The 57,671-nt window shown below is 43.3% G+C and carries 49 protein-coding genes and 1 CRISPR repeat array (2 of these 50 cut by a window edge); of the genes, 35 read left to right on the top strand and 14 right to left on the bottom strand.

The features are described 5' to 3' along the window. A CRISPR array of direct repeats spans nt 1-544; the repeat unit is 28 nt; unit sequence TTTCTAAATGACGTATGCCGTCATGAAC (it extends 1,464 nt beyond the left edge of the window). 289 nt (nt 545-833) lie between these two features. The 6 genes from OC23_RS06825 to OC23_RS06850 all read left to right on the top strand — a co-directional run bounded on the left by OC23_RS06825 (nt 834) and on the right by OC23_RS06850 (nt 4,897). Continuing rightward, on the top strand, nt 834-1,562 hold the full coding sequence (locus OC23_RS06825) for a HesA/MoeB/ThiF family protein (protein WP_413772401.1): 729 nt from the start codon (nt 834-836) through the stop codon (nt 1,560-1,562). A 56-nt stretch (nt 1,563-1,618) separates the two neighbouring features. After that, nucleotides 1,619-2,917 carry an ABC1 kinase family protein gene (locus tag OC23_RS06830; RefSeq protein WP_038343769.1) on the top strand — a complete coding sequence of 433 codons (1,299 nt, stop codon included), beginning with the start codon at nt 1,619-1,621 and terminating at the stop codon, nt 2,915-2,917. A 26-nt stretch (nt 2,918-2,943) separates the two neighbouring features. Further along, nucleotides 2,944-3,324, top strand: coding sequence for a dihydroneopterin aldolase (gene folB, locus OC23_RS06835; RefSeq protein ID WP_038343770.1), 381 nt, complete (start codon nt 2,944-2,946; stop codon nt 3,322-3,324). Continuing rightward, a complete protein-coding gene (locus tag OC23_RS06840) occupies nt 3,281-3,715 on the top strand; it encodes a 2-amino-4-hydroxy-6-hydroxymethyldihydropteridine diphosphokinase (RefSeq protein ID WP_038343771.1) in 435 nt (144 codons plus the stop codon). The genes folB and OC23_RS06840 overlap by 44 nt, the downstream gene beginning before the upstream one ends. Before the next feature lie 41 nt (nt 3,716-3,756). Further along, nucleotides 3,757-4,308: a DUF2799 domain-containing protein gene (locus OC23_RS06845; RefSeq protein ID WP_038343772.1), complete on the top strand. Its 552-nt coding sequence runs from the start codon at nt 3,757-3,759 to the stop codon at nt 4,306-4,308. A 136-nt stretch (nt 4,309-4,444) separates the two neighbouring features. Then, nucleotides 4,445-4,897, top strand: coding sequence for a hypothetical protein (locus tag OC23_RS06850; RefSeq protein ID WP_038343774.1), 453 nt, complete (start codon nt 4,445-4,447; stop codon nt 4,895-4,897). A gap of 54 nt (nt 4,898-4,951) precedes the next feature. Here the strand turns inward: OC23_RS06850 and coq7 are convergent, their stop codons facing one another. Continuing rightward, nucleotides 4,952-5,587 (bottom strand): 2-polyprenyl-3-methyl-6-methoxy-1,4-benzoquinone monooxygenase, encoded by a 636-nt coding sequence (gene coq7, locus OC23_RS06855; RefSeq protein WP_038343775.1) that lies wholly within the window; start codon nt 5,585-5,587, stop codon nt 4,952-4,954. A gap of 3 nt (nt 5,588-5,590) precedes the next feature. After that, nucleotides 5,591-6,913 carry an MFS transporter gene (locus OC23_RS06860; protein ID WP_152607806.1) on the bottom strand — a complete coding sequence of 441 codons (1,323 nt, stop codon included), beginning with the start codon at nt 6,911-6,913 and terminating at the stop codon, nt 5,591-5,593. Between the two features lie 158 nt (nt 6,914-7,071). Here OC23_RS06860 and OC23_RS06865 point away from each other — a divergent pair, with 158 nt between their 5' ends. From OC23_RS06865 to OC23_RS06890, 6 genes are all read left to right on the top strand, one after another. Then, on the top strand, nt 7,072-9,783 hold the full coding sequence (locus tag OC23_RS06865) for an autotransporter assembly complex protein TamA (RefSeq protein WP_038343777.1): 2,712 nt from the start codon (nt 7,072-7,074) through the stop codon (nt 9,781-9,783). Nucleotides 9,784-9,838: 55 nt separating this feature from the next. Beyond that, complete coding sequence (locus OC23_RS06870; RefSeq protein WP_038343778.1) at nt 9,839-14,344, top strand: translocation/assembly module TamB domain-containing protein; 4,506 nt, start codon at nt 9,839-9,841, stop codon at nt 14,342-14,344. Between the two features lie 280 nt (nt 14,345-14,624). Further along, a complete protein-coding gene (locus OC23_RS19275) occupies nt 14,625-14,984 on the top strand; it encodes a hypothetical protein (RefSeq protein ID WP_038344383.1) in 360 nt (119 codons plus the stop codon). 259 nt (nt 14,985-15,243) lie between these two features. Further along, nucleotides 15,244-17,883 carry a bifunctional aconitate hydratase 2/2-methylisocitrate dehydratase gene (locus OC23_RS06880; RefSeq protein WP_038343779.1) on the top strand — a complete coding sequence of 880 codons (2,640 nt, stop codon included), beginning with the start codon at nt 15,244-15,246 and terminating at the stop codon, nt 17,881-17,883. 59 nt (nt 17,884-17,942) lie between these two features. Beyond that, nucleotides 17,943-20,885 (top strand): RNA-binding domain-containing protein, encoded by a 2,943-nt coding sequence (locus OC23_RS06885; protein WP_038343781.1) that lies wholly within the window; start codon nt 17,943-17,945, stop codon nt 20,883-20,885. Nucleotides 20,886-20,958: 73 nt separating this feature from the next. Then, nucleotides 20,959-21,174 (top strand): hypothetical protein, encoded by a 216-nt coding sequence (locus OC23_RS06890; RefSeq protein ID WP_038343783.1) that lies wholly within the window; start codon nt 20,959-20,961, stop codon nt 21,172-21,174. Between the two features lie 87 nt (nt 21,175-21,261). On the opposite strand, the gene OC23_RS06895 is transcribed toward OC23_RS06890, so the two are convergent. Further along, nucleotides 21,262-22,719 (bottom strand): DASS family sodium-coupled anion symporter, encoded by a 1,458-nt coding sequence (locus OC23_RS06895; protein WP_038343784.1) that lies wholly within the window; start codon nt 22,717-22,719, stop codon nt 21,262-21,264. 265 nt (nt 22,720-22,984) lie between these two features. Here OC23_RS06895 and OC23_RS06900 point away from each other — a divergent pair, with 265 nt between their 5' ends. The 5 genes from OC23_RS06900 to OC23_RS06920 all read left to right on the top strand — a co-directional run bounded on the left by OC23_RS06900 (nt 22,985) and on the right by OC23_RS06920 (nt 27,871). Beyond that, on the top strand, nt 22,985-23,968 hold the full coding sequence (locus OC23_RS06900; RefSeq protein ID WP_038343785.1) for an ion transporter: 984 nt from the start codon (nt 22,985-22,987) through the stop codon (nt 23,966-23,968). 282 nt (nt 23,969-24,250) lie between these two features. Then, nucleotides 24,251-25,207 (top strand): ABC transporter permease, encoded by a 957-nt coding sequence (locus OC23_RS06905; RefSeq protein WP_038343786.1) that lies wholly within the window; start codon nt 24,251-24,253, stop codon nt 25,205-25,207. Then, complete coding sequence (locus OC23_RS06910) at nt 25,197-26,153, top strand: iron chelate uptake ABC transporter family permease subunit (protein ID WP_038343787.1); 957 nt, start codon at nt 25,197-25,199, stop codon at nt 26,151-26,153. Before OC23_RS06905 ends, OC23_RS06910 begins: the two co-directional genes overlap by 11 nt. Further along, entirely contained in the window at nt 26,144-26,908 is a 765-nt protein-coding gene (locus tag OC23_RS06915) for an ABC transporter ATP-binding protein (protein WP_038343789.1), read from the top strand. Before OC23_RS06910 ends, OC23_RS06915 begins: the two co-directional genes overlap by 10 nt. Nucleotides 26,909-26,917: 9 nt before the next feature. Next, nucleotides 26,918-27,871 carry a siderophore ABC transporter substrate-binding protein gene (locus OC23_RS06920; protein ID WP_038343790.1) on the top strand — a complete coding sequence of 318 codons (954 nt, stop codon included), beginning with the start codon at nt 26,918-26,920 and terminating at the stop codon, nt 27,869-27,871. 183 nt (nt 27,872-28,054) lie between these two features. On the opposite strand, the gene OC23_RS06925 is transcribed toward OC23_RS06920, so the two are convergent. Continuing rightward, complete coding sequence (locus OC23_RS06925; protein WP_038343791.1) at nt 28,055-29,275, bottom strand: MFS transporter; 1,221 nt, start codon at nt 29,273-29,275, stop codon at nt 28,055-28,057. Between the two features lie 186 nt (nt 29,276-29,461). Between OC23_RS06925 and OC23_RS06930 the strand changes: the two genes are divergently transcribed. Continuing rightward, complete coding sequence (locus OC23_RS06930) at nt 29,462-30,253, top strand: DUF4198 domain-containing protein (protein WP_038343792.1); 792 nt, start codon at nt 29,462-29,464, stop codon at nt 30,251-30,253. Between the two features lie 309 nt (nt 30,254-30,562). Here the strand turns inward: OC23_RS06930 and OC23_RS06940 are convergent, their stop codons facing one another. After that, nucleotides 30,563-31,267 carry an epoxyqueuosine reductase QueH gene (locus OC23_RS06940; RefSeq protein WP_038343795.1) on the bottom strand — a complete coding sequence of 235 codons (705 nt, stop codon included), beginning with the start codon at nt 31,265-31,267 and terminating at the stop codon, nt 30,563-30,565. 378 nt (nt 31,268-31,645) lie between these two features. Here OC23_RS06940 and OC23_RS06945 point away from each other — a divergent pair, with 378 nt between their 5' ends. After that, nucleotides 31,646-32,566, top strand: coding sequence for a LysR family transcriptional regulator (locus OC23_RS06945; protein ID WP_161792263.1), 921 nt, complete (start codon nt 31,646-31,648; stop codon nt 32,564-32,566). A gap of 78 nt (nt 32,567-32,644) precedes the next feature. Here OC23_RS06945 and OC23_RS06950 read toward each other — a convergent pair whose 3' ends face one another. Together OC23_RS06950 and OC23_RS06955 are read right to left on the bottom strand one after the other, a co-directional pair. Next, nucleotides 32,645-33,100, bottom strand: a complete 456-nt coding sequence (locus OC23_RS06950) for a DUF441 domain-containing protein (RefSeq protein WP_038343797.1) — start codon at nt 33,098-33,100, stop codon at nt 32,645-32,647. Between the two features lie 167 nt (nt 33,101-33,267). After that, on the bottom strand, nt 33,268-34,122 hold the full coding sequence (locus OC23_RS06955; RefSeq protein WP_038343798.1) for an iron-containing redox enzyme family protein: 855 nt from the start codon (nt 34,120-34,122) through the stop codon (nt 33,268-33,270). Nucleotides 34,123-34,571: 449 nt separating this feature from the next. Between OC23_RS06955 and OC23_RS06960 the strand changes: the two genes are divergently transcribed. Further along, nucleotides 34,572-35,132: a TetR/AcrR family transcriptional regulator gene (locus OC23_RS06960; RefSeq protein WP_038343799.1), complete on the top strand. Its 561-nt coding sequence runs from the start codon at nt 34,572-34,574 to the stop codon at nt 35,130-35,132. 116 nt (nt 35,133-35,248) lie between these two features. Here OC23_RS06960 and OC23_RS06965 read toward each other — a convergent pair whose 3' ends face one another. Then, entirely contained in the window at nt 35,249-36,028 is a 780-nt protein-coding gene (locus OC23_RS06965) for a ferredoxin--NADP reductase (protein WP_038343801.1), read from the bottom strand. Between the two features lie 118 nt (nt 36,029-36,146). On the opposite strand from OC23_RS06965, the gene tsaA reads away from it, so the two are divergent. From tsaA to OC23_RS06990, 5 genes are all read left to right on the top strand, one after another. Next, entirely contained in the window at nt 36,147-36,860 is a 714-nt protein-coding gene (gene tsaA, locus OC23_RS06970; protein WP_081407316.1) for a tRNA (N6-threonylcarbamoyladenosine(37)-N6)-methyltransferase TrmO, read from the top strand. Between the two features lie 44 nt (nt 36,861-36,904). After that, complete coding sequence (locus OC23_RS06975) at nt 36,905-38,683, top strand: GspE/PulE family protein (RefSeq protein ID WP_038343803.1); 1,779 nt, start codon at nt 36,905-36,907, stop codon at nt 38,681-38,683. Nucleotides 38,684-38,972: 289 nt separating this feature from the next. Then, nucleotides 38,973-39,338: a NirD/YgiW/YdeI family stress tolerance protein gene (locus OC23_RS06980; protein WP_038343804.1), complete on the top strand. Its 366-nt coding sequence runs from the start codon at nt 38,973-38,975 to the stop codon at nt 39,336-39,338. A gap of 95 nt (nt 39,339-39,433) precedes the next feature. Beyond that, the gene (locus tag OC23_RS06985; protein ID WP_038343805.1) at nt 39,434-40,096 is read left to right on the top strand and encodes a response regulator transcription factor; all 663 of its coding nucleotides are present in this window, start codon (nt 39,434-39,436) and stop codon (nt 40,094-40,096) included. Between the two features lies 1 nt (nt 40,097). Beyond that, complete coding sequence (locus OC23_RS06990; RefSeq protein ID WP_038343806.1) at nt 40,098-41,429, top strand: sensor histidine kinase; 1,332 nt, start codon at nt 40,098-40,100, stop codon at nt 41,427-41,429. 83 nt (nt 41,430-41,512) lie between these two features. On the opposite strand, the gene hemP is transcribed toward OC23_RS06990, so the two are convergent. Then, entirely contained in the window at nt 41,513-41,683 is a 171-nt protein-coding gene (gene hemP, locus OC23_RS06995) for a hemin uptake protein HemP (protein WP_004661888.1), read from the bottom strand. A 176-nt stretch (nt 41,684-41,859) separates the two neighbouring features. Between hemP and OC23_RS07000 the strand changes: the two genes are divergently transcribed. Continuing rightward, nucleotides 41,860-42,771, top strand: a complete 912-nt coding sequence (locus OC23_RS07000; RefSeq protein ID WP_038343807.1) for a thiamine phosphate synthase — start codon at nt 41,860-41,862, stop codon at nt 42,769-42,771. Nucleotides 42,772-42,773: 2 nt separating this feature from the next. Here OC23_RS07000 and OC23_RS07005 read toward each other — a convergent pair whose 3' ends face one another. Both OC23_RS07005 and mrcB read right to left on the bottom strand, forming a co-directional pair. Further along, nucleotides 42,774-43,322 carry a tetratricopeptide repeat protein gene (locus tag OC23_RS07005; protein WP_038343808.1) on the bottom strand — a complete coding sequence of 183 codons (549 nt, stop codon included), beginning with the start codon at nt 43,320-43,322 and terminating at the stop codon, nt 42,774-42,776. A gap of 21 nt (nt 43,323-43,343) precedes the next feature. After that, nucleotides 43,344-45,752, bottom strand: a complete 2,409-nt coding sequence (gene mrcB, locus OC23_RS07010; RefSeq protein WP_038343809.1) for a penicillin-binding protein 1B — start codon at nt 45,750-45,752, stop codon at nt 43,344-43,346. A gap of 234 nt (nt 45,753-45,986) precedes the next feature. On the opposite strand from mrcB, the gene OC23_RS07015 reads away from it, so the two are divergent. The 4 genes from OC23_RS07015 (at nt 45,987) to OC23_RS07030 (ending at nt 48,176) form a co-directional block, all read left to right on the top strand. Continuing rightward, on the top strand, nt 45,987-46,895 hold the full coding sequence (locus OC23_RS07015) for an NAD(+) kinase (protein WP_038343810.1): 909 nt from the start codon (nt 45,987-45,989) through the stop codon (nt 46,893-46,895). Next, nucleotides 46,892-47,164 carry a YeaC family protein gene (locus OC23_RS07020; protein WP_038343811.1) on the top strand — a complete coding sequence of 91 codons (273 nt, stop codon included), beginning with the start codon at nt 46,892-46,894 and terminating at the stop codon, nt 47,162-47,164. Before OC23_RS07015 ends, OC23_RS07020 begins: the two co-directional genes overlap by 4 nt. 63 nt (nt 47,165-47,227) lie before the next feature. Next, nucleotides 47,228-47,635 carry a hypothetical protein gene (locus OC23_RS07025; protein ID WP_038343812.1) on the top strand — a complete coding sequence of 136 codons (408 nt, stop codon included), beginning with the start codon at nt 47,228-47,230 and terminating at the stop codon, nt 47,633-47,635. Then, nucleotides 47,622-48,176, top strand: a complete 555-nt coding sequence (locus OC23_RS07030) for a hypothetical protein (protein ID WP_081407304.1) — start codon at nt 47,622-47,624, stop codon at nt 48,174-48,176. Before OC23_RS07025 ends, OC23_RS07030 begins: the two co-directional genes overlap by 14 nt. A 67-nt stretch (nt 48,177-48,243) precedes the next feature. On the opposite strand, the gene OC23_RS07035 is transcribed toward OC23_RS07030, so the two are convergent. After that, nucleotides 48,244-49,242 carry a glycosyl transferase family protein gene (locus OC23_RS07035; protein WP_038343814.1) on the bottom strand — a complete coding sequence of 333 codons (999 nt, stop codon included), beginning with the start codon at nt 49,240-49,242 and terminating at the stop codon, nt 48,244-48,246. Nucleotides 49,243-49,490: 248 nt separating this feature from the next. Here OC23_RS07035 and OC23_RS07040 point away from each other — a divergent pair, with 248 nt between their 5' ends. Beyond that, nucleotides 49,491-50,636 (top strand): acyl-CoA dehydrogenase family protein, encoded by a 1,146-nt coding sequence (locus tag OC23_RS07040; protein ID WP_038343815.1) that lies wholly within the window; start codon nt 49,491-49,493, stop codon nt 50,634-50,636. A 62-nt stretch (nt 50,637-50,698) separates the two neighbouring features. On the opposite strand, the gene OC23_RS07045 is transcribed toward OC23_RS07040, so the two are convergent. Then, nucleotides 50,699-51,634, bottom strand: a complete 936-nt coding sequence (locus OC23_RS07045) for an alpha/beta hydrolase (protein WP_038344385.1) — start codon at nt 51,632-51,634, stop codon at nt 50,699-50,701. Between the two features lie 195 nt (nt 51,635-51,829). Here OC23_RS07045 and pheA point away from each other — a divergent pair, with 195 nt between their 5' ends. The 4 genes from pheA (at nt 51,830) to OC23_RS07065 (ending at nt 57,560) form a co-directional block, all read left to right on the top strand. After that, the gene (gene pheA / locus OC23_RS07050) at nt 51,830-52,939 is read left to right on the top strand and encodes a prephenate dehydratase (protein WP_005204264.1); all 1,110 of its coding nucleotides are present in this window, start codon (nt 51,830-51,832) and stop codon (nt 52,937-52,939) included. Between the two features lie 132 nt (nt 52,940-53,071). Then, the gene (locus OC23_RS07055; RefSeq protein ID WP_038343816.1) at nt 53,072-55,321 is read left to right on the top strand and encodes a bifunctional prephenate dehydrogenase/3-phosphoshikimate 1-carboxyvinyltransferase; all 2,250 of its coding nucleotides are present in this window, start codon (nt 53,072-53,074) and stop codon (nt 55,319-55,321) included. A 289-nt stretch (nt 55,322-55,610) separates the two neighbouring features. After that, on the top strand, nt 55,611-55,994 hold the full coding sequence (locus OC23_RS07060) for a hypothetical protein (RefSeq protein ID WP_038343817.1): 384 nt from the start codon (nt 55,611-55,613) through the stop codon (nt 55,992-55,994). Between the two features lie 105 nt (nt 55,995-56,099). Then, complete coding sequence (locus OC23_RS07065; RefSeq protein ID WP_038343819.1) at nt 56,100-57,560, top strand: aminoacyl-histidine dipeptidase; 1,461 nt, start codon at nt 56,100-56,102, stop codon at nt 57,558-57,560. A 53-nt stretch (nt 57,561-57,613) separates the two neighbouring features. On the opposite strand, the gene OC23_RS07070 is transcribed toward OC23_RS07065, so the two are convergent. Then, nucleotides 57,614-57,671, bottom strand: partial view of a hypothetical protein gene (locus OC23_RS07070; RefSeq protein WP_038343821.1) — the 3' end only. The gene runs 1,004 nt beyond the window's last position; the window shows 58 of its 1,062 coding nt (coding positions 1,005-1,062); its start codon lies off the right edge, out of view; it ends in the stop codon at nt 57,614-57,616.

Genomic DNA, 57,671 nt, shown 5'->3' on the forward strand with positions numbered 1-57,671 from the left:
GAACTGTCTGAATGATCTTTGATTGTGAATGTCGCGTTTCTAAATGACGTATGCCGTCATGAACGACTAACAATTTGGTTTTGATAGACAGTGGCTTTTCTAAATGACGTATGCCGTCATGAACACTTTAACGATTTTATCACAGAAGGGATTATTTTTCTAAATGACGTATGCCGTCATGAACTCTTCACCAAAACAAATTTATAGGGATGCTTATTTCTAAATGACGTATGCCGTCATGAACAAGAACTTTTTTACCAGCAGGTGGTTTCTGTATTTCTAAATGACGTATGCCGTCATGAACCTCCCATTCTCGATTAACCCATTCTTTTTAAGTTTCTAAATGACGTATGCCGTCATGAACTGAATAAAAACGACGATCTTCTAAGCACTGTTTTTCTAAATGACGTATGCCGTCATGAACTACGAGAACTGTTAAACCCATTTGTTAATGCTTTTCTAAATGACGTATGCCGTCATGAACTGTTGATGATGTTTTAGAAAGTCCTGACGACTTTTCTAAATGACGTATGCCGTCATGAACTATAAAATAATGAAAATAATATAAGTTAAAACATCAAGTTATATCTAAATAGGCAGAAATACCCAAAGTTTTTAACCGATATAGTAACTTATTGATTTTATTAAGCTGTTAAAGAGTCATAAAAATATTGGGGTAAAAATAGAGCTTTGTCAAAATAAAATCCTTTGAAATAAAATTTATTACTTTCCTCCGATCTTCCCTCGACTTAGAATCAGCACTACCTTAAATATAAAGAAGTAACCACGTGTCAGACCATTTAGAAAACGAATTTGAGCTAAGCAATGAGGAAATGCATCTCTATGGCCGCCAGATTTTACTGGATGGTTGGGATATCGAAGCACAAGAACGGCTGAAACTTGCCAATGTACTGATCGTCGGTGCAGGTGGAATCGGCTGTACCAGTGCCGAACTGCTGGCACGTGCGGGCGTAGGGAAAATTACCATTATTGATGCTGACACCATTGAGATCAGTAATCTACAACGACAAATTGCATTTACAGCCAATGACTTAGGCCGATACAAAGCTGAGATTCTGGCAAAACATCTCCAAGACATTAATCCACATATACAGGTCCGCTATCAAAATATACGTTTTGATGAAACAAATGCGGATGAACTCGTACAGCATCAGGATGTAGTGTTAGATGGCTGCGATAATTTTACTACGCGCTATCTGGTCAATCGGGTGTGTAAAACATATCAGATCCCTTTAATAAGTGCCTCAGCGATTGGTTTTGAAGGGCAAATGTTCATGGTGGAATCAGATTCAGCCTGTTATGAATGCCTGTTTCCAAAGGAAGAACATGCCAATGAAGGGTTGCGTTGTGCTGAATCTGGTGTATTGGCAACCACACCTGTAATGATAGCGTCATTACAAGCGCATCACACTTTGCTGTTTTTAGGATTAGGTTTAACCCCACTGAAGCAAAAACTGTTGCTCTGGAATGGCTTAAACCTGTCGCAACGTATTCTTAAATTTGAAAAAGATGTAAATTGTCCGGTTTGTCAGGCAACTTGATCGGTAAAATGAGCAAAATTTGCTAAACTAATGCCATCTGTGAGGCAAGAAAGATTATGAAAAGAAATATTTTATTCGATGGATTACGCTCTGTTGCACGTATTGGTGAGACAGTAGTGGTTGCAGCACAAGCAGGTGTGAAATATGCAACCGAAAAACCAAGCAATGCCAAACTCATGCGCGAGACCTTTGAATCGCTTGGTTCGACTTATATCAAGCTGGGTCAGTTTATCGCGAGTACGCCGTCTTTATTTCCGCGTGAATATGTGCAGGAGTTTCAGGGCTGTCTGGATCAAACCCCGACGTTACCATTTAGCTATATTCAAAAAGTTCTGGCAGAAGAGTTTGAAGGCCGTAATCTCAACGAAATTTTCAGTTTTATTGATGAAAAGCCACTGGCTTCGGCGTCAATTGCACAGGTACATCCGGCCAGACTGGTCACCGGTGAAGATGTGGTATTAAAAGTGCAGAAGCCCGGTGTTGAAACGATTCTTTATACCGACCTGAATGTGGTGCATTGGGCGACCAAATTGCTTGAAAAAGCTGTTCCAAAAATCAAGTTTGCTTCGCTTTCTGAAATCGTGGACGAGATCAAGACACGGATGGTGCGTGAGGTTGATTTTATTGAAGAAGCGCAAAATCTGGATGATTTTATTCAGTACCTGAATATTTCAGGCAATCAGGCTGCGACTGCTCCCAAGGTGTACCATCAGTTTTCGACCCGCCGTGTGTTGACCATGCAGCGTTTATATGGTGTGCCATTAACTGATTTTGATGTGGTTAAACAATATGCCAAAGACCCGACACAGGTGCTGATTACAGCGATGAATACCTGGTTTGGTAGTCTGATGCTCTGCAAGAGTTTCCATGCAGACTTGCATGCAGGGAACCTGATGCTGCTGGAAGATGGCCGTATTGGCTTTATCGATTTTGGTATTGTGGGGCAGTTAAAACCGGAAGTCTGGACCGCATGTATGGCCTTTATGGATGCATTGCAGCATACCAATTATGTGGCAATGGCTGAAAACATGCTGAAGATGGGCATGACGCATCAGAAAATTGACACCCAGGTACTGGCCGATGATCTGGAACGTTTGTTCAGTGGCGTGTTATTGACTGATCCACAAGAAATTCTCAGTTCAAATCCGTCTGACCTGAATGACATCATGATGGACATGGTGGCAGTGGGTGAGCGTCATGGCATCAAATTCCCGCGTGACTTCGCGTTATTATTCAAGCAAATGTTATATTTTGACCGTTTCATGCGTGTTCTTGCACCTTATACCGATATTTATGCTGACCAGCGTTTGAAAATGGTTCACAATATTGAGCCTGCTTCTTTGTTAAAGCATTAATTTATTTATCGGTTCAACAGGTCATTATGGATGCCATTATTATTGAAGGGTTAAAGGTTGATACAGTGATTGGCTGTTTCAACTGGGAACGTCAGATTATTCAACCTTTAATGCTAGATCTCACCATTCATAATGATCTGACCTTAGCTGCAAACTCGGATGCGCTGGAAGATACCCTCAACTATGCACAAATCTGCGAGCTTGCAGCTCAAGTCATTCAGCAAGCAAAGCCCAAACTGATTGAGCATGCCGCCCAACTGGTGCTTGAATGTCTATTTACGACTTTTCCTTCGATCGAATCGATCAGTATCACCATTCGTAAACCCGCCATTATTGCTCAAGCTAATGCAGTAGGAATTCGCCTTGAACGCAACAGAAACAATTTTTGCGCTCGCTCTGGCGAGTAATGACCAGCAGCAACACAATTTCACTTTTGCTTATGAGCAGCTTGCCGGGCTGGGTGAGGTGGAGTTTTCTTCCATTTATAAGATTCCTTGCCGTGACGGGATCGGGGCGGATTACTGGAATTCGGCCTGCCTGTTAAAAAGCCGTTTGAACTTTGATGAAGTCAATGCAACCTTAAAACAACTAGAACAACAATCGGGACGTATTCGTCCATCGCATCAGATCACGCTGGATATTGATGTGATTGCCTGGGGCAAAACCCTGCAGACCATGCAGTTCAATCCCAAAAAGTTACCTTTAGCATTGGATGTGAAAATTCCCTTATTCGATTTATGGCAGCATCCTGATTTAGACCATGATCAAAAGATGAAATATCCTGTCATTACAATGTAATGTTTTTGAATGTAATAAGATCATAATTCGGACTATTTTTCATGAAAACGATCGTATTCTTATCGACTTTGGCCATGTTACTTTCCGGTTGCGCAGCCATGAGTGTTGAGCAGTGTAAAACGGCCAACTGGTTAAGTGTGGGGGAAAAAGACGGTTCTGCCGGTTATGAGTCACGTTTAGATAAATATTATTCTGCTTGTCAAAAGGCCAATATTATTCCCAATCAGGCTCTTTATGAAAAAGGTTATCAAACAGGTCTAGGCTATTATTGCCAGCCTGAGAATATTTTTAGTGAGGCGTTGGAAGGACGTGGCGATTTTAGAGTCTGTCCGGCGGAAAAACGCCAACTTTTACGCCCTTATTATCAGGTTGCGTATGAGTATTATCAGGCTGACTCGGAGTTTAACCGCTCACAAAACGAGATTAGCCGTTATTTAAAAGAGCTGGAACGGACTGACCTTTCTTCTAAAGTTCGGGATGATTATAAGAAACGTTTATATGACTTACGGATCAATAGCAGCAGCGTACAGTCGCGTTACCACAATGCAGTACGCAATATGGAACGTTTCAAGGCTGAGCATGGCCTAAATTAAGTTACAAGCATACTGATCGAAAAAGCCTGTGATGCCGCTCACGGGCTTTTTGCTTTTTGGGTTAAACATTTAAATTACATACTAAAAAGGGGTTCAGTGTTTAAATACTGGCTTGTTCAATCGCAAGGAAGACATCATGCAAATCAAGATGGTTCTGCTTGGGTTGATGGCCTGCACTGCCATGAATGCTGCTTATGCCATTGACGCCAAATATAGACAGCAGCTCGAGCGTTCAGGTTGTACGCAAACCAGTGAAGCGCAAGGCTGTGATACCAGTAAGACCGCAGAAGAAAATAGCAAGGCTGGCTTTGGCATACCCGATACAGCTGCCACCCCCGAACCTGCGGTCAATCAGCCGCAATGGATTGCTGAACGGTCAGATGGTACAACCTTGGCCACCATTCGGATTGATCAGCAGCAGCGTGTCTGGGTAAATGAGACGAGGGTGGCAGCCACTCAAAAAAATGGACAGTTTGAGTTTAGACAAGGCAAGATTGACTATACGATTTTTACTGATCTGGAAAAGCAGCCACAAAGTTTCTGGTCGGATCGTTATTCGACAGATAAGGGGAAAATTGTATTGCGCTGATATTTTGAGCGGATAGAAAAAGGGAATTACGGATTCATAATTCCCTTGGCTGTTTTATAAATAATAACTGGTTTTTGTCATTAATTTTGAAATTGCGGTCATGGTAATACGCACAGGCACAGGTAAGTCCACACCACCAGCATTTAATGCTGTATCACGATGATGCAACTCATCTTCATTCATCTGTTCAAGGATTTTGCGGGAACGGTCATCATGTGCTGGCAATTGCTGGATATGTTCCTGTAAATGCTGGCTAACCTGACGTTCTGTTTCTGCCACAAAACCTAAGCTGTATTTGTCACCAGCAATACCGGCAATGGCTCCCATACCATAAGACAGGCCGTACCAGATCGGGTTCAAGACACTGGTATGGCTATCCAGTTCTTTGAGGCGGTCTTCACACCAGGCCAGATGATCCTGCTCTTCAATTGCGGCCTGCTGCATTTCTTCACGGACGTGTGGCAGTTTTGCAGTCAGTGCCTGGCCGTGGTAAAGCGCCTGTGCACATACTTCGCCGCTGTGGTTCACACGCATTAAACCGGCTACATGGCGTGCATCACTGACACACAACTGTGAAGGTTCATCACTGGCCGGATTGCTACGTTGGGCAGTGGTTGCTCCAGGTACGAGACTACGTAAAGCCTGGTCAAAGGAATTAATAAGTTTATCGAGACCTGTGTAATGGCGCATATATTAATCCTCTAAAGTATTGGGTGCATTTTCCAGTAATGGTGTTAATCGTTTTAATAACCAGAATGAAAAAATTGCACTTAAAACAGCAGTAATGGTGAATAAGATTTTAATATCAATTTTTAAAATGCTTAAGATTAAAATTGAAAAAATTGCTGATGAGACCATAAATACAGCATTCAGGATGTTATTTGCAGCAACAACACGGGCCCGGTGTGAGCGCGGTGAATAGGCCTGCATCATGGCATAAAGCGGTACAATATAAAAACCGCCGCTAATCCCGAGCAAGGTCACAGCAAGCATGACATGATAATACACAGCTCCTTGCGTGAAGATGTCCTTCAGGGTGAGCAGTTCACCTGAGCGTTCCGGCACAAACGCCAGACTTGCTGCCAGGTAAAGCGCAAAAACAGTCAAGCCGATTGCACCATAAGGTACCATCTTGATATTGATTTCCGTACCGCCAATGCGTCGGCATAATAACGAACCGACGCCAATCCCCACCGAGAAGAAAGTGAGCAACAGGCTGACCACGTTTTCAGAAGCATGCAGGTTTTGCTGGGTGAGCTGGGGAATCTGGGTCAGGTAAGTGGCGCCATAAAACCAGTACCATGAGTTGCCGAGCAAAATCACAAAAACAATCGGGATGCTTTTTGCGTAACGAATAGTCTGAAAGCTGGTGCGGAAAAAATTCCAGTCAATTTTCAGGTCGGGGGCTGCAACCTGCTGGGGCAGGATAAAACGGCTACATAAATAGCCTAAGCAAGCAATGGTAACAACAGTCAAGCTAATCCAGAGCAGATTGCCTGCAGAAGATGCAATCACGGCACCCCCTAAGATCATGCCCAGCAAAATGGCAATCGACGTACCTGACTGGAATAGGGCATTTCCTGACATCAGCTCTTGGGGTTTCAGGATTTCGGGCAATATGGCATATTTGATCGGCCCAAAGCAGGTAGAATGCGTTCCCATTAAAAACAGGGCAAATAGCAACAGCCAGAGATTGCCTAGCAAGAATCCTGCGGTACCAATCAGCATGATGATGATTTCTAGTATTTTAATGAAGCGAATCAGCTGCGAGCGCTCATATTTGTCGGCAATCTGACCGGCTGTCGCCGAGAAAAAGAAATAGGGTAAAATAAACAATAAAGCCGCCAGATTGTTTAAAGTACTGACAGGAGCACTTTGTTGCTGAATCCAGCCATAGGTGATGACTAACAGAAGCGCTTGTTTATAAACATTATCATTCAGTGCTCCAAAAAATTGCGTGAAAAACATCGGGGCAAACCGACGTGATGTCATTAAGCGCTCATCTTGTTTCATCATGTGTTCACTTCATTGTGATTTATAAAAAAATGTGACGAACTGTAAAAATGTGATGAAATGCATGTATGATACATCAGTCTGATTGGATGAAAATCAAAGATTTGAAGATGTTTCAGCCATCAAAAAAGATAAATTAAAAAATAAGTTTAGAGTTCTACATGCCATCTAAAACGAAGTTTAAACAGTCAACACTGGTTCATTCTATGCATTTAATTTTTAAAATGCAGGGATTTCCTAAACTTATTTGTAGTAGTTTTTTAATTAGTTCTTGTATATCAGTGGCTTGTGCGCAAGAGCAAAATTTGAATCCGACTGAAAATCAGACAGCAGAACAAGCCGGACAACAGGCTGATGTGGCAGTGGCTGCGCTTGACCATCAGCAGGCACAGCATACGCCACCTGAAAATTCATTGCCTGAACAGGATAGTTTGTCTGCTTTAAAACAGCAGGAACAGTCAGCCAGCCAGATTGATGACCTGAAACCGATACAGTTAGATGGCGATTTGGAAAATCTGCCCGTTATCCCTGTTGACCAGACGATGGCGAATGAAATCTTCCGGGTAGCGGAGGAAGCCAAGAATGAAGCGAAGACATACCGGGAAAATACCTCCAGAACACCTGAAGTCACTGTGAATGATGTATCACAGACGGAACTGAGTGAAATTAAAAGCGCTCCGGTCAATATTGATCAGTTGATGCATGATATCCAGACTGACAGCAAGATTGTGGTCGAAGCAAACGAGGCCGGACGTACCTTACCTGAATTTCAGACCCAATCGGAGCAGGATGCCGAGAAAGAAGGGTTCTTTAAAAGAATCTGGCATAGACTGCGTCCGGAAAACCTGCTCAATCCGGACAAGATTCCCCGTATTACCGCAGATGTTACCGGCGCGCCTCCAATTCTGGCTGCCAATATTAAAGCCAAATTGTCGAGTTTTACCCAAGAGTCTTTTGAAGAGTTCAATGTCGCCTTACCGCAGTTACGCGCTTTAACCAATCAGGCTGCTCAGGCTGTCGGCTATTATAACGCTACCTATACCTTTGTTAAGGAAAGCGAGAGTAAGGTCAAGGTTATTGTAGAGCCGAATGAACCGGTCAAGATTAAAGAACAGAACATTGAGTTTACCGGAGCCGGTGCAAATATTCCGCAATTCCAGGTGATCCGTTTAATTCCGGAGCAGGATGAAGGCGACATTTTTAACCATGGAAAATACGAAGAAACCAAGAACAAGATCACCACAGTTGCTTCTGATAACGGATACTTTGATGCGTTCTGGCGTTTGCATGACGTTAAGATCAGCCAGCCGGAGAAAACGGCAGAAATCAACCTGAAGTATGAAACGGGTGACCGTTATAAACTCAGGAAAGTTGAATACCGGATGAGTGATCCGAGTAAGCCATTGCCGTTAACCCAGAAAGTGCTGGATAGTCTGGCACCGTGGAAGGAAGATGATGACTATGCTTTCTGGCGGGTAAATGTTCTGGCCAATAACTTGACCAATACCCGTTATTTTAACTATACCTTGGTTGATACCATCAAGCCGGATGCGATCCAGCCTCCGTTAGAGCTTCCGCCTGACTTGCAGGCACTGGTCGACCAGCAACGTATTCAGGAATCGCAGCTGTTAAATAGCCAGCAAAAAGCAGAGCTTGCACGGGCAAAAATTACCTCGGCAGAAGAAGTAACCCAGGATGTCGTGGATGAGTCCCAATTCTCAGGAGGCGAACAGGCACAGTCTTATTCATTGGCCCGCTCAATGCCGATGCCAGCACATGAAGAAGATGACGAGGCGCGTCAACAGCAAGAGCAACAGGCACGAATTGACCAGAAAATCCCGGTTATCGTGACCCTGAATGCTGATCGCCTGAACAGCCTGGAGACCGGTATCGGTTATGGAACCGACACTGGTGCCCGTATCCGTACCCAGTATCGTCGTGCCTTTGTCAATAAATATGGTCATGCCTTTGATGCCAACGTTGAACTGTCTCAAATACGCCAGTCGATTGATGGCCGTTACAGCATTCCGTATAAGCATCCGTTAAATGACTATTTTAACCTTGTCGGGGGATATGAGCGCGAAACCCGTGACGATATTGGCCCTGATGTCAACTTGCTGGTCGAGTCTGCGGTATTGGGTGGAGAGCGTGTCATCAAGAATCCGCTGGGTGACTGGCAACATACGTTTGGCCTGCGTTACCGTCTGGATCGCTTAACTAAAAAGGGCGATGTAGATATTAATGACTTACCTGATGCATTCAAGGTATCCGGTATTGATTCGGAACAAGAATCCTTGCTGCTCGGTTATGAGGCCTCTAAAACCAATACCAACACCCGCCTGAATCCTACCCGGGGCTTTAAGCAGACCTATAAGGTTGAACTGGGCACAGAATCGTTATTGTCTGATGCCAATATGGCGATTGTGAGTGCAGGCTGGCGTTTTATCTATTCACTGGGTGAAAATGAAAATCATCAGTTTGTCGGTCGTGGTGATGCCAGCTATATTTTTACCGATGACTTTAATAAGGTTCCTTATAACTTGCGTTTCTTTACCGGTGGGGATCAGTCACTACGTGGCTTTGACTATAAGAGCCTGTCTCCGCAAGAAAATGGGTATAAACTGGGTGGTCAGGCTTTAGGCGTAGGTTCACTTGAATATAATTACCAGTTTAAAGATGGCTGGCGTGCGGCTGTTTTTTCTGATTTTGGTAATGCCTATGATAAACAGTTTAGCAATCCGACCGAATATAGTGTGGGTGTGGGGATTCGCTGGAAATCGCCAATCGGGCCAATCCGTTTGGACCTAGCTTCTGGTATTTCCAATGAGAACCATCCGATCCGGTTGCACTTCTTTATTGGTCCACAACTTTAAAAACATATTTATCGCTTTATAGCCCGCGAAAAGGCAAAACAATTTCAGGTTGATTATGACGGAAGTAGAACAGCAACTGACACCTCCAGCCGGACCAAAAAAAGATCGGCACATTGCCCGGAACATTGTGCTGATTGTGCTGATCATCCTTTTATTATTGGTCAGTTCCCTCATTGTGATGATGTCTACCGATAAAGGGAGCCGTTTTCTTTTAGACCGGGTATTACAAAGCCAGAAAATTATTAAATATGAATATGAAGGCGGTAACCTGCTCTCGGGAATTGTCCTGAAAAATATTCTGGTTCAATTGCAGGCGGTTGATGTTTCGCTGGACCGGGCAGACGTGTCTTTGGGATGGCGCGCGATTCTGAGCAAAGAAGTGCATCTGAGCCATGCCGATGTCCGTAATCTGAAAATTATCAATAAAAAACCACCTTCAGATGAGCCTTTCGGATTTGAACCGATCAAGCTTCCTTTTGTGTTGCGCGTGAACGAAGCCAGTCTGGACCATCTGGAAATCCAGACAGCAACCTCAAAGGTTGATTTTAATGATGTTTACCTAAAAGACGCTTTATGGTCGGAGACCAAGCTGGAGTTTGAAGAATCCCGTATGGATATGGGTTATCTTGCCGTCCGCAATGCTTCTGGTCATATGGACTTTAGTGGTAAATATCCTTTAAATGCCAATGCTGACCTGATTATCCCGTCATTAAAAAGTCTGGATATTGAAACCATTAAAGTTGCGGCACGTGGTTCTCTGGATAGTCTGAAAGTCGGTGTTGCCACCACCACACCTGATTTGCTGACAGGCTGGGCAATGCTTCATCCGGTACGTGACCATGTGCCAATGAGGGGTGAGTTGTTTTTAAAGAACTATCACTTGCCGATACTCAAGGATCAAAAACTGTTTGCTAAAAATGGTGTTGTCAGTTTTAACGGCGATATTCAAAAACTGGTGTTAAACCTCACGACCGATCTCAAGGGCGAGCAGATTCCTGAAGGGCAATATACAGCCATGATGGATACCGATTTAACTCACCAGTTAAACATCCGTGATTTTAATGGCCAGTTGATGAAAGGTGCCGTGAGCCTGAACGGCATGGTGAACTGGCATGAGCATGTTTCTTGGGATGTCAAAGGGCGTCTGGATCATTTGCAACCTGACAACACGACCGTAGCACAGATTGCACAAGACTTTTTACCACCAAAACTCGATGCCAACATCAGCTCTTCCGGTTCATTGCAAAAAGGACTGGCCGTTGCTGCCCAGGTGGCCTTTGATAAATATGAAACCTGGGCGCTTCAACTTGATCAGGCCGAAGAAAAAAATAATAAACCTCAACCTATGTTGCTGGATATTTCCTGGAAAGGTATTGATCGCGCCATGCCTTACATTGGCTGGCTGAGTAGTGAGGAAGGCCATACCAAACTAGCATTAAAAGAGGGACAACAGGACATTTATGTGGCGACCACGGTACGGCCACATGAACAGGGCTTGTTACCAACAGGTAAATATGAAGCACGTCTGGATTTAAAAGATAACCTGCTGAATGTAGAAAATTTCCGTTATGAGGCGGCAAAAGGAAGTTTGACCGGTCTGGCAAAAGTTAAACTGCCGACCGAAAAACAGCAGTTATCATGGCAAGCGCAACTGAAAGCGCAAGATTTTAATCCGCAGACGGTTGCGGCAGCCGCACCTGTCAATCTGTTAAATGGCGAGATTAAGGCCAACGGCTTTGCCAAGCCAAACCAGCAGATCATCAAGTTTGAACAGATTGACCTCACCGGGCAATTGGCTCAGGCCAATCAGAAAGAAACCGTTGCCTTGAAGGGTAAAAGTACGGCAGCCCTGATTTTTCATGATGAAAAAGCTGGTGGCGGCTTCAAGAGCTTTGCAGTCGACTATGACGGCTCTTTAAATGCCCTGAATCAGGGAAATGGTCTGTTAAAAATTAATGTAGCGGGCACGCCAGACTACATCAAGATTAATGATCTTAAACATGATGGTGTGGCTGGTAAAATCTTTGCAACAGGTGCGGTGAACTTAAAAGACAAGCTGGGCTGGGATATTGACGCATCACTGGTTCGCTTTAAACCGCAATACTTTGTTTCCAGTGTCAAAGGCGAAATTTCTGGTCGTGTAAAAACCCAGGGCGTCTGGTCAGACAAGCTGAAACGGATCGATATCCGTCAGCTGAATGCGGCCGGTTTCTTAAACAATAAGCCGGTTCGTGGGCGTGGTAATCTGAGCTTATTACTCGATTCAAACCAGCAAGGTTTCCTGCCGCAACAGTTTGAAGCCAATGACCTGTTCCTTGCCTATGCGCAAAACCAGTTGCAGGCCACAGGCAATGCACAGAACTTGCGAATCAAGCTGAATGCACCTGCATTATATGAATTGTATCCGGGTTTGCGTGGCCGGGCTTATGGCAGTCTGAATGTCCAGTCGCAACTACGTTTGAGAGCAACTGCAAACATGGTGGTCGATAACTTTGCCTATAATGACCTGGTGAGTATCCGGTCTTTACGTGTACAAGGTGAACTGCCAACATCAGAAACCACACCAACCCAGTTAACCGCGACTTTAAACCAGTTGCGTAGTGGAAACCGTGAAATTCAGAATGCGACGGTCAACCTTGCAGGTACGCGTAAAGCACATGTATTGAAAGTGGAGAGTAAAAACCGTCAATCTACTTTCTATGTACAGCTGGCAGGTGGTTTTAACCCGAATAACGACTGGTTGGGACTGGTGCAGAAAGGTAACTTTAGCTCACGTAACATTAGTCTGGTACAAAACCAGAATGCCCCGATTATCTATACTGCGGCGCAACAGGAACTCTATGTGGGACAGCATTGCTGGCAGAGTGTAAATAGCCAGTTATGTCTGGACCAGCCGGCACGCATGAGCAAGGCAAAAGGTAACTTCTCGCTGGTTACCAAAAATCTGGATTTAAAAGATTTTACTGCATTTATGCCGGAAGGACTGGCGGTTACTGGGCAGCTTAACGGTTATGCCAAAGCGTCTTGGGCCAATGGCGGACATCCTAAACTTGATGCACGTTTAGTGACGCGCAAGGGGGAGATCGGGCTGGCGGCAGATGATCCGCAAGATCCGGCAACTACGGTGACTTACGATGAGTTAAGCCTGATTGCCAAAAGCATCAGTGAAGGGCTGTTATTCCGTGTAGACATGAAAACGCCCGAGATTGGAACCGGCTATGCCAATGTCATTATTGATCCGTTCCAGAACAATATGCCGATGCGTGGCGAAGTGGCTTTTGATGATGTCCAGTTAAAAATCTTGAAGCCATTTATTAAGGATGTGCGCTCAATGGCGGGTACCTTGTCACTGGCGGGTAAGGTCAATGGAACCTTGACCCAACCGCAGGTCACCGGCGAAATGCGCCTGAAAAATGGGGCGATCAGCATGATTTCCCTGCCGGTCAATCTGAGCAATATCCAGCTTTATTCTTCAATTCGGCAAGACTTTGCCACCATTGACGGTGCATTTAACAGTGGACAAGGGGTTGGACGTTTAAAAGGGAATTTTGACTGGAAAAATGAACCTCATCTGACCTTGAACCTGAAAGGTGACAACCTGCTGGTTCGGCAGGCGCCTATGATCACCGCGATTGTAGAACCCGATTTAAATCTGGACGTTTATCCGTTTGATCAGCGTCTGAGCCTGAAAGGCAAGATAGATGTGCCGCGTGCACGTATTTCAATGCCGGAAAGCTCTGCAACAGTGGTCAACCTGTCGCCGGATGTCCGTGTGGTACAACAGGGGCAAGATTTGCTGGCGACCCTCAGAGCAGCCAAACCGTGGGATATCCGTGCAGACATGACGGTGACACTTGGAAATCAGGTGATCTTCCAGGGCTTTGAAAGTACCATTCCACTGGTGGGACGTTTGCACTTATCTCAGCGTGGTCTGGAAACTTCGATGCGTGCCAATGGTGCAATCGGGGTCAGCCAGAAAGTCAAGATTGAAGCCTATGGCCAGAGTCTTGACCTGAACCGGGCGATTGCACGTTTCAATGGTCCATTGGCAAACCCGACCCTGGACATTGATGCCAACAAGCCGGTTCAGGGCAGTATGGTAGGTGTACGTGTGACGGGTACTGCTACCGTGCCGAATATCCAGATTTATAACGATGCCGGTCTGTCTGAGCAAGAGGCACTCAATGCCTTGCTGACCGGACGAATCAACGAAGGTAACAGTGGTCTGAGTAATACCGAGGGCTTTAAGTCTGATGTCAACAATACCATTGCCGCTGCAGGCATCAGTATGGGCTTGGGCGGGACACGTGCCCTCACAAACCAGATCGGACGAACTTTTGGCTTAAGTGGTTTGGCCCTGGACGCACAAGGTACTGGTGACGATACACAGGTGAGCCTGACCGGATATATCACGCCAGATCTGTTTATCCGCTATGGTATTGGTGTATTTACGCCAGTCAACAAGTTGACCTTGCGTTATCAGATGAACCGCCGTTTATATCTGGAAGCCAGCCAGTCTCTGGAACGTGCCATCGATATTTTCTACAACTGGCGCTTCTAGCTGTTTGAAGCTGAACCTGCTTTACCCGTGTAAAGCAGGTTTTTTTATTTGGAATCATGGTGGCATGCCAGCGAAATGAAATGATGGCGTTTGTCATATCATCATGTCTATAAAACATGCACCTTCCTCGTACTAAGCAGGCAAATGAAAGCCTGCCTGTGGTGGGGATTGAATGAATTGTATGTTTTTATTACGTCAGGTCGGGTTTTCTTGACTTACTTTTTGCAAAATACACAACTTTCAGTATGATGGTGGGCATCAAATTAGCCGCAGTATGATGATGAAAAAAGTTTTGTTGATTGCAATAGGTTTGGTTTTGGTTGGTTGTGGTCAGAAAAAGCAGTTAACCCCTGAAGAACAATGGCATGGTTATTGTGTAAGTGTAGGGAATGCGGCGCGTTCAATCACGCTAGATCGTCAAAACGGAATTGATCAAAAGCAGGCAACGGAACATGCAGGCAAGATTGAAGATGAAATGACACGTAAGTTTATTTTCAATATTCTGGATAAAGTATATGCAATTCCTGCAGATGAGCTAAAAAAAGATCCGGAAGCATTACGTGAAAATTTAAAGAAAAAATTTATGGAAGAATGCTTGGCAACGCCACACGACAAGCTGCCGAACTATAAACTTTTTTAATGTGTTCATAAAAAAGACAACATCGTTTGTCTTTTTTTATGGGTGTAATTTATTGTTTTATTAGACATTAACCTAAGACCAAAGCGGTATTTAAAACAGGGGATCATTTCGCTATAAAATAATGGGCATCACGTAGAAATACGGTAGTTGCATTAACATTTAACGCGAAGTCTAGTAAAATTTTGCTGTCCACATTACTTGTAAAGCTTGTACAAAGCTGGAACTTACAAGTAATTTTTTAAAAAAGAGGAATAACACTGTGCTAGAAGCTTACCGCCAACACGTTGAAGAACGTGCCGCACTCGGAGTCCCACCGAAGCCGCTTGATGATGCTCAAACTGCTGAACTCGTAGCCTTATTAAAAAATCCACCGGCAGGTGAAGAAGCATATTTAGTCGATTTGCTAGAAAACCGTGTTCCAGCAGGTGTTGACCAAGCTGCATATGTAAAAGCTGCTTTCTTGGCTGCGGTTGCAAAAGGCGAGGCAACTTCTCCACTCGTGACCAAAGAGCGTGCAGTATACTTACTCGGTACGATGCTGGGTGGTTACAACGTAGCGCCACTTGTTGAACTTCTAGACAATGCTGAACTGGCGGAGCTGGCAGCAGAAGCGTTGAAGAAAACCCTTCTTGTATTTGATGCATTCCATGACGTTGCAGACAAGGCAAAAGCAGGTAATGCAGCAGCGAAAGCCGTTTTACAATCTTGGGCTGAAGCAGAATGGTTCACAAGCCGTCCAGACGTTCCTGAAGAAATCAAGATCACTGTGTTCAAGGTTACAGGTGAGACCAATACCGATGACCTGTCTCCAGCTCAAGATGCTTGGAGCCGTCCGGACATCCCGTTACATGCAAACGCCATGTTGAAAAACGAGCGTGATGGTATCAACCCTGAAAAACCAGGTGAAGTTGGTCCATTAAGCCAAATTAAAGAACTTATCGCGAAAGGCAATCAAGTTGCTTACGTCGGTGACGTTGTGGGTACAGGTTCAAGCCGTAAGTCTGCAACCAACTCGGTTCTTTGGTTCTTCGGTGATGAACTTCCACACATTCCAAACAAAAAAGATGGTGGTGTGTGCTTAGGTTCTAAAATTGCGCCAATTTTCTTCAACACCATGGAAGATGCAGGTGCGTTACCTGTAGAAATCGACGTTGCCAACATGAACATGGGCGACGAAGTTGTACTGAAAATTGATCACGCTGCTGCAAAAGTAACTGCATTCAAAGACGGCGCTCAAATTGCAGAAGCTGACCTTAAAACACCTGTACTTTTAGACGAAGTACGCGCAGGTGGCCGTATTAACCTGATCATTGGTCGTGGTTTAACTGCCAAAGCACGTGAAGAATTAGGTCTTGCACCTTCTACATTGTTCCGTACGCCAGTACAACCTGCTGACACTGGCAAAGGTTTCACCCAGGCTCAGAAGATGGTTGGCCGTGCATGTGGTTTACCAGAAGGTCAAGGTATCCGTCCAGGAACTTACTGTGAACCTAAGATGACAACTGTTGGTTCTCAAGATACAACAGGTCCAATGACTCGTGACGAGTTAAAAGACTTGGCGTGCTTGGGCTTCTCGTCTGACTTGGTGATGCAGTCTTTCTGTCACACTGCTGCATATCCAAAACCGGTTGACGTAACAACGCACCATACATTACCTGACTTCATCATGAACCGTGGTGGTGTATCTTTACGTCCAGGTGACGGTATTATCCACTCTTGGTTAAACCGTATGCTACTTCCAGATACCGTTGGTACTGGTGGTGACTCACATACTCGTTTCCCAATCGGTATTTCGTTCCCGGCGGGTTCAGGTCTTGTTGCGTTCGCTGCTGCAACTGGTGTTATGCCACTGGATATGCCTGAATCCGTACTTGTTAAGTTCAAGGGTAAAATGCAACCTGGTATCACTTTACGTGACCTTGTACATGCGATTCCTTACTACGCAATCCAGGCGGGTGACTTGACTGTAGAGAAGAAAGGTAAGAAAAACATCTTCTCTGGTCGTATCCTTGAGATCGATTTAACAGAAATGGAAAATGACTTGACGGTTGAGCAAGCATTCGAACTTTCTGATGCGTCTGCTGAACGTTCTGCTGCTGGCTGTTCAATCACGCTTTCTGAAGAGAAAGTTGCTGAATACCTGCGTTCTAACATCACCATGTTGAAGTGGATGATCGCTGAAGGTTATGGCGATGCGCGTACACTTGCACGCCGTGCTGAAAACATGCAGAAGTGGTTAGATAACCCAAGTCTGTTAAAAGCTGATGCTGATGCAGAATACTTAAAAGTTTACGAAATCGATCTTGCTGATATCAAAGAACCAATTCTTTGCTGCCCGAACGATCCAGATGACGCGAAACTTCTTTCTGACGTTCAAGGCGACAAGATTGATGAAGTATTCATCGGTTCTTGTATGACCAACATCGGTCACTTCCGTGCAGCGGGTCAGTTACTTGACAAAGTACCTGGTGGTTCATTGTCTACTCGTTTATGGTTGGCTCCACCAACACGTATGGACGAGCATCAATTGATGGAAGAAGGCATGTACAACATCTACGGTCGTGCTGGTGCGCGTACCGAGATGCCAGGCTGTTCATTGTGTATGGGTAACCAGGCACGTGTAGCACCGAACACAACATGTGTATCGACTTCTACACGTAACTTCCCGAACCGTCTAGGTCAAGGTGCAAACGTTTACCTGGCTTCTGCTGAGCTTGCATCTGTCGCTGCGGTTCTTGGTAAATTACCAAGCCCTGAAGAATATCAACAGTACGCGTCGCAAATCGACAGCGCTTCTGCTGACATCTACAAATACTTGAACTTCGACAAGATGAGCGAATATACCAAAGAAGCTGATCAAGTTGACACCAAGAAAATTCAAGCTGCTCAATTGACCTAATCGATTGTTTTTGCTAAAAATAAGGGCTGAGTAATCAGCCCTTATTTTTGAGTACAAATATGCTTGATACAACATTTCTAACTACATTAATATCGAAGTCTGAAAGTCCGATTTTAGAGTTTAAAAGTCAGTGGTATTGGGACGAGAATATTGAAAATTTTGATAAATTGAATTGCTGGGGGGAATTTTTAAAAGATTTTGCATCTTTAGTAAATGCAAATCATGCATATCATAATCAGAATAGATATTTGATTTTTGGAATTAAAGATGATGGTAGTATTTGTGGCATAGATTTTTTAGAATTAGAAACAGAAAAATTTATAAATCAATTAAAAAATAAAATTGAGAATTTCTTTAATTTTTATCCTGACTTTAAAATTTATAAAAATGTTATTAATAACAAAAAAATTATTATATTCGAAATAGAACAACCAAAACAATTGTTGAAAGTAGCTAAAGAATTTCATGATAAGAAAAATATTTGTCGCGAAAATTCTATATTTGTAAGAGGGTTAAGTGAGAAAAAAGATCAAATAGATATAGCAGATGAAAATGAAATATTCTTAATTCAAAAAAATATGGGTATTTTATTACAAGATAGTGAAAAAATATCAGAGGCTAAAATTTCATGCAGAAATATTAAAACAGCACTAGAATATTTAGCTTTAACAAAGAGTTTAAAAATAGTTGAAGGATTTCCATTTGAATTAGAAAGTAATGGAAAATTTAAATACAAATGTAGTGTTTATAGTTATAAAGATGACTTTGATCATCAGTTCGATTTTCTATATGTACACTCAAGCTCAAATTTTAAGCAATTGGCGGTAGAGCTTAGTCAAAAAATTAACACAAAATCACATGATTTTATTGTGGTTACAGATAGACCAATTACTGATAGTTCTAGAAGATTGCAATCTATTGATAAAGCTCTATGCGATCAAAATATAAAAATAAAAAATACAGTTTTTTTAGAAGATTTTGGATTAAATTACATTTATAAAAATGCATTAGATAATGTTGTTTTTAAAAAGTTTAAAAAAAGAGATTCATATGTTCAAAGTAATGCTTTATTGAATGGTAGAGTTAAAGGTGCTCATGATATATTAAATGAGTGGATGAAAAAAGTTTACAATCCAATTCTAGTAATACAAGGTGAAGGTGGTATAGGAAAAACAACATTATTAGAAAATTATTTGAATAAACTAATTGAATTTAACAAAAACACAAAAATTCTCTATATGACCTCTTCAAATATTGTAAAAAAAATACATAATGAAGAATACTATAGGAATATTGATTTATTTGATTTATATAAAGTTGCAAGTGATTCAGGAACATCATTTTCTAGAGAATTACTACGTTTAACATTAGATGATGGACATATTTTACTAGTTTTAGATGGTATTGATGAAGTAATATCTAATTTGGCAAATAAGTTTGATTTTAGGGATTTTATTAATACTATTATTGATGAATATTGCTTTAATAATGGTAATTGTAAAATTGTTTTTACATGTAGAAATCAATTTTGGGAAGAGTTAAACCTAAATCAAGATAATAGTGTGTCAATTCTAACCTTACAACCTTTTGCTTTAAATCAAGCTGAAAAATTTTTCGCTTTAGCTTTTAATGATTCAAAAAAAGAAAAACGGGCAATTAAGATTTTAAATAAATTTAATAAAGAAAAAAATTACTATATTCCTTTTATGTTGGATACAGTAAAGTATTTAATAGAGAAGAAAGAGGAGGAAGCACGAGAGATTGCAGAAGAAGCTGATATTGATGATATTCAGGAGGAGTTGTTCCTATCAATTAATTTTCCATTATTGAAATCTGATAGTTATGATTACTTAATATATAAATTGTGTGGGCATGAGTATAAGAAATATAAATTTTTTGATATAGATAAACAGCTCGATATTTTAACAAAGTTAGCTAGTTATCATGATGGTTCATTACAAATTAATAAGTTATCACTTCTAGATAGTTCGATTGATAATTTGAAAGTGGTTTCATTAAAAGAACATCTTTTATTAGAGGTTAAAGCTGATAAATTTGGTGAATCATTAGTATTTAAATACGATTTTTTAAATAAATATTTTATGCAAGTCTTAATGTCTAAATTTATTATCGGTCTCGATGAATCTAAATTAGATAATGATATACTGAATTTATTTAGTTTTGTTGGTTATGCCAATGCATTCTCAAAAGAAATTCTAGATAGAGTGGCATCTTCTCTAAAATGTAAAGAAGAAAATTATATAGAATTTACCATTCTGCTTTTAGAGACAATTAAAGAATTAATTGAAGATGAGAGTAAAGATATACATTTGTCTAATGTTTTTATTTTATTGTTATATATATATATTAATGTCTACTCTAGAAGCCCAGATGATTTTAATAAAAATATATTCGTGAGTAATAATGAATTGAGTGGTATGTGTTTGAAAAATATATCGCCAATATTTAATTCAAGTAAAAGGATAACATTTAATTTTGAAGGTCTTACGATTGTTGATTCTAAATTTATTAATTATGATTATTTTTGGGATTGTAGTTTTAATGAGAAAACTATTTTCTTAAATTGTGATTTAAATAATATAAAAAATAGACCGACCAAGAAGAATAATATTTCCCCAACATTGTTTGATGGTAGTAAGGTTGATAACAATTTAAAAGAGGCTGTTTTAGATTTGTTTGATAGTTCAGGTAATAAATCTGATAAGATACGTAAGAAAATTGAAAGAATTCTAAAAATTTTTGAATTTAATGGTGTATTTAAGCCACAAAAAGTGAAAAGAGTTAATGCTGAAGTAAGTGGGTTTAGTGGGAATGTGGTTTTAAATAATCTTTTGAAATTAAAAGTAATTGAGAAATATAATGACAGTGTTATGTTGGAGGATGAGTATATAATTTCTAGTGATTATGATGACTTGATTGATGTTGCAGTACAGGATAATAGCTCTATTAAGATGGATCGTTTAGTTAAGAAATGTTTATAATAATTTAATTGAATATTTTTGGTTGATCATAAATTATATTATTTATGATCATTCAGATTTTAATATATTTTATATGCAATCCCGCCTCTTATGTATTGGTGGATTTCTTAACGGTTCCGCTGTGAAAGATCAAGGTGACAGTTTTATCTGTATTGAAAATGGCAAACAAGTAAGCTACTACAAAAAGGAAATTTTCCATCAAGATTCGTGGGATCAAGATTACTACGTCTGTGAAACTACAACAGACCAACAAGCGCGAAACTGGGTTTATGACATCAAGCCTGACTAATGAAACTGATATAATTTTAGTATTTCTTTCAAATACGTATATGAAAGAAGCCCCTTTGAAAGGGGCTTCTTTTTAACCTAAATAATCCTACCAATAACCCAATACTTTCCACCACAGTCCGCCAATCACCACAAAGATGATGATATTGACCACACTCATGACAAAGCCAGCTTTCCACCATTCACCCAGCGTAGTGTAACCTGAACCGAATACCACAGGCGATGTACCTGTTGCATAATGGGTTAAGGTCATCATGATACTTGATGCTGCTGCCATCATTAAGGCAAATAACATCGGTGGTGCACCTAACGCCAGTCCAGCCGTATAGAAGGCTGCAAACATCGCGGTGATATGTGCTGTGGTACTGGCAAACATATAATGTGCATATAGATAGGCCAGCATTAGCAATAAACAGGCAGGCATCCAGCTGAGGCCCAAATGGCCAATCCCTGTTTCGAGTACGCCAGAGAACCATGTGATTAAACCGAGCTTGTTTAAATAAGTCGCCATCATTACCAAAGCTGCGAACCAGGTAATGGTATCCCAAGCACTTTTTTGCGTCAGGATGTCTTCCCAAGTCAGTACGCCAGTGATGAGTAGTAAACCTAAGCCAATAAAGGCAGTGGTCGTCGGATCAACCGCCCAGGCCGAACCGAAAATCATGGCCGGGATACCTGCCCATAACAGCAGTAAAATCCCAAATACACCCAGCATAATGATTTCATTTTTTCTGACAGGCCCCATTTCTTTTAACTTGGTTTTGGCAAACTGCGCTGCGTTTGGGGTTTCCTTAACTTCAGGTGGATACATCCAGTACATGATTAACGGCATGATGATCAAGGCAATTAGGCCCGGTAATAACATCGCCAGTGCCCAGGTACTCCAGCTTAAGGAAATCTGGCTGTTGGTTGCTTTTGCCACCAGATCGACCACCAGCGGGTTAGGAGCGGTTGCGGTAATAAACATGGCCGAGGTAATCGGATTGGCTTGATAGTTGACCAAGGCCAAGTATTTCCCCATACGACCTTCGGTGCCTTTGGCTGGGTCAGAGTCATAACTGGTCGAAATTGCACGGACAATCGGGTGGATAATCCCGCCACCACGTGCTGTATTACTTGGGGTCACCGGTGCAAGAATCAGTTCAGACAACACCATGCTATAACCGATACCAATGGTTTTTTTGCCCCATACCGCGATAAATAAATAGCCTAAGCGTGCGCCCAGACCGGTTTTTTGCAATCCTTTAGAGATCATGATCGAAATACCGATCAACCAGATCAGTGGATTGGCAAAGCTGCTGAGCGCATCCTGAATGGCACCACTTGGGCTATCGTTGGTGACACCGGTCACGGCGACCAGGGTAATGGCGATAATGGCGATGGCACCAATCGGCATGGCTTTACCAATAATGGCGGCAATTACACCGACAAACATTGCCAGTAAATGCCATGCATCAGGATCGACGCCAGCAGGTACAGGAATCACGAACCAGATGATTAATGTAATAAATAGAGAGATCAGCGTCGGGAGAGCTTTAAATCCCATGTAAATTCCCCTTGTTGTCACGGGTTTAATAAAATTTATAGTTCTTTATGAATAAATCGTTAAAGAAATAACCACGAAGATTTTATTATCGGTGAAGGGGAGGCATAAACACAAAGGCAGTTTTGTTGAAAAGCGTTATATCGTGCAATGCCTTTATAAATGCTTCTGTTTTAAACGGCTAACCGGGCTTGCGGACAAAATCGCTTATCAAATTTATGGCCAGCATGCTACATTTTTAGCTTGCTGGATAGAACCCTCATACCATATGACCCGATTTTCCTGGATGCAGTTAAGACGCTTTGTTTATGACAACCTGCATAATGATGATTATAAAAGCAAGGTGAGCACCTGCGTAAACTACCTGCTCATCGCCTTAATTATTGGTAACGTTGCTGCGGTACTGCTTGAGTCCGTGAACGAGTTTTATCAACTCTATAAGCCTTATTTTGATATCTTTGAAAATCTCTCGATCATGATTTTTAGTGGTGAGTATTTATTGAGATTGTGGAGTATTGTTGAAAAAAATCCACAAGAAGCAGCATGGAAACAACGCATTCGCTGGATGAAAAGTGGTGGGGCAATCATTGACCTCATGGCAATTTTACCGGCTTACCTGAACTTCTTTGTGCATCTGGATCTGCGTTTCCTCAGGGTATTAAGGCTGTTCCGTTTATTGAAACTCACGCGTTACTTTGTGTCGTTACAGATTCTGTTGCGTGTTATTCAACGTGAAAAAGGCTCATTTCAGGCGGTCATCTTTATCCTGGTGATCATGATTGTGATGACGGCCTCTGCAATTTATGTGGTTGAAAATAAGGCCCAGCCAGAAGCCTTTAGCTCCATTCCTCAAGCGATGTGGTGGGCGGTGGTGACCCTGACCACAGTGGGTTATGGGGATGTAACGCCTGTAACCAACCTCGGCCGGATACTTGGGGCATTTATAACCATTCTCGGGGTCGGACTTGCGGCTTTACCGGCCGGTATTCTGGCTTCCGGACTGGCCAATGAACTGAATCAGCGTAATCAAAGACTAGAGCAAGAGTTTAGGGAGGTTTTGCAAGCCAAAGGACTGGACTTGCTGCATGATCAGGTGGAGATCGAACGGATCCGCAAGAAAGTCGGTTTACCCAAAGAACAGACCCATGAAATTATCATGCAGCTGGTGCGGGAAAAGCTGATTGAAGATCAGGAACAACAAAAAAAGCATTATCGCTTTTGCCCACACTGTGGTGAAAAGCTGCCTGAATAATTTAAAGATTTATTATAAAAATGTAGAGCAGGGTTAAGTTCAGGTTCTTAATCATTTCCCGATCTGAATAGTTCTAGAGCGCTATAACTTCAGTGTGTGAGCGCTTAGCACTGTTTATGCCTGAAGATAAATTCCGATCAGTATTAAGCTGTACTTCATTGAGATTAAAATTCATTTAAAAAAGTTAACAATAATATTTATCATTTGTGATAGTTTCTTATTTACTATTTTGTAATTTTTAAGCTGGTTTTAAGCTTAAATGACCGGTGAAGTTCTCCCAACATGATAAAGCGGCGTTACCTGATTGTATTATTAGTTCCTCTGGCAATGATTTCCCTGTTTGTCGGGGTAGGCGAAATGAGCCTTGCGGGTTTGTGGGCGGGTAACCCTCAAGACTGGCAACTGTTCTGGACCAGCCGTTTACCGCGTCTGATGGCCATTATTGTGGCCGGCGCCGGGCTGAGTGTCTGCGGTCTGATCATGCAGTCGTTGAGCCGTAACCGTTTTGTATCTCCCACCACCGCAGGCCTGTATGACTGTGCCCGTTTAGGTGTTCTGGTTTCGATCATTTTACTGCCCAGTGCTTCAATTTTTATCAAAACCGGTTTTGCCATTGCGGTAACGCTCATTGGCGCGCTGGCATTTATGAGTGTTCTGGCCACGCTCAAGCATCGGGATACTGTCTTTGTGCCACTGGTCGGCATGATTTTCGGCAGTATTATTTCCGCCTTTACCACCTTTGTTGCCTTGCAACTGGATTTATTACAGAACCTGGCAGGCTGGTTACAAGGTGATTTTTCCACCATTTTAAATGGTCAATACGAGCTGATCTACCTCAGTGTACCGGTACTGATCCTGATTTATATCTTTGCCAATCGTTTTGTTCTGGCTGGCTTGGGGCAAGATTTTTCCACCAATCTGGGGCTCAATTATAAACAGACACTTTTTATTGGGCTGTTACTGGTGTCTGTGATTACCGGTGTGGTGATTGTGACAGTTGGTGCAATTCCATTTCTTGGCTTGATTGTACCGAATCTGGTGAGCCTGTATCTGGGTGACCATATCCGGAAAACCCTTTCACATACGGTCTTACTGGGGGCTTTGCTGGTTCTGCTCTGTGATGTATTTGGCCGGGTGGTGATTTTTCCTTATGAGGTCTCTGTCAGCTTGATTATGGGAGTGTTGGGCAGTGTCATATTTTTGTGGCTGCTCCTCAGGAGGTATCGTCATGTCTCATAAAGCCCAATTAATTATTTTAACCTTGGCGGTGCTTGCAAGCATCGGACTGTATCTGGGCTGGAATCTGGGCGTAGCATGGCAATACGCCTTGAATCTGCGTTTAAAAACGGTTGCAGCTATTGTGGTAGCAGCGACCGCAGTTGGTGTTTCGACTCTGGTTTTCCATACTATTGTCAATAACCGGGTGGTGACCCCGCAGGCATTGGGGCTGGATAAATTATATGAACTGTCCAAGACGGCGATTATCTATTTCTTTGGTGCCAGTACCTTATTGTCACTGAATTTTGTGACGGATTATCTGGTCAGTTTGCTGTTCATGCTGTGCTTTGCCTTGCTGCTGTATCGTTTTATTTTCCAGAAAGTGGCGCAGCAAAATATTTACTTTCTGCTGCTGGTAGGGCTGATCTGTTCAACCTTGTTCGACAACATGACTACTTTCTTTCAGGTCTTGCTCGATCCGGATGAATTTCAGATTGCTGCCTATGCCGGTTTTGCCAGTTTTAATGTGGTGAAGATGGAAACGGTCGGGCTGTCCTTGCTCACCATTGTGCCAGTACTGCTATATAGCTTAAAGCACACTCACCAGCTCGACGTGATGGCATTGGGACGCGATCATGCGCTGAATCTGGGGCTGGATTATGACAAGACCAGTCGCTTGCTGTTGATTCTGGTGGTATTGGCACTGGCTTCTGCAACAGCTTTGGCTGGCCCAATGATGTTCCTCGGTCTGCTGGTACTCAACATTACGCTGGAGCTGTTCAAGACCCATCAGCATTACATCTTGCTGCCCGGCATTATTCTGGTCAGTATTCTGTGCCTGATGCTGGGGCAGTTCATGGTGCTGCATGTATTGAATTTCAAAACCACGCTCAGTGTGATTATTAACTTTGTCGGTGGAATTTATTTCTTCTGGATCTTATTGAAGGAAAATAAAAAATGGCAATAGAGCTCAGGCATTTAAGCAAAAGTTATCAGCAACAGCAGGTTGTAGATGATGTATCGCTACACATTGCCAAAGGGCAATTTACCGCATTTATCGGGCCGAATGGTGCAGGCAAAAGTACTGTGCTTTCGATCATGAGCCGTTTAATCGAGGCCGATCAGGGACAGGTTTTGCTAGATGGTCAAGACTTACAACAGATGAAAAGTGCCGATATTGCCAAAAAGCTGGCAATTTTAAAGCAGTCCAATCATACCGAGCTGCGTCTCAGCATTGAGGAACTGGTCGCTTTTGGCCGGTTCCCGTATTCACAAGGACGGCTGACTGAACAAGACCGTCAGGTAATTGACCGTTCGATTGCCTATATGGATTTAGATGCCTTACGTCAGCGTCAAATCAGCGAGTTGTCTGGTGGGCAACGACAACGCGCTTATATCGCCATGATTCTGGCGCAGGACACCGACTATATCTTGCTGGATGAACCCTTGAACAATCTGGATATGAAGCATTCTTCCCAGATTATGCGGGTTTTGAAAGATCTGGCCGAGAATCATGGCAAATCAATCATTGTGGTGATTCATGACATTAATTTTGCCTCAGTCTATGCCGATCACATCATTGCCATGAAACAGGGGCAACTGGTTTATCAGGGAACGCCTCAAGAGTTGATGGATGAACAGGTTCTCAAGGATATTTTCGATTTCCATATTCCGATCCAGCAGGTTCAGCAACATAAATTAGGTTTGTATTTTATGAGTTAGGAGGCTGTTATGCTTTTCAAAAAAACATTGCCGGTCATGATGTTAAGTGTGGCCCTGACTGCATGTGGCAATTCCAGCACACCTTCGGCAAATCAGGACAGTCATACGGCCGCTCCACATGACACTTTGAGTTTTAACAGTAAGGCCGGTCAGATTAGTATTCCTGCGAGTGTGTCGCGTATTGCAGTGCTGGATACCAGTGCTTTAAATACCATTCATGCCTTGGGAGCCGATGATAAGGTGGTGGCCTTGCCGAAAGGAACGCCGTTACCCAAAGCATTGCAAAATTTCAGTAATGGTCAATATCTGGATGTAGGGACAGTGAAGGAACCAAATCTGGAAAAAATTGCAGCCAGCCAACCTGAACTGATTTTGATGAGTGGACGCATGGAAAATCTGGTCGGACAGATCAGGCAGATTGCGCCGACCTACTTTGTCGATGTGGATTACAACGATCAGTTCAATTCCTTTAAGCAGCAAACTTTGAATATCGCTGAAATGGTAGGCAAGAAGCCAGAAGCCGAGCAGCAATTACAAACGCTGGAAAAAGATATTACAGCCTTAAAAGCCAAGACCAAAGGCAAAACCGCATTGGTGATCCTGGTCAATAACAGCAAGATCGCAGCCTATGGGCCGGGTTCACGCTTTGGCAATATTCATGACCTCTATGGTTTTACTCCAGCCGATCCTTCGATCAAGGTGGGATTGCATGGTATGGCGGTGTCGCATGAGTTTATTGCCCAGAAAAATCCGGACTACCTGTTTGTGATTGACCGTGGTGCAGCCATTACCGACAATCAGCAAGGTGCCAAGCAGGTATTAAATAACCAGATCATTCAACAGACCAAAGCAGCTAAAAACGGCAATATCGTTTATCTGGATTCGAGTAACTGGTATTTGATGAATAATGGTCTGGATGGGATGAAAGCCATGCTCAAGGAAGTAGCGGATGCCGTAAAGTAAAATCCAGTCTATCGATATGATAACAACAACCCGAAGCACTGGCTTCGGGTTTTTTATATGATAATGGGAAGCAAACACGACCTTATAAGATAATGCATATTTCTTTACTGTATATTGTTATCAAAATGGCATGATCGACAGATTATGAAATTAATGCATTAAAATCAGTGGGTGAAACTGCTGTTAAGAGGCAGCAGTTTCAGTTTTCCGTGAATATCTGGCGTAAGCCAGGGCAATCAATAAAATGGCCAAGCCACCTAAGCTTAAAACAAAGCCAACCCAGATTGGCGCCAGCCAGCCCATATCATGACTAAGCACCCATCCACCCAAAAAAGCACCCAGAGCATTGGCTAAGTTAAATGCCGAATGGTTGAGGGAAGCTGCCAGCGTTTGTGCATCTCCCGCAATGTCCATGAGATGCGTTTGCAATGCACCACCGAGACCAATCACGGTAAAACCGATCAGGAACAGGGCTGCAATTGCGGTATACAGATTGGCCATCATAAAGCTGGCTGCAACAAAGGCAAGAGCAGAGCTGATCAGGATGCCAATAATGGTTTTAAACAGGTTTTTATCGGCCAGCCAACCCGCAACCAGACCACCAATCACCATTCCAATCCCCCAGATTGCCAAGGCAATAGGCACCACACTGATATTGGCATGGGTATATTCGGTCAAAATCGGTGAAACATAGCTATATACCGAGAACATGCCACCAAAGCCGATTGCGCCAACTGCAAGGGTTAGCCACATATTGATATTCTTGAGGCCAGCCAGTTCTGCTTTAATACTGGCGGTTTTTTGTAGCGGAATATTGGGAACAAACAGGCTGACCCCAATCAGGGTAATAAAGGCAATCACGGCAGAAAATTCAAATCCTGCTTTCCAGCCAAATTGCTGTCCCAGCCAGGTCGCAATAGGAACACCAATCACATTGGCAATGGTTAAACCCATCATCACTTGTGCAATCGCCGTAGCGCGGCGCTGTTTGCCTGCCAGTTCTGCAGCAACCAGTGCTGCTACACCAAAGTAGGCGCCATGTGGAAAACCGGCAATAAAACGGGACACCAGCATGGCTTCCGGGGTGGTTGCAAAGGCGGTCGCCGCATTGGCCAGGCCATAAAAAAGCATCAAGCCCAGCAATAGGGTCTTGCGCGGAACTTTTGCCCCTAGAATGGCAATAATTGGCGCTCCAACCATTACGCCAAGTGCATAAGCACTAATGAAATAACCTGCATGGGGCACACTGACATTGAGGTCAGTGGCGATTTCCTGAATCAGGCCCATTGCTACAAACTCGGTCGTTCCAATACAGAAACTACCAACGGCAAGTGAAAAAATAACCAGAAATAAAGAATAATTGTGTGGGGGAGTTGAAGGCAGGGAAGAGCTTGGCGAAGACATAATATCTCAAGTATAAAAAGTCCACCGTATTATATTCGACTGGCTTTTAAAAAAAGTGAAATGGAACATATTTTTTTATCGTTAAGCAGGGTCATAAAAAGACAGGTCAATTGTAATGATAATTATTTTCATCTATGATGCAGCAAAATATATATTTTTTACATGAAGATTTTAAAGGCGGGAAAGATGAAAAAATTATTGGTCAGCTCATTGCTGCTTGTTTCGGGCTATAGTGTTGCACATGAACCATATGTGGCTCCTGTTGCCTATACCACTCAACAAACCCAGGTTGCAATTATTTCCGGTTATGCCGAGGAAGCCTTAAATAGTGAATATGCATTAAAAGATGCAAAGTTTGAGATCACGGCACCGAATCAGGAAAAATCGACGGTAGTAGCAGATACCAGACTTGGTTCGGCGAGTGTATTTGATCTGAAGCTACCTGAGGCAGGCACTTATCAGGTACAGACTAAAGCAAGCTATCCGCTGAAATATGTGCAGGATCAGAAGCAGTGGAAAATGTTTTTTGACATGCCTGCAGATCAGGCACCTGCAAAAGCGGAGCGTGATTTTGTGATTCCTGCCGACCTAAACAGCAAGAATATCAAACCGGTTGAAATCACGCGTGAATGGACTTTATTGACGTATGTCAGTAAAGATAAACATAGCCCTGTTCAAGTAAGTACCGCACCCGTACAGGTCGAGTTCTTCACCCATCCAAATGAGTTAAAAGCCAATCAGCGAGCAAAAATTAAAGTAACGAAAGCACAAAAAGCTTTAGCCAATGCTGAGGTGGTCATTCGTGCGAAAGGGGCTACAGACAAGCAAGGAATTCGCCTGAAAACGGCGGCTGATGGTAGTGCTGAGCTGTTATTTCCAAAAACTGGTGAATATCTGATTGAAGTCAGTGAAGCTGTTGATCTAAGGCAAAAGCCGGGTAATCAGTTTTATAGCATGATCAGTGTTGCCGTAAACTGATCTGTTCATGGAGATTAATCCAAAAAATTATGCTATTTCAGGTTTTTTTAAACAAAAATTAATTTATGGATTAATCTTCGGTTTTGCCTGGTTTAAGAAATGATGTTTTTCATTTCTGGAAAATTAGGCAAAACCTGAGCTGTGATTGAAGCAGCATTAGATCTGCAAAATGCGTTCGCTACCTATATTGAATACTTGATATTACAAAAATATTCTCTGGCAAAAGTCATCCTGCCTCAAACAGCTGCAAATGACCTTGCTGTGTACCTAAATCAATTACATAATCAAATATTTATGTGTTTACATCGATTATTCATTTGATTGACCGGACTGATCATCCATGGCGTTACTATAAAACTTTACACCCAGTTGAATCCGGTCACGGCCATTGCTCATACGCCAGCGATTGGTATCTCTCAGTGAATAAACACAGCCGCAATACTCTTGTTGATAAAACTCTTCTCGTTTGCTGATTTCCAGCATACGTACTGCGCCGCCGTGTTTGCGCCAGTTATAGTCCCAATATTGAAGACCCGGATAGTGCGCGGCAGCACGCAGACCACAGTCATTGATCTGCTGCATGTTTTTCCAGCGTGAAATGCCAAGTGAACTGCTGATCAGGCTAAAACCATGTTCATGGGCATAGAGTGCAGTACGTTCAAAACGCATGTCAAAGCACATGGTGCAGCGAATACCTTTTTCAGGTTCATTTTCCATACCTTTGGCACGGGCAAACCAGTTGTCGGTATCGTAATCACAGTCGATAAACGGAATATTGTGTTTGTTGGCAAAGCGGATATTTTCTTCCTTGCGGATCAGGTATTCCTTGACTGGATGAATATTCGGATTATAAAAAAAGATTGAAAAATCAATGCCAGATTCAATCAGGGTCTCCATGACTTCACCAGAACATGGTGCACAGCATGAATGGAGCAGCAGTTTATTATGTCCTTCTGGCAAGCTTAATTTTTGGCGTTCAAGGGTCTTGTGACTTTGTCGGGTCATCGGCGGCATAGTCTATAAAAAAATAATTTGTCATTGTAAAAGTTTTAAGTCGGCAAAAGGCTTGAATTGAATGAAATATTCTCAGCTCAAGCTGAAATTTTTTAAAGCGTGAAAATATATTTTCTGGTTTTATGCTGCATAGTTGAATAGTGCGCCTTCAAAATCAAAAATGCTTAAATTGACGAGAAACAGAGTTTGAGTGACTTTCTCCCTTCGGATGAGCTTGTAAGTCCAACCGGGAAGGTAGAGGTTTCATATAAATTTTCTTCCCCGTTCATGTCTTTAAAAGGTGAGACAACTTGTCTTGTACAGACCAGACAGCTCTAAGTTGAGACAAACTAAGTAAAATTATGCTAAGATGAAATAAATTCAATTATGGTGTGTGTTGTGTTAGAACTCCGTCATTTAAAAACATTACTTGCGCTTAGAGAGCATGGTTCATTGGTGGCTGCAGCAACAGATTTATGCCTGACACCTTCTGCAATTTCTCATCAGTTAAAAGAACTGGATCACTGGTATGGGGTAGAGGTGGTGAACCGTCGTAGCCGCCCGGTCAGTTTCTCCAATGTTGGCGAGCGTTTGCTTAAACTGGCCGATGATGTGCTGCCACAGGTACAGATTGCACAAACGGATATTACCCGTATCGTACACGGCCAGACGGGGCGGATTATCTTCTCTTCGGAGTGCCATAGCTGTTTCGACTGGCTGATGCCGTTATTAAATCAATACCGGCATCAATATCCGGATGTCGACCTGGACTTTGCTGCGGGTTTTGAATCCAATCCCCATGAGCTGTTGCAAAATGCCGAGTTTGATTTACTGATTACCGCCGATCCGATTGCCTTGAAAGGCATCGAGTACTTCCCGATCTTTAAATATGAATCACGTCTGGTTCTTTCCAGTACCCATCCTTTAGCACGTGCCGAGCAGGTGACGGTACAGGATCTGGCGGAAGAAACCCTGATTACCTATCCGGTTGACAAGCACCGGCTGGATATCATGGCGCATCTGTTTATTCCGGCCAATGTATATCCCAAACACATCCGCACCACAGACCTGACCCAGATGCTGATCCAGCTGGTGGCAAGCGGCCGTGGCATTGCGGCATTGCCGGATTGGGTTGTGAATGAATATGAGCAAAAAGGCTGGGTGGTCAGCCGGTGTCTGGATTGTGTAGCACCAGAAGGGCTGAGACGTACCCTGTATGCAGGTTATCGGATTGAAGATAAAGAAAAGAACTATTTTGAAGGCTTTATCAAGCAACTGGAAAAGTTTTCCAAGATGCGTGCCGTGTATTACGAAAATTAATCCAGTGTGATCTCATTGATAAAGGTAGCCATTCGCTACCTTTATTTTGGTGAGATGATCAGGCAGATGATAGAAGCTTTAAGATTTCCCAATCAGTAACGACAAGATCCCGGCTGCAATTAGCGGGCCGACAGGTACTCCTCTTAATAGGGCCACACCTGCCACCGTGCCGATCAGTAGTCCGGCCACGACATCTGGCTGGTTGCTCATCAGTTTCACACCACGGCCTCCAAGCCATGCCACCAATAAGCCAACGGCAATCGCTGCCAGAGACTTGAGGCTAATAAATGATTTCAGGATTGATTCGCCACTGATCTTGCCACTGGCAATCGGTGCAAGTACACCAATGGTGAGAATGATGATGCCGATATTCAGACCATGATTCTGGATATAAGGAAAAAACTGGTTTAAAGGGGTGAGCTTCACCAAAATCAGGCAGCCTGCTGCCACTGTCACTGCTGTATTCTGACTAAAAATACCGCAACCAAGTAAAACCAGAAGAACCAGTAGATTGACATCAAATTGTGAAAGCATTGTATGGGCGTAGCAAGAAGAACAAAGTTGAATTATACCGCAAATTGCCGGGTATGATTTGAAAAAGACAGCGCCTTAGATGGGGGATAATGGAAAATGAAGGCTTTAGCGGTATATGGAAAGAGAAAAGCCATCTCTAAAATTAGACATGGCATTTCCTGAGAAAATTAGGCAAGTTTTTTGAAGGTTCCGTAATAGGCGATTTGTTCATCCCAGAACTGTTCCCATAAATCACAATATTCAAGACAGATTTGACGGATCGAATCATATTCCGATTCAACACAGGCCTGCGCAAGTACAAACCATAAATCATCTTCATGGTCATCATCAGCAGCTTCTGCGGTTGCATCATGAGAGACACCATGGACATAGTAATAGCCACTATCGACATCAAAACCAACGGCATGGGTGGCCTGACGTAAAGCCGGGCTAAACAGGATCACTTCTTCTTCTGCAACGGCCAGTAATGCAGTCACCGCCTGATAGCTGTTAAACGAGTTTTCCAGATAGTTACGCACACGCTGTGCAATCAGCGATGGCTGATAGTCGTTGCGTTCTGACTGGCTCAATTCAAAGTCATTCAGGACATCTTCAAATAATGGATAATGGGCATATTCAGGATTACCAGAATAATAACCTTCTTCGTCCAGGCCTGGCCGGAAACCAAACTCATCCAGAATATTCAGGTTTAACAAGAAGCGTGGGAACATCTTGGCCCCAGACAACAGGCGTGGTTCTAACTGTCTGGTCTGGAATTGAGCCATGAGCAGGGCATCTGTGAAGATCTGCACGATCGCATGTCGATATTCCAGATGAATATGCTTTAACGTTTCTTTATCAATTACACCGTCATTTAAAAGCTGGATTGCAGGGTGCTTGGAAACAGGATGGTTTGAAATTTCTGCTCTTAACTGATTCAGAAAGTTCAGGTTCTTGTTCCAGGTCTCTGCAGAAATACTATTTTTCATTCCTTCAATAGCTTTCTGTCTCGGGTTGTTAAAGTTTTCAAATTTTTTTGGCATGGTCTTGTACTCGATGAATTAATAATATTATTGCTTTTTCCAATGATTTAATTAGATTTTCTTTGGCTGATTATGAATATATCTATTGGTGCAGCCAAACATCTTTTTATTGGATGATTTAAATATAAAATGATTTTTTTGTGAAATCAATTTATTAAGACGGCTAAAAAATCGCAAGAAAGTTTATTATTTAACTTAACTGTAAGCAAAAGGTGATGTAATTCACGGTATATTTTTTTGTTTAAAAAATAGAAAGATTTTTTTTAAGATCATCTTGTATATAGGCTGATTTTTTCATACCCTATAGGAGGAACAATAAAGAAAGTCCTACTTTTCTATAATGCTCTTAAAATAAGATAAACCTACATAGTGGCCAGAAATTTCCAGCATGTAAACTATGTCTTAATAATACATTAAGTTTTTTGATAGAATTCTACAAGGATAATAAAATGTCAAAAAAAGAAGATATTATTGCAACGGCTCTAGACCTTTTTAACCGTTATAACTACAGTTCTGTCGGTGTAGATCGTATTATCAACGAGTCAGGCGTTGCCAAAATGACGTTTTACAAATATTTTCCATCCAAGGAAAACCTGATAGAAGAATGCCTGTCCCGCAGGAATCAAAGCATTCGCGAGGCGATAGAGAAAGAAATCAGTGCAAAGCCGGAAGAGGATTATTTAGGTAAAATTAAAGCAGTCTATTTTTGGCATCTGAGCTGGTTTAATTCAGATGATTTTCATGGCTGTATGTTCCAGAAAGCGACTCTGGAAATTCTGCAACAGTATCCTTCGATTATCCGGCCAATTATGCAATACCGTGAATGGTTAATGACTTTGATTACGGGATTATTTGAAAAGGCACAAGTTTATCAACCTCATGTATTAACCTCAATGTATATTAATATACTCGATGGAATGACCTCTTATGCGAAAGTAAATAAGGATCATGGTCAAATTGAGGAGTGCTGGTATTATATTGAGCGCCTGATTCATTTAGAAGCTGCATAAATATAGGGTTATCTTTAGCCAGATTAAACAGACCTTTTAATCTTGTTTATATTACAGTCTTTAAGCATTATTATAAAAAAACCGGAGCTTTGGCTCCGGTTTTTTATGCAATAAAATTATTTTTCAACAAATGCACGTTCAATCACATAATCACCCATCACACCCATACGTGGTGATTCAACCAGACCATGCTGGTCAAGCAGGGCAGCAACATCTTTCAGGAATGCCGGGCTACCACAGAGCATGGCACGGTCAGTTTCACGGTTAAAGCGTGGCAAACCGATTTTTTCAAATAGTTCACCTGTCTCGATTGCCGTGGTTACACGACCCTGAGTGTGGAACGGTTCACGTGTCACGGTTGGGTAGTAGATCAATTTTTCCTTGATACCTAGCTCTTCAAAGAACTCGTGATTTGGAAGTTCATTCAGGATCAGGTCTTGATAAGCAAGTTCAGACACATAGCGTGTACCATGCACCATAATTACTTTCTCAAATTTTTCGTAAGTTTCAGGGTCACGAAGCAGAGAAAGGAATGGCGCAAGGCCTGTACCAGAAGAGAGCAAGTATAAGTTTTTACCTGGTAGTAAATCGTCGTGTACCAAAGTGCCTGTAGGCTTTTTAGAAATAAGGATTTCGTCGCCCACTTGTACTTTTTGTAAAATAGAAGTTAATGGACCGTCTTGTACTTTAATAGAGAAGAATTCAAGCTCTTCTTCATAATTCGCACTGGCGATCGAATAAGCACGCATCAAAGGCTTACCATTCACTTCAAGGCCGATCATTACAAACTGACCATTTTTAAAACGTAAGCTGACGTCGCGTGTTGTTTTAAAACTGAAAAGAGTGTCATTCCAGTGGTGAACATGAGTAATGCGTTCAACGTTAAAAGCAGCCATTAAAGGTCTCGATCACAGTTAAAAGAAACAGATGGCTATTCTAATCTAAAATCATTCTCGATAAACTGAATATATTTAATTGTGTTTATAAGAAAAAGTGATGAACAATTCTGTAGTGATGCCAATCATTGGCCATATGCGTTCACCTTACCGTGAAAAATTTGGTATTCCGCGCCAGCCAAATCTGGTACAGGTCGAGTCTTTTATAGAGATGACGGACACTTATAGTGATTTGCTGGCATTTGAGGGAATCGAAGATTTTAGTCATCTATGGTTGCTTTGGCAGTTTCATGACAATAAAAAGCCGGATAACTCCTTGAATCAAATGCCTAAATTTCGTGCACAAGTGCGCCCGCCGAGACTGGGTGGGAACCAGAAAATCGGGGTTTTCGCGACCCGGAGCATGTATCGACCCTCTCCAATCGGGTTATCTGTGGTGCGTTTTTTGCGCGTTGAAAAACATGGAAAAACAGTCCGTTTATATGTCACGGGCAGTGATTTGCTGGATGGCACCCCGATTTTGGATATCAAGCCTTATATCCAATATTCAGATGCAGTAACCGAAGCGGTAAGTGGCTATGCACAAGAACAGCCGCAACGTAAAACCGTGGTTTGGACGCAAAGTGCGCAACAGTATCAGCAACAGTTATTAAAGCAGGGAATTTTGCATAAAAAGATACTCGATGAACTGGAACAAGTGTTATCTTTAGATCCACGGCCTGCCTATCAAAACGATGCTGAACGCCTGTATGGAATGCGCTTTGCCATGTTGAATGTACGTTTTACGGTGGGTGAACAGGAAGTCACGGTCGTCGCTATTGAACAAGGTTAAAACTTTAAAAATATAAATTGTGTTAAAAATTGGAGTAGATGGTTATGCAAGCTCAGGTAAAATTCGCCAACTTTTCTTTTACGATTGATGTGACGTGGTGTCTGGAGCAACTGCTAATAGATGGGCGTATTACCGAACGGGATAAGTTGCTGGTTCAGACCACCCATCGGCAGAAAGATCAGCTGAAATGGCATCCCTTACAGTGGATTGCCAATTTCAGCCTGAAAGACCAGCTCAATGCAGGCACAACTTTATCGTTGAACCGTTTGTGTCAATGGCTGGCTGAAAAGGCCGGCATTCCCTTGTTTATTATTGATCCGCTCAAAGCCGACGTGGCTGCCCTGACTGGTGTCATGTCGCAAGAGTTTGCAGTACGCAATCATATTCTGGCCGTAGAAGTACACGCCGACCGGATTCTGATCGGAACCGATCAGCCCTTTACCACAGAATGGCTGAACAATCTGGAGCGGAGTCTGGCACCGAAAAAGCTTGAAAAAGTGTTACTCAATCCTGAACAGTTACAACGTTATATTGTTGAATATTATCAGGTCAGCCGTGCCGTCAGTTCTTCACAAAATGCCAGCATTCATGACCGGGAAAATAAAGGCGTTGAGGCTTTGTTGCAGTTAGGCGATTCACAAAATCCGGACGCCAATGACCAGCATATCGTCAAGCTGGTGGACTGGGTACTACAGTTTGCGTTTGAGCAAGGTGCCAGCGACATTCACCTGGAGCCGCGCAAAGACAAGGGCAAGGTACGTTTCCGTATCGATGGCGTACTCCATACCATCTATAACATGCCTGCCAATACGCTGACCGCGGTGATTTCGCGGATCAAGATTCTCGGGCGCATGAATGTCGCTGAAAAACGTAAACCTCAGGATGGTCGCTTAAAGACACGTACTCCCAAAGGACAGGAGACCGAATTACGTCTTTCAACTTTACCGACCGCCTTTGGTGAAAAGCTGGTAATGCGTATTTTCGATCCGGAAGTGTTGGTAAGAAGTTTCCAGCAGTTGGGTTTTGAAGGTCATTTATTGCAGAGCTGGCAGCAACTGACCCAGCATAGTCACGGTATTATTCTGGTCACAGGGCCAACCGGTTCAGGCAAAACCACCACGCTATATTCATCTTTGAAGCAACTGGCAACCGAACAGGTCAATGTCTGTACTATTGAAGACCCGATTGAAATGCTGGAACCGAGTTTTAACCAGATGCAAGTCAATCCAAATATCGAGTTAGGCTTTGCAGATGGGGTACGTGCCTTGATGCGTCAAGACCCTGACATTATCATGGTCGGCGAGATTCGTGACCATGACACGGCCAATATGGCGATACAGGCTGCATTGACCGGGCATCTGGTATTATCCACCCTGCACACCAACGATGCGCCATCGAGCCTGACGCGGTTACATGATCTGGGAGTACAACCTTTCCTGACCGCCGCCACAATACTCGGGGTTCTGGCACAACGTCTGGTTCGCCGGCTTTGCCCGCAGTGTAAACAGCAGACGCCAATCAATGAGCAGGAGTGGGAACATCTGACCTTTGATTATATGATGGATATGCCGGCCAGCATGTATAAGGCAGTGGGGTGTGAAGCCTGTCGGCATACCGGTTATAAAGGCCGTGTGGGGATTTATGAGTTCATGCCGGTCAGTCTGGAGTTAAAGACACTGATCAGTGCACATGGCACATTGAATGATCTGAAGGGACAAGCCAAAAAAGAAGGCATTGAGCCATTACGGATCGCAGGCGCGCGTAAGGTGATTGAAGGCGTGACCACATTAGAAGAAGTGCTCCGTGTAGTGCCATTAAGTTAATCGGTTCCGACTGAAGCTTCGTCAGAGCAAAGCTTCTTGTGCTGCTATTAACGCAGCTCACCGCAAAACCTGTTGACTGTCATCAATTCATTCAATGAGTCGCAGAAACAGGACCTTATTAATAAAGTCCTGTCTCAGGCAGTGGCGGATGATGTTTCCGTATATTGTATTTTATCAAGAATTTTATATTGAACTCAGGTTAACCTATTTTGCATTCTTCAGATTCACCTCATTTTGGTTTGTTTTAATGACAGCATCGAAATGATGAAACCAGCATGAGGGACATAATATGAACGTATTTTCTAAATGTGCAGTCGTTGCCGGCTTGGTCGGCGCAACCACGTTTGCAGTAGCCAATACGCCTGCCGTGAACCAGCAGGCACTGGCTCCTACTCAAATTACCACAGTCAAACAGGCATTGACTTTAAAAGATGATACCCCGGTGAAACTGAAAGGTTATGTGGTCAAGGCGACTGGTGATGAGAAATACCAGTTCAGTGACCAGACGGGCTCAATTACTGTCGATATTGATGATGATTTATGGCAAGGCAAGCCTGTATCGGCAAAAACGCCAGTGACCTTGCTAGGTGAAATCGACATTGATTATAAACCGGCAAAGCGTGTTGAGGTCGATGTCGATCAGGTTCAGTTCTAAAATGGATAAAGAAAAAACCACATGATGAGCATGTGGTTTTTTCTTCAGGTTTTGCTTTAAGATCAAGTAAAAGACCATCAGGTACAGGCGATTTTATGCGAATTTTACTGGCCGAAGACGATGCTTCACAGGCGGAAAGTATTAAAGCCTGGCTGGAAATGGACGGCTACAGTGTTGACTGGGTAGAGCGTGGTGACCATGCGATCCTGGCCGCCGCACAGCATCAATATGACTGTATTTTGCTCGATCGGGGCTTACCACAAGCGTCAGGAGATGAGATCCTGAAAAACATTCGCCGTCACAATGCCAAAACACCAGTTATTTTTATTACTGCCAAAGACCATGTGCATGACCGGGTAGAAGGACTGGATCTGGGCGCCAATGATTATCTGGTCAAGCCCTTTGATCTGGAAGAGTTATCTGCCCGGGTGCGTACCCAGTTACGGCAACATCAGGCGCAAGTGGGGCAATATCTTCATTTTGCCAATCTACAGCTTGATCCGCAGGCCAAAACCCTGTTTCAGGCGGGTAAGGCGGTCAATCTCACGGCCAAAGAGTTTCAGATTCTATATAAGCTGATGCAAAAGCCTGAACATATTGTGACACGGGAACAACTGGAAGAATCCCTGTATGCCTGGGGGGATGAGATCGAGAGCAATGCCATTGAGGTTTTTATCTATCAGATTCGTAAAAAGATTGGCGGACAATATATCAAGACCATTCGTGGTCTAGGTTACCGCATGCAACCGGGTGAATAGTATGCAAGTCGTGTCACTACAAACCAGACTGGTTAAAACTTCATTAATCAGTTCAATGATTGCAGGTGGCATGGCCTTACTTTTGTTCGCAGTGATTTCGGTGTATCAAACCATGCAGTTGCAAGATGAAATCATGGACGAGATTGCAGATATGTTGCTGAGGACTGATGTGACCCAGACGTCCGGACAACAAATTGATGAACTGAGTGACGAATTTGATATCCAGTACCGGTTGGGCAATACGCAGCAGGTGTTAACCCAGTCTACAGATTTTCATCTTGAACCACAGCACTACACCTTGCTGGCTGCGACCAAGGATGACTATGGCCTTATCTGGCAGCAAGGGCAATTATGGCGAAGTTATGCAGGAGAAGATGAACAGGCGCAGATGCAGGTGCTGATTTTGCAGCCTTTAGGTGAGCGCTTTAAAGACGTGCTGCAACATTTCACGGGTTATGCGTGTATCCTGATTCTGGTCTGGCTCATACAATGGCTGATCTTGCATGTCCTGATTAAACACCAGTTCAGGGTGATCCGTCAGTTATCTGCTGAAATATCGGAAAAAAATGCCGATGATCTGAGTCCGATACAAGCCGGCGCGGTTGAGCTAAAAGAGTTACAGCCAATGCTGAGGCAACTCAACCGGTTATTACAGCGTCTGGAGCAATCTTTGCAGGCAGAGCAGCGCTTTACCGCTGATGCATCACACGAGTTACGTTCACCTTTATCGGCCATTCAGTTGCGATTACAGTTATTACAGCGCAAATATCCGGAACGGGCCAGTGAGTTTGTCCCGATGCAACAGGATGTAAGCCGGGGAATCCAGATACTGGAAAACCTGCTGCTATTGGCACGGCTAGACCCCGAACATGCGGAAAACCTGCCAAAGACGCATCTTGATTTACAGGAGATATTGCAGGAAGTCATACAAGCTTTAGGATTATTTGCCAGAGAAAAACAGATCGGTTTTCAGCTGGATACTTTAGAGCATCCTTGCATGATCTTGGCCAACCGGCAGCTGGTTTTTACCTGTATTCGCAATCTCATGGATAATGCGATCCGCTACAGTGCCGTGCAGGGACAGATTTATATTGGACTGAAACAGCAACAAGCTGAGGTGGAGCTTGTCATCGAAAACGAAGGGCAAGGGCTGGATGCTGATATCTTGCAACGTTTAGGCGAGCGTTTTTATCGTGCCTTAGGCACCCGTACACAAGGCTCGGGCCTAGGTCTGTCAATTTGTAAAAAAATTGTGGAGTTACATCAGGGAAAAATCATCTTTGCCCAGTCTGAATATGGTGGGCTTAAAGTGAAGCTCCAGCTACCGGTCTAGCTGTTTATACCATGGCATAAAAAAAGCAGCATGCGCTGACATACTGCTATTCCCACGTTTATTATTATGCGGTTGTTATTCTATTACTTCGTTAAAATCAGGCGGTTATTACGGGTGAGACGTAAGCGGTATTCTTCACCTGCATGCATGATGCGGATTTCTCGGCCCAAGGCAAAAAGATTGTTTGAATGCAACATTGGCAATGATTGGGCTGCATCTGTACTACGAGTAAATAGGTTGAATGGTGCGTTCATTTGTTATGCTCCGTGGTGTGTCTTTTAACGTTTTAAATGATAATCATTATCGAATAGACCTGTCAACGGAAATTTTACTAATTTACAAAATCTGTGATTAATTTTGTCCTGAACCCATGCATTAACGTTTAAACTGTTTGGGATGTGCATGAAAAGATAAGAGATTTTAACCTGTTATGACCAAAGCCACAGTTGATGTTGCAATCGCAATTTTATTACACAAGACCAAAGTGCTGGTCGGGTGGAGACAAGCCAGCCAGCATCAGGGAAATAAGCATGAGTTTCCCGGAGGAAAAGTTGAAGCGGGTGAAACACCCGAACAGGCTTGCCGCCGTGAAATTTATGAAGAAGTTGGCATTGGCTTAAAAGACTGGCATGCTTTTGATGTGATTCACCACGAGTATGATGACCTTATTGTCAACTTGCATTTATTCCATGCCTATGTGCCTGACGAATTGCTTGATCTTATCCACCAGCCGTGGAGCTGGTATAGCCGTGAGCAACTGGCTGGACTAAATTTCCCCAAGGCCAATGCAGCGATTCTGCAACGTTTGATCTGGCCTTATTTGATTAAAATCAGTGACCAAATTGATGCATTGCCGCAACAGGAAGCATTATTGTACTGGCGGTTTGTGCCTGCTGATATCGAACTGGTTCGACAGCAGCTTTTAGGCTTGAGCGATGCGCAATTGCATAGATTGATGATCAATGTCGATCTGTGGCAACAACTGGATGCGCCATTGCAGGCGAAAATAACCACCATTCATTTGCAACAGTCACAGCTGATGGCTCTCAGTAAAGGCGATCTGATGGTCGGGAAGCGTGTTATTGCAGCCTGTCATGATGCCGTTTCTTTACAACATGCGCATCATATTGGCTGTGATGCTGTGTTGTTAAGCCCTGTACTGGCGACAGAAACGCATCCTGAAGCGAGTCAATTGGGATGGGATGGCTTTGAAGAATTGGCCCGTACCAGCGATATTCCGGTTTTTGCACTGGGAGGCGTGGCACCGTCCGATTTAAAACAAGCCCAGAAGCATCATGCTTATGGGCTTGCCGGAATACGTCAGTTTAGTTCGCTTGCTTAGGCTTATAAGGCCTGAAGCGCTCTGCGTGCTTCCTGTGCCTTGATCGAATGATTGCGTGCTTCACTGGCTCTTAGAATAATTGACCATAACTGTTTTTTCATGGCATTGCTTTGCGCATAACTTAAACCACGGCGTGCCAATGCTTCTGCATTGGCATATTCCTTGCGCTTCTCGGCGATCAAGGCCAGATAGAGGTAGGTTTCTGTCGCCTGTGGAGCTATACGCTGTGCCTGAAGGGCATAACGTTCTGCTTCGGCAAGCTGTTGTTGCTTATAGGCCACCTGGGTTTTTTGCATCAAGTTTTTAAATGCCGGCAACTGGCTGCCATCATCATTAAATTTTTGCTGAACCTTTTGTTGTGGCACGACCACGGGCACACTTTGACGCTTGATTTCCTTTTGGTCATAAGGCGTGATTTTGACTCCGGAGGAGGGCTGGGTCACTTTCTTTGGTGGCGGCTTTGGTGTGGTCTTGGTCGGTACTTTTTCTGGCGTAGCCGTACAACCTGCCAGTACCAGCATTCCAATCAAAGCTGCAGTTTTCTTGATCATGTCCAATTATCCTTTTGAGGCTTAGTTCTCACCGTTATAACTGCCACTGGAAATCACGCGTGCAGGGCTACGGTTGGATAAATCTGTATCCATCTGGTTTTCGCTCTCACGAATATAGTTGCCAATACTATCTTCATGCTCGTCGCTCTGGGTTTCATCTACCTGCGGAATATAGGTTGGCTCGACTTCATAATGTGACTGACCACACAATGTTGCACGGCGTGGTACAGTCTGACGCAGTAATGGAATATACATCGCACCATCACAGCCTTGCGCAGACAAATCACCGCTTGCGCTATCAATCCATTGCCATTGTACATTATCAGTCTGGCGCAGATTAACAGGCTCTTGACGAAGCTGTTTCATCACATTGGTCCAGACAGGAAGGGCACCCGATGAACCGGTTAACCCCGTGACTTTGTTATCATCCAGACCTAACCACACTACGGCCACATGATTCCCCGAATAGCCTGCAAACCATGAGTCACGGGTGTCATTGGTGGTACCTGACTTACCCGCCAGATTTAAAGATTCAGGCAGGCTGTTATAGGCAGAGCGGCCTGTACCCGAACGCATCACCTGTTGTAAGCCAAAGTTCAGGATATAGGCTGCAGCAGGGTCAATGGTCTGTTGTACATTCAGGCCATAACGCTCAAGCAAATGTCCTTTGGCATCCACCACGGTACGGATCGAGCGTGGTGGATATTTAAAGCCACCTGTCGCAAAGTTACTATAAATGCTCAGGACTTCCATTGGTGACATATTCACTGCACCCAGATAGATCGAAGGGTAGGCCGGAATATCTGAAGTTACGCCAAACTGTCTTAATTTATTGCTGAATGCTGATAAACCGAATTCATTGCCTAAACGGACTGTCGACAAGTTATAAGAGTTGGCTAAGGCTTGTTGCATTGGCACAATCCCATGTTCACCACCACTATAGTTTTTCGGAGTCCAGCTCTTATCACCATCAATCGGAATATTGACAGCACTGTCCTCAATCGGGCTGGCCCAGGTATAGCGGCCAGATTCGATGGCATTGAGGTAAATAATTGGCTTAAGCAAAGAACCGACCTGGCGTTTGGCATCAAGCGCACGGTTAAAACCGGTAAAGTCCTGGGTTGAACCCACGGCTGCGACCAGTTCGCCATTTTCAGGGTGGGCAACCAGTACGGCACCTTGCAGATTCTTCAAGCGTGCCGGGTTTGCCTTGGCTAAACGGTCAACCGTGCTCTTGAATGCATTTTGTACCTGAGTCTGTGCGATTGGATCAAGCGTGGTAAAAATTCTTAGTCCCTGATTGGTAATATCACTTTCCTGATATTCGGTACGTAGCTGGCGACGGACAATATCCAGAAAATCCGGGAATTTGGCCGGACCTAAGGTTGGCTTGCTGACCACATTTAAAGGACGTGCAATTTCATCTTCATATTCAGCATCTGTCAGATAGCCCATCACTTTCATGTTGCTTAAAACAACATCACGGCGTTTTTTGGCAGCTTCCGGGTTGCGCCAAGGATTGTATAAAGACGGGCCCTGAACCAGTCCCACCAGAAAGGCCTGTTGTGAGATATTCAGCTCGCGTAGTGGCAGGCCAAAGTAAAACTGTGAAGCCAGACCGTAACCGTTGATAGAATAGTTACCATTTTGGCCCAGATTGACTTCATTCAGGTAAGCTTCCAGAATTTCATCTTTGCTGTAATGTAATTCGATCAATAGCGCCATAAGGGCTTCATTGACCTTACGTTTCAATGTTTTTTCCGGTGATAGATAGAAGTTTTTGACTAACTGCTGGGTGAGGGTTGACCCACCTTGACGACGGCCACCGGTTGCATTGCTGACCAGCGCACGCGCTGTGCCACGAATGGAAATACCGTGATGATGGTAAAAATTACGGTCTTCAGTCGAAATCAGTGCCTCGATCAGGGTTTTGGGTACTTTATTCAGCTTGATCAGAACACGGTCTTCATTATGTTGCGGATAGATACCGCCGATCAATAAAGGCTCTAAACGCGCAATCCCGGTATTGGACGGTTTGGTTGAGCGTACTTCGCTGACCTGTCCATTGTTAAAGGCCAGTTCCAGTACCTGTTCAGGTTCGGTACTGTCACCATAGTCAAAACCACGGGTATGAACATACATCTGGTTGCCCTGAACCACATAGCTACCAGACTTGTCATAATTTGCCGTATTCTTATAGCCCAGCAATTTTAGTTCCTGGGTAAAATTATCCTGAGTAATCGGTGCATTGGCATAGATTTCCAATGGACGGGCAAACACTTTGGCAGGGATGTCCCAGCGCTGACCTTCAAATTTGTCACGAATAATATTATCCAGTCGGATCAGATAGATACTAAAGGCAACAAAGACACCTATCACTAGCATTGAGAAAATGAGTGCTAGAAAACCAATACCACGTTCAAACTTCATAGATTTGCGTTAAAACCAAAACAATGTCGGTAATGATGCGATAGCTTATTGTTATTTTGCAATCATAAAACTGTGAATAAATAGCAACATGCAAATAAAAGTCCGGGAATATGTTGGCATTACCAGCATAAAAAAACAACAGATAGACATTTTTATACTTTTTAATCAATCATCAACGCAACATTGTCTGTTAATGATATGATAGTCGGTAATCGCGACGGAGCTAAATTATTCGTGCAAATTTCACATAAATCCTTTCGAAATATTGGTCTCATTGGACGGCCAGACAAGTATTCTGTAGTAGAAACGTTATGTTTAATTCATGACCATCTGATCAATTTAGGTTTAAACCCGGTTTTTGATCAGGAAACAGCAAAACTTGTCCCCTATAGTCATGGGCAGACCGTGAGCCGTAACTTGCTGGGGGAAGTCGTAGATTTGGTGATTGTGGTGGGTGGAGACGGCTCACTGCTACATGCTGCACGGGCTCTGGTCAGGCATAATACCCCCGTGATCGGGATTAACCGGGGACGACTTGGCTTTTTAACCGATATCAAGCCTGCCGAGGCTATTTTTAAGCTAGATCAGGTCTTGCAAGGTCAGTTCCAGCTGGATCGCCGTTTCTTGCTGGAAATGGAAGTACGGACCAATGGTGAAACGATTTATGACGCGATTGCGTTGAATGATGTGGTGCTGCATTCGGGGAAATCGGTTCACATGATCGATTTTGAACTGAATATTGATGGCCAATATGTCTATCGACAGCACAGCGATGGTTTGATTGTTTCAACTCCTACAGGTTCAACAGCTTACGCACTTTCCGGTGGCGGCCCGATTTTGCACCCGAGCATGGATGCAATTGCACTGGTACCGATGCATCCGCATACCTTGTCATCACGTCCGATCGTGGTGGGTGGACAAAGTGAAATCAAGATAACCATCCGTGAAAATCGTGTTTTGCCGATGGTCAGTGCCGATGGACAACATAGTGTTGCATTAAATGTGGGTGACACCGTGCATATCCGCAAACATCCGTTTAAACTAAGCTTATTACATCCACCAGGTTATGACTTTTATATGGCATGTCGTACCAAGTTAGGGTGGAATCAAGATTTTGAATCTTTTCAACAGGATGACTCATGAATATTGAACAAATGCTCGCTATTTTAAATCCTGAAATTGTTGAGCGTCTTCGTACAGCTGTTGAAATTGGCAAATGGCCAAATGGCGTGGCATTGACTAAAGAGCAGCGTGAAATCTGTATGCAGGCGGTATATGCCTGGGAAATGGAAAATTTACCTAAAGAACAGCGTAGTGGTTATATCGACCGTGGCACCAAAAAAGATGGTGAAGAGTGTGATGATGACCATCATAAAAACGAACCGGAATTTAAGCCGATTCGTTTTGTCTAATTTTAGAAAAGCTCAGTGATTACTGGGCTTTTTTATTATTATCAAAATATAATAAAGCATTCTATGAAACGTTTGAAACCGGTTTACATCCTATTATTTGTTATATTGTTTAGTGGCACGGTATTGGCCAAACAGCCAGTTGAATGCCGGCTCAAAGTAAATGTTGTCGCCAGTCAAAAATATAGTTCGCCTCAAACCACCTATACAACCATCAAGAACGATGGCTATCCGATGTTGTTAATTGGAATTGTGATTACAGATGCCCAAGCGATAGCAAATTCAAAGAAAGTTAAAGCACAGCAATCATATTGTAAAAGTCTTATTGGTCAACAACGAGATGCTTATCTTTCAGGGCCTTACGATCCTAACACGATTACAATCCATATCGGCGACCGGTTAAATTTAAGAAATCTTCATTACTCTGGGCAGGAATATCCGTTCTGGCCAGATTTTTATTATGTTGAAGACTGAGCGTTTTCAGGTGATATTGTCAGGAGCAAGAGTGAAACGGAATCTTGATCGATGTCTGGTTAAGAGCATGGTATTTTTAAGTTTTTTTCTGGCGGGATGCACTGCTTCAACGCCTGAAGAGCATAAACCGATTCAAGATACCCGCCTGGAAGGTCTGAGTTATTCTCATCTGGAAGGGATGAGTGGTGATATTTTCAGCTTTCAGTTGATGACAAAGAGTAGCTTAGCTGATGTTTATGACAGGGGGAAATATAAGTATTCACACTTCAAATGTGAACCAGTCCAAAATTATGTGGTAGCAGGTTCTATTTCAATCGATCAGGAGCGGATTGAACATGGTCTATACCGTTCGGCAGGATATTTTAAAATCTGTGCAGACGAGGCAATGAATACCTGTCTTACAAAAAAACAAATTGAAGGCTTATTAAGCCGGGATCTGAATTGCCAACTGCTAATGGGCGGACTTTTGCAGAAAACCCGGGTTATTGCCGATACGATCGTGATAAGCAAAGCATCTCTGCTCGAAGCGCCAGCACTATAGAACAATATAATAGAGGCGATTTTTATATAGCTTCTGGTGATACGCTTTGCTTGCAATCGGTATTTGCTTAGTTCAGGCGGCTTTTCCAAAGCTCTTTCGCTTTTTCCATTGCTTCATCATAATTGCGGACTGCCCCCATGGTATATAACGCAATTCCCATGGTTTCAACGACTGCCAATTCACCATATTCATGCGTCTGCTGACCCAGCCAGACGGCTTTAAACACCGCAAGATCAAGCTCTTCTTCAATCGGGCTACGCTCTGGCGTCAATTTTGGAAGTTCGTATTCGTACAATTCACCGTTTTTAATCCCGCAAATGAGGGTTTTGGCATCAGGATTCCGTTCAAACTCACCACCTTCACCTTTAATCACGGCACTGTTTTGATAGCCTAGACGGAACGCTGTTTGCTGGTGTGAACTACGATAAGCCGGGTGAAAAATTGCCTGTAAGGTGGCTTTGGCATTAAACGGATTAATCAGACGGGCCAGGGTATGAATTGGGGAGCGGAGCCCCATCACATTTCGTAGTGAAATCAGGTCACTTAAAATTGGTGAAATTGCTTCCAGTGGCAGGTAGGCAAAGTTGTGCTGTTCAAGTTGCTCGTGTACATCCTGTTCACTCTGGCAAATAGCATAGCCTAAGTATTGTAAAACCTGCTCAGTATAAACCCGGTTAATGGTATGACCCGATGCGCCATGCATCACAATTTTATAACCATGATGTGCCAGTGTCAGGGCTGCCAGCAAGAACCATGGATAATGCTTGCGCTTGCCAGCATAAGATGACCAGTCCAGATCGACCTCAATTGGCTGAAAATTCAGTTGGTCGCGAGTAGCCTGAACAAAACCCGCCAGTTCATCAACAGATTCTTCTTTTACCCGCAACAACATCAGGAAGGCACCCAGTTGTACATCCAGCACTTCATCTTTCAAGATCATGCTAAAAGCATGATAGGCCTCTTCATAACTTAGCGAACGTGAACCGGTTTTGCCTTTACCCAAAATACGGACATATTGGGCAAATGGATGTTCTGCGGTTTTATAGATATTTCGTTTGGTATTCATGGCCGTATTGAAGCTTGTCACTGAGAATGAAATCAATATGACATAAAAATCGGGTCATGTAGCATAAAAAAACCGGCAAGCTGTTTAATCCATAAGCAAATGTGGCCTGCAGAATGAAGATGCAAACAAAATTATTGACCGAATCAGTCTAGTGATTTGATGTAAACGGGACATGACAAGATATCTAAAAGTTATTAGCATGACTGCGAATGATTTTTTAAGAACAAAGAAAGCGAAAGGAAATAATGATGTTAGCTTACGATGCAGATTTGGAACTCTTCCGTGATAATTTTAAACGCTTCATGAATGAACATATTGCTCCACATTATGAGCAATGGGAACGCGAAGGCATTATGCCACGTTCGGTCTGGAACCTGTTGGGTGATAATGGATTCTTGTGTGTCGATGTTCCTGAAGAATACGGTGGTTATGGGGTGCCAACCCATTATTCATTGATGCTGGTTGAAGAGTCTGCACGCGCGGGTTATTGTGCACTATCCACTGCAATTTCATGTCATTCTGAAATCGCTGCGCCCTATATCCAGCACATCGCGTCGGAAGAACAAAAGCAATACTGGTTACCCAAAATGGTATCAGGTGAAGTGGTCGGTGCAATTGGCATGACTGAGCCGGGAGCAGGTTCGGACTTGCAGGCAATGCGTACCAGTGCCATTTTGCAAGATGATCACTATGTGTTAAATGGCTCAAAAACTTTTATTTCCAATGGTCAGCATGCAGATCTTGTGGTGCTTGCAGTGAAAACTGATCCACAGGCTCGTGCCAAAGGTGTATCGTTGATGCTGGTCGATACGCATCTGGAAGGTTTTAAAAAGGGCACTAACCTCGACAAAATTGGCCTGCATTCGCAAGATACCTCAGAGTTGTTCTTTGATAATGTCAAAGTGCCAAAAGATCAGTTACTGGGGCAGGCAGGGCAAGGGTTTGCTTACCTGATGCAGGAGTTACCTCGTGAACGTACTGCGATTGCAGCCACCGCTTTAGGCGCAATTCGTGGCGCAATTGACCTGGCAACAGCGTATGTCAAAGAACGTCAGGCCTTTGGTCAGGCAATTGCACAATTCCAGAATACCCGTTTCGTTTTGGCACAAGCCAAGATTGATGAGCTGGCAACTGCTGCCTTCTACAATCAAAATGTGGCTTTATATAATGAAGGTAAACTGGATGTCGAAACGGCAGCTGCATTGAAGAGCTTCAGTACTGATATGCAAATGAAGGTGGCAGATAACCTGCTGCAACTGTTTGGCGGCTACGGTTATATGACTGAATACCCGATTTCACGTTTCTTCGTCGATGCACGGATCCAGCGTATTTATGGCGGCACTAACGAAATCATGAAAGAAATCGTGGCGCGTGGCATTATCGGTAAAGCTTGATACCTACGCCTCAAACAGTAGCCTGCTTTATAGCAGGCTGTTTTGTTTTTTTATAAGCAAGATTAAGGTTGTGGCTCATCAAATAAGGCAGCGCAACGTTGCATTTGACATCCTGCAAGAAGAATGGCTTTAGGTAGGCTGGCATACATATTGGTCAGGTGTTGTTCAGCGGGATGCTGGAAATGCCAGTAAGAAAGTTGTTCTGCGTGTTGCTCTTTAAAGTTTTGATAAAACTCTTTTTGCTTTTTTAAAGCATCTGGAGCTGCTGCTGGGCCTTTGCCGAGCTCCTGTGTACCCACAGTGGTCATCAGCATCACATTTTGAGTTGTATTGGCGTTATTTTTTAGCCATGCATTCTGTTTATCTAATAAGACGTAGTGATCAAACCAGAGTGAAGGGCTCGCTGCGATATAGCGTTGAAATGTATGTGGCTTTGAAAACAGGGTATGCAATACAAATAGTCCGCCAAAGGAATGCCCAAATAAACTCTGTTGCTGTGAATTGACTTTAATTTTGGTTTGAATCGTAGGCTTGAGCTCTTTTTCTATAAATTGAATAAATTGGTCTGCACCACCATAAGTGTACTTGGCTTGCTTTTGGAACTCAGCCGATGTCTGAGGTGTATAGTCTAAAGCACGCTTTTCTACATCAAAAGTGCTTTGTTCAGGATAACCAATCGCAACAATGGCGACCGGACTCAAACCTAAACGATTGGCTCCACCACCCACAGATTTAGTGATATTGGCGGCACTATCAAATGCGGCATTACCATCCAATACATACAATACAGGAAAACCCTCTGCAGGTATTGCAGCATTGGGAATGGCTATCTGGATCAGATAGTCCTGAGAGGTATATTTTGATTTGAGAATAAAACTTTGTCTGGTCTGTGTGCTGGCTTGAGGGGGCACTGGTTTGGCAGGCGCGGAGGGTTGGGCAAGGACGGCTTGTGTACTGATCGCCAAAGAAAAAGTCAGAATCCCAAGATGTTTACACATCACTTTATTTACACCCATCAAAATTTTGATAAGAAATATATAATGAAAATCATTATCAATAAAGTTTAATGGGAAAAAGAGTTAAAACTCAGCGTGTTTAATGCATAAAAGTATTGTTATACTCTAGCTCGGATAATCGATTCATAAATAGATTGTCATCCATTCTTATAGATGATTTTGCTGAGGCTGCATTCAATGGTAAACGATGGACAAAACACATCGAATTCACTTAATTTAGAACAAATTCGTAACGATATTGATAGTGTTGATCAACAAATCCAAGAGTTACTCAACCGCCGTGCGACACTGGCAGAAGCGGTAGCTAAAGCGAAATTTGCATCCGAAGAAAATCCGCTGTTTTATCGTCCGGAACGTGAAGCACAAGTGTTGCGTAAGGTCATGGAGCGTAATCAGGGACCTTTGTCTGATGCAACCATGGCACGTTTATTCCGTGAAATCATGTCTGCATGTCTGGCGCTTGAAGCACCGCAAAGCATTGCATTCTTAGGGCCGGAAGGGACGTATACCCATTCTGCGGTGTTAAAGCATTTTGGTAAAGATGCAGTTGTACGTCCATTGCCGACCATTGATGAAGTGTTCCGTGAAGTTGAAGCAGGCAGCGCGCACTATGGTGTTGTTCCTGTTGAAAACTCCTCAGAAGGGATTGTGAACCATACCCTGGATTGCTTCAAATCATCGACCGTGAATGTGATTGGTGAAGTTGAGCTACGGATTCATCACCAGTTCCTGGTATCGGAAAATACCCGTAAAGACAGTATCAAACAGATTTATGCGCATCAGCAAACCCTGGCGCAGTGCCGTAAATGGCTAGATGCTCATTATCCGGGCGTTGAGCGTGTTGCACTCAACTCAAATGCAGAAGCGGCGCGCCGTATTCGTAACGAATGGCATTCTGCCGCGATTGCATCAGATATTGCAGCAAGCATGTACAATCTTGAGATTTTACATAGCAATATTGAAGATAATCCTGAAAATACCACACGTTTCCTTGTGATTGGTCGTGAGAAGATTCCTCAAAGTGGTAATGACAAGACATCTTTATTGATCTCTGCACATGATCGTGCGGGCGCTTTACTGGAAATTCTTGCACCATTTGCCAAGCATCAGATCAGCTTGACCAGTATTGAAACACGTCCGGCATTGCCTGAAAAATGGGCTTATGTATTCTTTATCGATTTAGAAGGACATATCGGTCAGGAGAATGTTGCGGCGGCATTGGAAGAAATCCGTCCAATGGTGAAAGAGTTACGTGTACTCGGTTCCTATCCAATCGCTGTTTTGTAGGTCTATTTATTGTAATAATTTTTAAAATCCCTCCTGAGCAGTGTAACTGTGCAAGTCCCTTTATAAAGGGACGTGTTTCCCCTTTTTTAAAAGAGGGGTTAGGGGAGATTTTTACATAGGCAAATACGTTTTATGTCTCAACCATTATTTAAAAAAGTTGCATTTATTGGGCTTGGACTGATTGGATCGAGTCTTGCCCGTGTAATTGTGGCAGAACAACTTGCATCTCAAATTGTGGCTTCGACACGCTCAAAAAAAACATTAGAAGATGCCAAGGCACTCGGCCTTATTCAACACGGTTATGCAACGCCTGAAGAAGCGGTTCAGGATGCAGACTTAATTGTTTTGGCTTTGCCTGTACGTGCAACACAAAAAGTACTTGAACAAATCAAGCCTTATCTTGCAGACAAGGCCATTATTACCGATGTCGGCAGTACCAAAGGCAATGTGGTTGACGCCGCTAAAGCAGTTTTTGGAGAAAATTTACCAGTCGGTTTTGTACCAGGGCATCCGATTGCGGGTGCAGAACATACTGGGGTACATGCCGGTAAAGTTGATTTATTCGTCAACCATAAAGTGATTTTGACGCCACTGCCGACCAGTGCAGCGTGGGCAGTTGAAAAACTGATTCAACTCTGGTCGGCAGCTAAAGCCGAAGTGATCTGCATGGATGTTGCTAAACACGATGAAGTGTTGGCACATACCAGTCATTTACCGCATTTGATGGCATTCAATCTGGTGGAGCAACTGGCAAATCGTGAAGATAATCTGGATATTTTCCGTTATGCAGCGGGTGGTTTTAGAGACTTCTCAAGGATTGCAGCCAGTGATCCGCAGATGTGGCATGATATTTTCTTTGCCAACAAAACCGCAATTTTGAATGCGGTTGATGGCTTTGAACAGCAATTATCCGTTTTAAAGAAACTGATTGAACAGGAAGATTCGCAAGCGTTGATGGGACTACTGGGCCATGCGCAGGCAGCACGTCAACACTTTAACCACATGTTGGCCAAAAAACCTTTAATGGAGAAAAACAAGGTGACACAGCAATTTAGCATTTTACCGGGAAAGAAAACATTTACAGGTAAATTCACCGTGCCGGGTGATAAATCTGTGTCACATCGCTCGATTATGTTTGGTGCGATTGCAGAAGGTACCACTCATGTGACCGGTTTTCTGGAGGGTGAAGATGCACTCGCAACTTTGCAGGCATTCCGTGATATGGGGGTGAGCATCGAAGGACCGAAGAATGGTGAAGTCACTATTCATGGTGTGGGCATGCAAGGCTTAAAAGCGCCAGCAAGCGCTTTGTATATGGGTAACTCAGGCACCAGTATGCGTTTGCTGTCTGGCATGCTGTCTGCACAAAAATTTGATTCAGTGATGACGGGTGATGCTTCATTGTCTAAACGTCCTATGGAGCGTATTGCCAAACCGCTTCGTGCAATGGGCGCACAGATTCAGACTACAGGTGAAAAAGGTACACCACCTGTCAGTATCACAGGTAGCCAGCCGCTTAAAGGCATTCAATACGATTTACCGATGGCATCAGCTCAGGTGAAATCAGGTATTTTACTGGCCGGTTTATGGGCTGAGGGTGAAACGTCGGTCACTGAGCCAGAACCAACCCGCGATCATACCGAGCGTATGTTGCGTGCCTTTGGTTATGATGTGAAAACTGAAGGCAATAAAATTTCGCTTGTCGGAGGGGGCAAGTTAGTGGGTACCAATATACAGGTGCCTTCTGATATTTCCTCTGCTGCATTCTTTATGGTTGGTGCTGCCATCACTGAAGGTGCCGATGTCGTGCTGGAAGCGGTGGGGATTAATCCGACACGTACAGGGGTGATTGAAATCCTGAAACAAATGGGTGCTGACTTGACGGTTGAGAATGAACGTATCGCAGGCGGTGAACCGATTGCAGATATTCATATCAAAGGTTCAAGAACACTAAAAGGCATTCATATGCCAGAAGATCAGGTCCCTTTAGCGATCGATGAGTTCCCTGCATTGTTTATTGCGGCTGCCTGTGCAGAAGGTCAAACCGTGTTGACAGGCGCTGCCGAGCTGCGTGTCAAAGAATCTGACCGTATTCAGGTCATGGCCGATGGCTTGAAAATCATGGGCATCGACTGTACCCCGACCGAAGATGGCATTATTATCGAAGGTAAAGGCAAATCTGGTGACTGGTCTGCAATCTTTAGCGGTGGTGAAATTGAGTCGCATCATGACCACCGTATTGCCATGAGTTTCAGTATTGCCGGTTTACGGACTTCAGGCAAAATCACTATTCATGGCACAGAGACTGTAGCGACAAGTTTCCCGACTTTTACCGAGCTGGCCAATACTGCAGGTCTGGACTTACAGGTGATCAACCTCTAAACAGATCTTAAAAAAGCAGTGTTTGACTTTAAAAAAGTTAAATGCTGCTTTTTTTATGTGCTTATCTGTAAAAAGAACTTGTTCAACCTGTTAATTGATGGCTTAAATAATAAAAATAAACTGTTTGTCGTTGTACATATCTCAACGGGTCTAAATTTGTCAATTTAGCCTGAGAACTAAGACAATCAGCTAATCGTTTATAGACAATTGTATATATAATAATTCTGAGTATAGACGTTGGATTTCGGTAGGGTTCCAGCGCTAAAAACATAAAAAAAGAGGGAATAGCATGAAAACGTTGCAATTTATAGCAGATTGCCCAAAACATGGAGTGGTCGATCATCCACCCAATGAATGCTATATCACGCAAGAATATGTGGCAGCGCTTTTATATAAACAACTCGAACAATATGGCTTTGATGCGCAGCATATCCGTCATGAACATGAAAAAATTGAAGTATGTATCGACAATCATCAATTACCACTTTCGATCCTCTGTTCACAGCAAGATACTGAAGGCCACATCCTCTGTGAAATCTCAGCCAACCCTCAACGCGAACAGGCGTGGTTTGAAAAGATTGAAACACAAAGTATTATTCGCCAACTGGCTCAGGCGGTGGAAAACAGCTTGAAGGCCGAACACCGTTTTTCCCAGTTTGTCTGGAAAAGTTAAGCTGGCTTTGTGCATAGAATCTTGAATGAAGTGATTTAACATCCTGCCCATTTAGGTGTATGGTGTGCATATTGGTTTAAACACTTTATTAGAGAGTATAGGTGCATGATACAGGTGGATTTTTCTAAATTATCACCCCAAGTGGTTTGGCAACATTTTGAGACCTTATGCACGATTCCCAGACCTTCCAAGCACGAACAACAATTAAGGCAATATCTAAAAGGCTGGGCAGAACAGCGTCATCTTGAAACCTATGTTGATGATATCGGTAATTTAATTATCCGCAAAGCAGCGAGTGCCGGTAAGGAGCACGTGGCAGGTGTGATTTTGCAGGGGCATCTGGATATGGTGACTCAGGCAAATCGTGGTACCCAGCATGACTTTTTTAAAGATCCGATTCGACCAGTCTTAAAAGATGGCTGGCTAGTTGCTGAAAATACCACCTTGGGTGCTGATAATGGCATTGGCGTTGCACTGGCGCTGGCCGTATTGGAATCAAACGACATTGCCCATGGGCCAATCGAAGTTCTGCTTACCATTGATGAAGAGGCAGGAATGAGTGGCGCCCGTTTGCTCGAGGCAGGCGTTTTAAGAGGACAATGGTTATTTAATATTGATACAGAGGAATGGGGTGAACTCTATCTTGGCTGTGCTGGGAGTATTGACCTAGAAGTAGGACAGCCTCTTCAATATGAAGCAGCACCTCGTGATTTAATCTATCTCGATGTGCTGGTATCCGGTCTAAAAGGCGGTCACTCTGGAGTAGATATTCATCTGGGGCGTGGTAATGCCAACGTGATCTTAGCCAGATTTCTGAATGATTATTTAACCTCGGTAAATGGCCATCTGGTTGAGTTTGTTGGTGGAACAGCACGCAATGCCATTCCGCGTGAAGCCGTGGCAACCATTGCAATTCAGGCAGAACAATTCGCTGGTCTGGAAGCAGCAATTGCGGCAACACAAGCTGAATGGCAACAAAAATTACACGGCATTGATGAACAATTGCAAATCACAGCACAACAAAATACCCATCAGATCAATGAAGTGATTACTTTGCAGCAGCAACAGGACTGGTTGCAGGCCTTGGCAACGTGCCCATATGGCATTGCGCAGTGGAGTCGTGCTTTGGCTGATGTGGTTGAAACCTCAAATAATATTGGTGTGGTCAAACTGGCCAAAGATGAAGCCAAGACTCTGATTATGGTTCGTTCGATGGTGAACCAGGAGGCCTTATCTTTTGCACAGAAGGTTCAGCAGCATTTTGCCAGTTTCCAGATTCAGTCTGAATTGACGCCGTTAGTTTCAGGCTGGACACCAAACCCTGATTCGGCTGCATTGAAATGTCTACAACAGGCTTATCAGAGCGCATTTGACATTGAACCAAACTTGAAAGTGATTCATGCTGGTTTGGAATGCGGAATTATTGCGGAACATTATCCTGATTTACAGATGGTATCGTTTGGTCCGGATATTCAGGGGGCACATGCGCCGGGTGAACGGGTTAAAGTAGATACCGTAGAAAAATGCTGGAAGTTGCTGGTGACGGCGTTAGAGTCTGTTAAATAAATTTTCATAAAAAGAAGCTCATGAATGGGCTTCTTTTTTATATATTTGTATTATCAATTATTTGTTGATTCGTTTTTCTCTTTTATTATGGATTTAGGAACCCAAGATAAT

The organism is Acinetobacter sp. A47 (assembly GCF_000805455.1).
Classification (GTDB): domain Bacteria; phylum Pseudomonadota; class Gammaproteobacteria; order Pseudomonadales; family Moraxellaceae; genus Acinetobacter.

Bases quoted from the DNA above. Each gene is read 5' to 3' on its own strand.
- OC23_RS06825 (WP_413772401.1), top strand. From the start codon at position 834: ATGCATCTCTATGGCCGCCAGATTTTACTGGATGGTTGGGATATCGAA.
- OC23_RS06830 (WP_038343769.1), top strand. From the start codon at position 1,619: ATGAAAAGAAATATTTTATTCGATGGATTACGCTCTGTTGCACGTATT.
- folB (WP_038343770.1), top strand. From the start codon at position 2,944: ATGGATGCCATTATTATTGAAGGGTTAAAGGTTGATACAGTGATTGGC.
- OC23_RS06845 (WP_038343772.1), top strand. From the start codon at position 3,757: ATGAAAACGATCGTATTCTTATCGACTTTGGCCATGTTACTTTCCGGT.
- OC23_RS06850 (WP_038343774.1), top strand. From the start codon at position 4,445: ATGCAAATCAAGATGGTTCTGCTTGGGTTGATGGCCTGCACTGCCATG.
- coq7 (WP_038343775.1), bottom strand. From the start codon at position 5,587: ATGCGCCATTACACAGGTCTCGATAAACTTATTAATTCCTTTGACCAG.
- OC23_RS06860 (WP_152607806.1), bottom strand. From the start codon at position 6,913: ATGATGAAACAAGATGAGCGCTTAATGACATCACGTCGGTTTGCCCCG.
- OC23_RS06865 (WP_038343777.1), top strand. From the start codon at position 7,072: ATGCCATCTAAAACGAAGTTTAAACAGTCAACACTGGTTCATTCTATG.
- OC23_RS06870 (WP_038343778.1), top strand. From the start codon at position 9,839: ATGACGGAAGTAGAACAGCAACTGACACCTCCAGCCGGACCAAAAAAA.
- OC23_RS19275 (WP_038344383.1), top strand. From the start codon at position 14,625: ATGAAAAAAGTTTTGTTGATTGCAATAGGTTTGGTTTTGGTTGGTTGT.
- OC23_RS06885 (WP_038343781.1), top strand. From the start codon at position 17,943: ATGCTTGATACAACATTTCTAACTACATTAATATCGAAGTCTGAAAGT.
- OC23_RS06890 (WP_038343783.1), top strand. From the start codon at position 20,959: ATGCAATCCCGCCTCTTATGTATTGGTGGATTTCTTAACGGTTCCGCT.
- OC23_RS06895 (WP_038343784.1), bottom strand. From the start codon at position 22,719: ATGGGATTTAAAGCTCTCCCGACGCTGATCTCTCTATTTATTACATTA.
- OC23_RS06900 (WP_038343785.1), top strand. From the start codon at position 22,985: ATGACCCGATTTTCCTGGATGCAGTTAAGACGCTTTGTTTATGACAAC.
- OC23_RS06905 (WP_038343786.1), top strand. From the start codon at position 24,251: ATGATAAAGCGGCGTTACCTGATTGTATTATTAGTTCCTCTGGCAATG.
- OC23_RS06910 (WP_038343787.1), top strand. From the start codon at position 25,197: ATGTCTCATAAAGCCCAATTAATTATTTTAACCTTGGCGGTGCTTGCA.
- OC23_RS06915 (WP_038343789.1), top strand. From the start codon at position 26,144: ATGGCAATAGAGCTCAGGCATTTAAGCAAAAGTTATCAGCAACAGCAG.
- OC23_RS06920 (WP_038343790.1), top strand. From the start codon at position 26,918: ATGCTTTTCAAAAAAACATTGCCGGTCATGATGTTAAGTGTGGCCCTG.
- OC23_RS06925 (WP_038343791.1), bottom strand. From the start codon at position 29,275: ATGTCTTCGCCAAGCTCTTCCCTGCCTTCAACTCCCCCACACAATTAT.
- OC23_RS06930 (WP_038343792.1), top strand. From the start codon at position 29,462: ATGAAAAAATTATTGGTCAGCTCATTGCTGCTTGTTTCGGGCTATAGT.
- OC23_RS06940 (WP_038343795.1), bottom strand. From the start codon at position 31,267: ATGCCGCCGATGACCCGACAAAGTCACAAGACCCTTGAACGCCAAAAA.
- OC23_RS06950 (WP_038343797.1), bottom strand. From the start codon at position 33,100: ATGCTTTCACAATTTGATGTCAATCTACTGGTTCTTCTGGTTTTACTT.
- OC23_RS06955 (WP_038343798.1), bottom strand. From the start codon at position 34,122: ATGCCAAAAAAATTTGAAAACTTTAACAACCCGAGACAGAAAGCTATT.
- OC23_RS06960 (WP_038343799.1), top strand. From the start codon at position 34,572: ATGTCAAAAAAAGAAGATATTATTGCAACGGCTCTAGACCTTTTTAAC.
- OC23_RS06965 (WP_038343801.1), bottom strand. From the start codon at position 36,028: ATGGCTGCTTTTAACGTTGAACGCATTACTCATGTTCACCACTGGAAT.
- tsaA (WP_081407316.1), top strand. From the start codon at position 36,147: ATGCCAATCATTGGCCATATGCGTTCACCTTACCGTGAAAAATTTGGT.
- OC23_RS06975 (WP_038343803.1), top strand. From the start codon at position 36,905: ATGCAAGCTCAGGTAAAATTCGCCAACTTTTCTTTTACGATTGATGTG.
- OC23_RS06980 (WP_038343804.1), top strand. From the start codon at position 38,973: ATGAACGTATTTTCTAAATGTGCAGTCGTTGCCGGCTTGGTCGGCGCA.
- OC23_RS06985 (WP_038343805.1), top strand. From the start codon at position 39,434: ATGCGAATTTTACTGGCCGAAGACGATGCTTCACAGGCGGAAAGTATT.
- OC23_RS06990 (WP_038343806.1), top strand. From the start codon at position 40,098: ATGCAAGTCGTGTCACTACAAACCAGACTGGTTAAAACTTCATTAATC.
- hemP (WP_004661888.1), bottom strand. From the start codon at position 41,683: ATGAACGCACCATTCAACCTATTTACTCGTAGTACAGATGCAGCCCAA.
- OC23_RS07000 (WP_038343807.1), top strand. From the start codon at position 41,860: ATGACCAAAGCCACAGTTGATGTTGCAATCGCAATTTTATTACACAAG.
- OC23_RS07005 (WP_038343808.1), bottom strand. From the start codon at position 43,322: ATGATCAAGAAAACTGCAGCTTTGATTGGAATGCTGGTACTGGCAGGT.
- mrcB (WP_038343809.1), bottom strand. From the start codon at position 45,752: ATGAAGTTTGAACGTGGTATTGGTTTTCTAGCACTCATTTTCTCAATG.
- OC23_RS07020 (WP_038343811.1), top strand. From the start codon at position 46,892: ATGAATATTGAACAAATGCTCGCTATTTTAAATCCTGAAATTGTTGAG.
- OC23_RS07025 (WP_038343812.1), top strand. From the start codon at position 47,228: ATGAAACGTTTGAAACCGGTTTACATCCTATTATTTGTTATATTGTTT.
- OC23_RS07030 (WP_081407304.1), top strand. From the start codon at position 47,622: ATGTTGAAGACTGAGCGTTTTCAGGTGATATTGTCAGGAGCAAGAGTG.
- OC23_RS07035 (WP_038343814.1), bottom strand. From the start codon at position 49,242: ATGAATACCAAACGAAATATCTATAAAACCGCAGAACATCCATTTGCC.
- OC23_RS07040 (WP_038343815.1), top strand. From the start codon at position 49,491: ATGTTAGCTTACGATGCAGATTTGGAACTCTTCCGTGATAATTTTAAA.
- OC23_RS07045 (WP_038344385.1), bottom strand. From the start codon at position 51,634: ATGTGTAAACATCTTGGGATTCTGACTTTTTCTTTGGCGATCAGTACA.
- pheA (WP_005204264.1), top strand. From the start codon at position 51,830: ATGGTAAACGATGGACAAAACACATCGAATTCACTTAATTTAGAACAA.
- OC23_RS07055 (WP_038343816.1), top strand. From the start codon at position 53,072: ATGTCTCAACCATTATTTAAAAAAGTTGCATTTATTGGGCTTGGACTG.
- OC23_RS07060 (WP_038343817.1), top strand. From the start codon at position 55,611: ATGAAAACGTTGCAATTTATAGCAGATTGCCCAAAACATGGAGTGGTC.
- OC23_RS07065 (WP_038343819.1), top strand. From the start codon at position 56,100: ATGATACAGGTGGATTTTTCTAAATTATCACCCCAAGTGGTTTGGCAA.